Genomic DNA, 51,710 nt, shown 5'->3' with positions numbered 1-51,710 from the left:
AAGATCGAGGCCCACCTGCGTCAGGTCGAACAGATCAAGTCGGCGATGTAGCCGCCGCCTCCGGGGGGCGTGGAAGGACCGGCGCCGCTCGGGGCGCCGGCCCTTTCGCATGACCGCCCGCCCTCAGCTTGCCGCATCAGGCCGCGCCAATACACAGGATGACAAGGCCCCCGGACGGTTGGCGAGCGCATTTCGGACCTGGTCACGGTTCCGCCCTCCCATCGGGAGAGGGATCGGGGCATGGTCGTCCCGTGACCGACACCCTCTCCCCCAGGACCGCCCGCCGCATCGCCCTGGCCGCCCAGGGGTTCGGGCGCGCGCAGCCGGCCGCACCGGGCCGCAGTCATGTCCGCGACGTCGCCCGGCGGCTCGGCGTGATCCAGATCGACAGCGTCAATGTGGTGACGCGGACCCATTATCTGCCCGCCTTCTCCCGGCTGGGCGACTATCCGCGCGAGGCGCTGGAGGCGGAGGCCTGGGGCGCACGGCGCAGCCTGTTCGAATACTGGGGACACGAGGCGTCGCTGCTGCCACTGGAGACCCAGCCCCTGCTGCGCTGGCGGATGGAGCGGGCGCGCGGCGGGGCCATGTGGACGGGCCTGTCGCGGTTCGGTCGCGAGAAGCGATACTTCATCGACGGCGTCCTGGCCGAGATCGAACGGCGCGGGCCGGTCACCGGCGCGGACTTCGCCGAGGGACCGCGCGGCGCGCCCGGCTGGTGGTCGTGGTCGGACGGCAAGCGGGCGCTGGAGTGGCTGTTCTGGGCCGGACGGATCACCACCAAGACGCGGCGCGGCTTCGAGCGGGTCTATGACCTGACCGAACGGGCCCTGCCCCGCCGCATCGTCGAGACGCCGACGCCCGCAGAGGCCGACGCCCAGCGCGAGCTGGTGCGGATCGCGGCCCGCGCCATGGGCGTGGCGACGGCGGCTGACCTGCGGGACTATTTCCGGCTGCCGCTGGCGGATGCGCGCGACCGGATCGCGGAGCTGGTCGAAGCGGGCGAACTGACGCCCGTTTCGGTGAGGGGCTGGCGACAGCCGGCCTTTCTCGGCGTCGGCGCGCGATCGCCGCGCAAGGCCGCGGGCGCCGCCCCGCTATCGCCGTTCGACAATCTGATCTGGGCCCGCGACCGGACCGAACGGCTGTTCGGGGTCAAGGTGCGGCTGGAGATCTACACCCCGGCCCACAGGCGGACGCACGGCTACTATGTCCTGCCCTTCCTCGAGGACGAGGCGATCACGGCGCGGGTCGATCTGAAGGCCGACCGCAAGGCCGGGCGGCTGCTGGTCCAGGCGGCGTGGCGCGAGCCGGACGCGACGGCGGACACGCCGGAAAGGCTGGCGGCCGAACTGCGGCGGATGGCCGGATGGCTGGGGCTGGATACGGTCGAAGCCGCCGGCCGGGGCGATCTGGCGGAGGCGCTTGAAGGCGCCCTCTAGACGTCGAACCTCACGCCCTGGGCCAGCGGCAGGTCGCGGCTGAAATTCACCGTCTGGGTCTGGCGGCGCATATAGGCCTTCCACGCGTCCGAACCGGATTCGCGGCCGCCGCCGGTGTCCTTCTCGCCGCCGAAGGCTCCGCCGATCTCGGCGCCCGAGGGGCCGATGTTGACGTTGGCGATGCCGCAGTCGGAGCCCCAGGCCGAGAGGAATTGTTCGGCCTCGCGCACACTGTCGGTGAAGACGCAGGACGACAGGCCCTGGGGCACGGCGTTCTGCATGGCCACCGCCGCGTCGAAATCGGACCAGGTCAGGACGTAGAGGATGGGGGCGAAGGTTTCGTGCCGGACCACGGCCGTCTGGGCCGGCATGCGGACGATGGCGGGGCGGACGTAGACGCCGTCCCGGTCCACGCGCTCGCCGCCGACGACCACCTCGCCGCCTTCGTCGGCCGCCCGCCGCAGCGCCGTCTCGAAGGCGCCGAACGCATCCTCGTCGATCAGCGGGCCGACCAGCACGCCGTCCTCGCGGGGATCGCCGATGGGCAGGGTCTCGTAGGCCGCCCCGAGCCGGGCGATCAGGGCGTCGGCGATGCTTTCATGGACCAGCAGGCGGCGCAGGCTGGTGCAGCGCTGGCCGCAGGTCCCCACGGCCGAGAAGGCGATGGCGCGCACGGCCATGTCGAGGTCGGCGCTCGGCGTGACGATCATGGCGTTGTTGCCGCCGAGCTCCAGCAGCGAGCGGCCGAGGCGGGCGGCGACGGTCCGGGCCACCGCCTTGCCCATGCGCGTCGAGCCGGTGGCCGAGACCAGCGGGATGCGGGCGTCGGCGGCGAGCGCGGCGCCGGCCTCGCGGCCGCCGATGACGACCTGCGCCAGGCCCTCGGGCGCATCCCCGAACCGGGCGAGGGCGCGATCCAGAATGGCCTGGGTGGCCAGCGCGCTCAGGAGCGTCTTCTCCGACGGCTTCCAGATCACCGGATCGCCGCAGACGAGGGCGAGGCAGGCGTTCCACGCCCACACCGCGACCGGGAAGTTGAAGGCCGAGATCACCAGCACCGGGCCGAGCGGCTGCCAGGTCTCGCGCATGTGGTGGCCGGGCCGTTCGCTGGGCAGGGTCAGGCCGTACAGCTGGCGGGACAGGCCGACGGCGAAATCGCAGACGTCGATCATCTCCTGCACCTCGCCGAGGCCCTCGGAAACAATCTTGCCGGCCTCGAGCGTGACCAGACGGGCTAGGTCGCTCTTGGAGGCGCGCAGCTCCTCTCCCAGCAGGCGGACCAGTTCGCCGCGGCGGGGCGCGGGCACGCGCTTCCAGCGGTCAAAGGCCGCGGCGGCGCGGGCGACCACGGCCTCGAGGTCGCCGGTCTCCACCACCGCGCCGGCGCTGGAGCCGTCGATCGGCGAGCGGGCCGGCAGGGTTCCGCCCCAGACCGCCTCGCCCACCCCCAGTCGTCGAAGGATGGATTTCGCCTCGCTCGCCGCCGTCATCGTCGCGCTCCTGCCCGGGCAAAGCGCTTAGCCTCGCCGGCGGACGAACGAAAGGGCCGCCCCGGCGCCGCGGCGGCCTTTCGCGCGGAGCGGCCGGCTAGGAGCGGCCGGCTACCAGCGGTAGCCGGCGTGCTGCACCCGATACTGGATGCGCTGCAGACGCCGGTCGAGGTCGCGGTACTCGGCGGCGCTCAGGCCATTGCGGGCGTAGCGATACCGGAGGCGACGGATCTGGTGCAGCTGGCGGGCCAGTTCGCGGGCCTCGAGGGGATGGACGGCGCCGCTCCAAGCCAGTCGGTCGACGTGCTGCGACAGCACCCGGATGCGGTAGTCGAGCTCACGCGGGTCGTAGCCGTAGCCGCGGCCGTAACCATAGCCGTAGGGCTGGCCATGGCCGTAGCCGTACGGCTGGCCGTAGCCCGGCGAGCCGAAGCTGAAGCTGATGCCGAAGTCCTGGGCCAGCGCCGGGGTCGAGACCATGACCGCGGACGCCGCCAGCATGGGAAGCAGGGCCTTCCTGATCATGGCGGTCTTCATCGAGTTTTCCTTTCCTGCCGGGGCCGTCCCCGGACGTGGCGTCAGCAAACCATGCCGCGGGTGACACGATCCTGAGCCCCTTGTTGTCCGGCAGTCAGGAACCGCCCCTGAACCGGGGGGTTGTGTGGCGGAGCCGACAATCAGGAGAAGACCTATGAAAGTTCGTGACGTGATGAGCCGGGACGTGCAGATCGCCCGTCCGGGCGACACCCTGCAGGACGTGGCCTCGCGCATGGCCGGGGGCGACTTCGGCTTCATGCCGGTGGCCGACGGCGACCGGCTGATCGGCACCATCACCGACCGCGACATCGTCGTGCGGGCCGTGGCCGGCGGCGCCGCCTGCACCTCGCCCGTGGTGGAATATATCAGCCGGGACGCCCACACCGCCCATGCCGACGACGACCTGAAGGCCGTGCTGGACGCCATGGCCGGCAAGCAGATCCGCCGCATGCCGGTGCTCGACAAGGACGAGCGCCTGGTCGGCGTGGTGTCGCTGGGCGACCTCTCCACCCGGGTCAAGGAGAAGTATGCGGGCGAGGCCCTGGAAGACATCTCGCGTCCCTGAGGCGCGGGGCGTTAACCCTTTCGCCAAACCACGTGTTCACCCCGCCGGGGCATGCTCGCCGTTCACCACGGGAGACGCCGATGGCGCGTGCGCAGTTCCAGAAGGGCCAGAAGGTCTGGGTCGAGTGTGTCGGCGCATGGGCCCAGATCGAGAAGGTCCAGCCGGTCTGGGCCAAGGGCTTCGAGGAGCCGGTGCGGGTCACCTATGACGTCGGCCTGGGACGGGAGTTCCTCGGCCACGAACTGCTGCTGCCGGCGCAGGACCCGGCCGCCAACGCCGGCGAGAGCTGGCGGCTGATGCGGGCCCGCAACAAGTGGCAGACGGCCGAGGACACGCCGCACCATCCGTTTCCGGGCACCTACCCGGTCGTGGTCACCGACAAGGCCGACTGGGGCGGCTGGCGTGTGCCCGGGGCGGAATACGACCGCGACCCCGAGCAGATCGAATTCCAGGCCCGGCTGATCGCCGCCGCGCCGAAGCTCATGGCCCTGGCCGAGCGCATGGTCGCCGCCGTCGACGAGGCGCCCGAGGACGCCCCGCCCGAAATGCTGGCCATGGCGCGCGACGCGCGCACCGTGCTGAAGTCCGTCACCGACGTGCTGGCCCCGCCCGCGGAAAGCGCCGCAGCCGCGCCCAGCCCGTCCCGCGCGGCCTGAGGGCGGCCCTTTGGTCCAATCGATCCACGGTCGCGGGCAACGAAGCCTCGACAGGAATCCGCGACGCAGCCTAGATTCGGCCATCGTCGCCGAATCGTCCGGGAGAGCGCCTTGCGGGGCAGTGAGCGCCGCATAACCCCGCAAGGACGGCGCGCCCAGGACCGGCGCAAGGGCCCGCCCGCGTGGGTGCGGATCGCCATCCTCGCCGTCACCCTGGCCGTAGCCGCCTATGTGCTTCTGTTCGCTCGCGAAATGGCGCGGCCGGGGCAGGAGGCCGACGCCCTGCGCATGGCGGCGGTGGACCGCGAGGCGCGGCTGCTGGCGCTGGAGACGGAGATCCGCATCGCGCCGGTGGAGACCGCCGTACGCGCCGCCGCGGCGCAGGCCCGGACCCCCGCCGGGACCCTCCGGCAGGCCCGCGCGGCCACGCCGGACGGAGCCTTTGCGGTGATCTCGCCGACCGGGAGCGTGACGGCCGCGGCCGGCGCCTCCCCCGCCGACTTCGCGCCGACGGACGGCAAACCCCTGCTGGCCGCGGACGGCGCGGCCCTGCTGATCTCACGCCCGCTGGCCGACGGCGGCCGGCTGGTCGGCCGCGCGCCCCTGCCCCCGCTCAGGACCACCGACGGGGTCGACCTGTGGTTGCTGTCCGGCCCGCGCACCCTGCTGGCCGGCGGTCCCGGCGACGAAGCGGCGCTGGCGCTGAACGCGTTTCCCGCGGACGGCCGGGGACGCGGGACGACCCTGACCGTCGCGGACGGCGCGGTGCGGCGGACGACGGTGCAGGTCGGGAACACCGGGGTGATCGCCGTCGCCTCGACCCCGGTCAGCGTCGGCGCCGGGGCCCTGCTGGATGACGCATGGGTGCTGACCTCGCCGTTCATCATCGGCGTGCTGGTGCTGCTGCTGGCCAAGCTGCAGGAACGGAAGCAGGCGGGGATCAGCCGCGAATGGGCCGCGTCCGAACGCCGCTTTCGGGGCGCGGTCGAGGCGGCCCGATGCGGCGTCTGGGACTGGGATCTCGGGAGCGGGCAGATCCTGCTGTCCGACTACATGGCCGACCTGATGGGGCTGGAGCGCATCGGCGCGGTCACGGTCGAGGCGTTCATGGAGCGCGTCCACCCGCGCTATCGCGACGCCGTCAACCACGCCCTGCGCCAGGCCGAGACCTTCGGGACCTTCGAGGTCAGCTTCCCGGTGCCCGACGCCCACGGCCGGGCGCGCTGGATCGACGCCCGCGGCCAGGCGCGCGGCGAGCGCGGCGAGGACGGCTTCACCTCCATCCTCGGCATCGCCCTCGACACCACCGAGGCCCGGCGCGCCAAGGCCCAGGCCCAGGCGGCCGAGGGGCGGCTGCGCGACGGCATCGAAAGCGTCTCGGACGCCTTCGTGCTGTTCGACCGCCACGGGCGGCTGATCCTGTCCAACCAGGCCTTCCAGGACGCCTTCAGCTTCGACCCGGACGTGCTGCGCCGGGGCGCCCTCAAGGGGGACCTGAACCGCATCGCCGCCCTCGCCATAAAGTCGGAGCAGCCGGCCGCCGGCGGTCGGGCCGGGGCCCGCGAGGTCGAACTGCACGACGGCCGCTGGCTGCAGCTGGTCGAACGCTTCACCTCGGAGGGCGGGTCGGTGGTCTCGGCGGCGGACATCACCGCGATCAAGCAGAAGGAGGCCGAGCGCCAGCGCGCCAGCGAGCGGCTGCACGCCACCATCGCCGAACTGGAGGACCGCGAGGAGAAGCTGTCCCTGCTGGCCCGCAAATACGAGATCGCCATGACCCGCGCCGAGGCGGCCAACCAGGCCAAGTCGGAGTTCCTCGCCAATATGAGCCACGAGCTGCGGACGCCGCTGAACGCCATCAACGGCTTCTCCGAGATCATGGCGGGAGAGATGTTCGGGCCGCTGGGCGACGCCCGCTACAAGGGCTACGCCTCCGACATCCTGCGCTCGGGCCAGCATCTGCTCAGCCTGATCAACGACATCCTCGACATGGCCAAGATCGAGGCCGGCAAGCTGACCCTGAACTATGAGACGGTGTCGCTGAAGGAGATCGTCGAGGACGCGGCCCGGCTGATGCGCGGCCGGGTCGAGGAGGCGGGGCTGAAGCTGGTGGTCGATACGCCGGACCTGCCGACCATCGAGGCCGATCATCGGGGGCTGAAGCAGGTGCTGATCAACCTGCTCTCGAACGCGGTGAAATTCACCCCGGAAGGCGGCGACATCGTCGTGGCCCTGTCGCGCGAGGACGACGACTGGGTCCGCGTGGCTGTCACCGACACCGGCATCGGCATCGCCGCGGAGGACCTGGGCCGCCTGGCGCGTCCGTTCGAACAGGTCGAGGGCCAGCATTCCAAGACCACCCAGGGCACCGGCCTCGGCCTGGCCCTGACCAAGGCGCTGATCGAGATGCACGGCGGCGCCCTGACGCTGCAAAGCGAGCCCGGGCGCGGCACCACGGTCAGTTTCGACCTGCCCATCCGGCGACCGGCCCAGGCGGCCGGGCCCGAAGCGCGGGCGGCGGCCTGATCCCGGTCAGGACGGAGGGCGGGTCCGGGAGTCGGGGCCCCTGCGCCCGCCCCTGTCGCGCACGCCGGTCCGGCCGCGGCGGCTGAGCATCTCCGAGAAGGCGGCGCGGTCGTCGGGCGCCAGCGTCGCCAGCAACGCCACCGCATCGGCCTCCAGCCGGGCCCGGCCGCGCATCTCGGCGGCCCGGGACTGTTCCAGCAGGGCGGCGACACGGACCGGATCGAAATCGGCGGAGCGCACCAGGGCGGCCGCCTGACGCCGCTTCATCCGGGTCTCCTCGAAATCGGGGCGGGCCGCCCGCGCCGAGGCGCGCAGGGTCTCGCGGACCCGCTCGCGCACCGCCGGATCGAGTCCCTCGACCACGGACATGAAGCCGCGGTCGCGCGGCCGGTGCTGGGCCTCGAGGCGACGCTCGACGTCGGCCCGGCCGACCAGCAGCGTCACGCCGGCGGCCAGGGTGAACAGGTTGAGGGCCACGGAGACGGCGAGCACCAGCTTGAGGGTTCCCGCCTTCACCCGAGCAGCTCCGTGTCGTCGACGCCGAACAGGGAGGCCTGGTACAGCACCGCATCGGCCTCGGCGTCGGCGGCGAGATGGGCGGTCAGCAGCACGCCGGCCGCCACCCCCGCGCAGGTCGCCGCGGCCCAGCCGGCTCCCAGCGCCAGCGTCATGCGGTCGATCCACATCCGCCCGGTCCGTCCGGCCCGGCCGCGGGCCGAGGCGGCGGCGGCCAGCACCCGGTCGCGCAACGCCGGCGACACCCGCGGCGTCGGCGAGCGATACAGCAGGTCGTCGATCGCATCGGCCTCGTCCAGGGCCGGCCGCGCGGTATCGGGATGGGCCGCCGCAAAGGCCTCGGCCGCCGCGCGTTCGTCCTCGGGCCAGCGACGCCGGTCGGCGCCGTAGGCGGCCACGAGGGCGAGGAAGCGTTCCGCCGTCATCACGTTCATGCTCCTTCGGCGCCCGGCCGGTGCGCGGCCAGCGCCTGTCTCAATGTCCGCCGTCCCCGCGACAGCAGGCTTTCCAGGGCCTCGATGCTGATCTCCATCAGCCCTGCGGCCTCGATGTTCGACAATTCCTGATAATGGCACAGCACGATGGCCTCGCGCTGGCGATCGGGCAAGCGGGCCAGGGCGCCGTTGACCGCCGCCCCGACGTCGGCGGCGAGCAGGCCCCGGTCCGGGGCCGGGCCGTCGTCGCGCCGGTCCGGGAGGGCGGCGGTCGGCGTCTCGCGCCGCCGCCGCAGCCGGTCGTAGCACAGGTTCAGCGCCACCCGGTGCAGCCAGGTGTCGAATTTCGCCCTGCCCGAGGCCCAGTGGGGAGCCTGCCGCCAGGCCCGCAGCAGCGCCTCCTGCGCGACATCCTCGGCCTCGGCGGGATCGTCGAGCATGCGCCGGGCGAGCGCCAGCATGCGCGGCAGCTTGCGCGCGACCATGGCCTGGACGGCCGCGGGGTCGCCCTGACCCACGCGGCGCACCAGGTCCTCGTCGGGATCGGCGAAGGTCGCCATCCGGCCTCGTGCGAAGGTTGCTGCAAGGCCGGTGAGGTCGAGGACCGCCGCGCCCGTCATCTGCTTACTCCAAAGCGGGCGCCGGAGGCGACGCCCGAGACGGGCGGCCGGCCGCGCGGCGGTCGGCGCGGGCCGCCCGGCGCTCCGCCGCGGTGACGAAGCCGTCGCCGTCCGTGTCCAGACGCGTGAAGGCGGCCTCGGCCCGGACCTGCGCCTCGGCGATGACGACCGGGCCGCGGCCGGCGAGGCGCTCGAAGCGGGCGTCAAGGCGGGCGCTGCGACCGGCCGGGACGGCGGCCCGCATCTCGTCGCGGGTGACGAGGCCGTCGCCGTCGGCGTCGGCGGCGGCGAGGCGCTGGAGGCGCGCGGCGACGAATTCGGCCCGGCTGAGGCGCGGACCGCCGTCCGCGTCCGTGGGGGCCCCGCCCATGGGCGACGACTGCGCGAGGGCGGCGTGGCCGGCCGCCGCGAAGGTCAGGGCCGCCAGGGCGCCGGCGGCAAGGATCGTTCTCATGCTGATGTCTCCATGGCCGCCCGATGCGGCCGGTCGTCCGTGTCTGGAGACTGAAACGCGGCGGACGTCAGTCTCCGTCGCCGACCGGCGGCAGGGCGGCTTCGAAGGCGGCGCGCGCGGCCTCGCGAGCCCCGGCCAGCCCCGCCTTCAGGGTGGCGAAGCTCTGGAAGCCGACGGCCCTCGCCAACCGCTCGCGGAATCCTTCCGGCTCATGCTCCGGATCGGGGCGGTCGTCGAAGGCGGCGCCCAGAATCTGGCTGAGGGCCTGCTGCAGCCGCCAGGCCTCGGCCAGGGCCGGATCGTCCGACAGGGCCTCGAGGGTGGAGACGGTCAGGGACTCTCCGGCCCGCGCCCGCCGCAGCTGTCGCACCTGGGCGACGAATTCGGCGTCGACCTGGCCCCCGGGCGCGAGCTTGACGTCCCAATAGCCCTGGGGCGGCCGCTGGCGGGCCATCCGGTCGCGCATCCGGCGGGCGTCGGCGGCGAAGCCCACCCCCGGCCGCGGGTGGCGCAGCATGGCTTCGATCGCGTCGGAGACGCGCGCGCCGAAGGCCGGATCGTCGGACCAGACCACGCGGGCGCGGGTCAGGGCCATGAACTCCCAGGTATCGGCCTCGGTCGCATAATAGTCCTCGACCGCCGACAGGCGCAGCGATACGGGCCCCTTGGCCGCGCCGGGCCGCAGCCGCATGTCGACCTCGTACAGGCCGCCCTCGGCCGTGTGCGCCGACAGGGCCGCGATCAGCCGCTGGGTGAAGCGCGAGTAGAAGACCCCCGCCGCCCAGTCCTTGCCGGCCGAGACCGAGTCCTCGGGCGCGTCATAGACGGTCATCAGGTCGAGGTCGGAGGTCGCCGTCATCTCGCGCGAGCCGGCCTTGCCCAGCGCCACCACCGCCACCGCCCCGCCGGGGAGACTCCCGCCCTGGCGCGCCGTCTCGGCCAGGGCGGCGGGCGCGAGGGCGGCGAGGCAGGCGTCCGCGAGCGTGGTGTAGGCGCGTCCCGCCTCCTCCGGTCCGGCCCGGCCGGTCAGGCTCTGGACGCCGATGCGGAACATCTGCTCGCGGTGCACCCGGCGGACCACGTTCATGGCCGTTTCGAAGTCGGCCGCGGCGGCGGCCTCGGCCCACATCTGGGCGACCACGCCGGAGTCCTCCTCGAGGTTCCGGGTGAAGCGGGCGTCCAGCATGCTGTCCAGCGCCGCCGGATAGCGGCCGAGGGCGCGGGCCAGACGGGGCGCGAAGGCCATGACCCCGACGACGAGGTCGAACAGCTTCGGCTGGGCCAGAAACAGCGCCTGCACCTGAACCCCGCCACTCAGGCCGGCGAAGAATACGGCGAACCTCCGGAAGGCGGCGTCGGCCGCGCCGGTGTCCGCCAGCGCGGTCAGCAGGCGCGGCGCGAGCCGGGTGAACAGTTCGCGCCCGCGCGCGGCGCGGGTCGCCAGTATGCGCCCGTGGTGCCAACCGCGGATCGTCTCGGCGATCATGGCGGGGTCGGAAAACCCCATCCGCGCCAGGGTGTCGAGGGTTTCGGGATCGTTCTCGACCCCGGTGAAGACCAGCGACCCATAGGGGGACGACAGCGCCTCCTCGCCCTCGAACAGTTCGCCGTAGCGGCGGTTGACCCCGACCAGCAGGGCCTCGACACGGGCGTCGAAGGCGGCCAGGTCGCCCTCGCCGGCCAGGGCGGCGACCCGCGCCCGGGCGTCCGGGTCGACCGGGAGACTGTGGGTCTGTTCGTCGTCCAGCATCTGCACCCGATGCTCGAGCCCGCGCAGGTCGACATAGGCCGCGGTCAGCTGGGCGCAGGCGTCCGGGGCGATGTGGCCGGCGTCGCGCAGGGCCGCAAGGGCCTCGACGGTCCGCGGCGCGCGCAGGGCCGGATCGCGGCCGCCGAGGATCAGCTGCTGGGTCTGGGCGAAGAATTCGATCTCGCGAATGCCGCCCCGGCCCAGCTTCAGATTGGCCCCCGCCGCCTCCAGGCCGTCGCCGGTCTTGTGGACATGAATCTGCCGCTTGATCGACTGGATGTCGAGGATGGCCGGATAGTCGAGGCTGCGCCGCCAGATGAACGGCCGCAGGGCCTTCAGGAAGCCGCCGCCCGCGTCGGAATCGCCGAGCACCGGCCGGGCCTTGATGAAGGCGGCCCTTTCCCAGTTCTGGCCGACGCTCTCGTAATAGGCCAGCGCCGTCGGCGCGGCGACCACGGGCGGCGTCGACGACGGGTCCGGCCGCAGGCGAAGGTCGACCCGGAAGACATAGCCGTCGCCGGTCCGCTCCTGCATCAGCGAGACCAGCGCCTGGGCCAGCCGGTCGACGAAGCGCTGCGCCTCCACCCCGCCGGCCAGGACCGGGATCAGGGCTTCGGGCTCCCAGAACAGGCTGATGTCGATGTCGGAGGAATAGTTGAGTTCGAAGGCGCCGTGCTTGCCCATGGCGAGGCCGAACAGGCCGGGGACCGGGCCGCGCGGGTCGTCGGCGGCGCTGACCAGCCGGCCCCGTTCGCGCTGGTCGTGGGCGACCGCCCGCAGCGCGGCCCTGACCGAGGCGTCGGCGAAACGGCTGAGCGCGTCGGTGACCTGATCCAGCCCCCATACGCCGCCGAGGTCGGCGAGCGCGGTCAGCAGGTGAAGCTCGCCCTTGAGCCGGCGCAGCGGGGCGCGCAGGTCGTCGGCGCCGCCGCCGAGGGCCTCGGTCGCGGCGACCACGGCCGCCAGCCGGGAGTCGGGTTCGTCCGTCAGCACGGCCGCCAGCCGGTCGGGCCAGCGGCGGGCGAGGCCGAACAGATAGGGCGAGGCGGCGAACACCGGCGCCAGCGCCGGCCAGGCCTTGTCGAGAGCCGGGCTCCAGCCGCCCCCGGACGCGGCCTCGCCGAGCTGGTCGCGCGCGCGCGCGGCGGCCCCGGCCTCGACGACCGGGCCGCAGGGTCGCAGCCGCGAGGCCAGCGGCCCGCTCACGTCGCCTCCGCCGGCGGGAGCACCAGGGCGACGCGCAGACCGGGGCCGAAACCGCCGTATGCGCCGGGCCCTTCGTCGAGCCACACCCGGCCGCCGTGAGCCTCCAGCACGGCGCCGACCAGGGACAGGCCGAGGCCCGATCCCGGCTCGGAGCGGCTGTTGTCGAGCCGGACGAAGCGCTGCAGGACCCGCTCGCGGTCGGCCTCGGGCACGCCCGGCCCGGTGTCGGTGACCGAGAATTCGATCTCGCCGGAGCTGCGCCGCCGCGCCCTCAGCATCACCGCGCCGCCGGCCGGAGTGTATTTGACGGCGTTGTCGATGACGTTGGCGAGAGCCTGGGCGAGGAAGGGCCGGTTGGCCCGGATCATCAGTCCACGCTCGATCTCGGTCGAGAACTCCAGCCCCTTGTCCTCGCCGGCCGGGGCGTAGAGCTCGGCCATGTCGGCGGCGAGGTCGGCGGCGTCGAACAGCCGCGGGTCGGGGGTGCGGCCGGCCGCCGCCTGGAGCCGGGCGATGGCCAGCACGGTGTTGAAGGTCCTGAGCAGGTTGTCGGCCTCGTCGAGCGCCAGCTGGAGGGCTTCGACGCCGTTGATGGCCCCCGCCTCCGCGTCGATCAGCGACACCTCCAGCTTGGCCCGCATCCGGGTCAGGGGCGAGCGCAGGTCGTGGGCGATGGCGTCGCCGGCGTGCCGGGTCGAGGCCATCGAGGCCTCAAGCCGGTCGAGCATGGTGTTCAGGCCGGAACCCAGCTCGTCGAGCTCATCCCCCGAATTGCGAACCGGAAAGCGCGCCTTCAGATCGCCGTCGCGCACCGCGTTGACGACCTTGTTGAGGCGGCCCATGGACCGTTCGAGATTTCGGCTCACCAGCACGCCGCCGGCGAGGCCGAGCAGCAGCACGATGCCCATGGCGCCCCACAGCGCCTGCGTCAGGCGGGCGAGATAGGCCTCGGTGTCGCTGAGGGACTTGCCGACGAACAGGGTCTCGCCGCCGGACAGGCGCGTCTGCACGCCCCGCACCCGCGGCCGCGTCACCCGGCCGTCGGGGTCGGTCTCGGTGAACGGGAAGGTGATCCACTGCGACGGCCCCTTCAGCTCGGCGATCGGCTGGACGCTGATCGAGCCGGTGATGACCCGGTCCCGGGAATCGGTCAGCAGGTACAGATAGGCGCTGTCGCGCAGGGTCCGGTCGATGAGGGCCATATTCAGGGCGTCGACCCCGCGGGCCTCGTAGATGCCGGTCAGCACCTCGGTCTCGGCCCGCACGTCGCGTTCGGCCTTGACGCGCGCTTCGGACGCCGAGGCGATATAGACATAGGCGAGAATGGCGCTGGCGGCCGCCACGAACAGGGCGAGGAACAGCAGCGTCAACCGGAAGGGCGTGCGGCGAAGGAGGGAGGGAAGTCGCATCGGAGGCGTCAGGCCTCCAGCCGGTACCCCGCCCCGCGGACCGTCTGCAGCATGGCGTGGTCGAAGCCCTTGTCGATCTTGGCGCGCAGGCGGCTGATGTGAACGTCGATGACATTGGTCTGGGGGTCGAAATGATACTCCCAGACCTTTTCGAGCAGCATGGTCCGGGTCACCGACTGGCCGGCGTGGCGCATCAGGAATTCGAGCAGCTGGAATTCGCGGGGCTGCAGATCGATCTCCTGGCCGGCGCGATGCACGGTGCGGGCGATCAGGTTCATCTCGAGGTCGCCGACCTTGAGCAGGGTGGCGACGCCGCCGGTCTCGCGCCGGCGGGCCAGGGCCTCGACGCGGGCGATCAGTTCGGAAAAGGCGTAGGGTTTGATCAGATAGTCGTCGGCCCCGGCCTTCAGCCCCGCGACGCGGTCGTCGACCTCGCCCAGGGCCGACAGGAACAGCACCGGCGTCTGGTCGCCGTCGTTGCGCAGGGTCTCGACCATGCCGAGGCCGTCGAGGCGGGGCATCATGCGGTCGACGACATAGACGTCGTAGCCGCCCCCGCGGGCCTGGAGCAGGCCGAAGGCGCCGTCGACGGCGTGGGTCGGCTCGTGGCCGGCCTCGGTCAGGCCCCGGACCATGGCGGTCGCCGCCTCGGCGTCGTCCTCGACCACCAGAATGCGCATGGAATCAGCCCCTGGATGCGAAATCGCCGCCGATGGTAGCGCATCGGCGGCGATCCGGGCAGTGAAGGCTTGTTCAGGATGGAGACGCTCACTCCGTGTCGGCGAACTCGAGCAGCACCGGCACCCGCACCGAGCCGCCCGCCTCGATCAGGAACAGCACCACCCCCGGGCGTCCGGCCGCCCGCACGGAGCGGATGACCGAGCGGAGCTCCTCGGGAGAGGTCACGGGCTGCCTGTCGGCGTGGGTGATCAACATGCCCGGGCCGAGGCGGAGCCGGGCCGCCGGGGTGCCGCGCGCCACGCCGGTGACGACCACGCCGGCGGCGCCGGACGGGAAGCGGTAGCGCTGGCGCAGGGCGGGCGTCAGCGGCGAGACGCTGATGCCCTCGATCGCCGCGCCCCCGACATCCGCGCCGGGGCCTTCGGACGGGGCCGCGCCCTCGCCGCCGAGCAGTCCCTGGCGCAGTTCGTCCTCGGATGGACGGACGCCGGCCCGGACGTTGGCGGTGACGCGCCGGCCGCCCCGGTTGATGTCGAGACGAATGGCCGAGCCGGGCGCGACCGCGCCGACGACCCGGGTCGCCTCGGTGCTGTCCTCGACCGGCTCGCCGTTGACGGCGGTGATCACATCGCCGATCTCGACGCCGCCGCGATCGGCGGGCCCGCCGGGGGTGACCTCGGTCACCAGGGCGCCCTCGGTGTCGCGCGGCAGGCCGTAGGCCTCCCACATGGCGGCGCGCGGCGTGGTCAAGGTCAGGCCGACATAGCCGCGCTCGATCTTGCCGTCCCGGATCAGCCGGTCGGTGATCGGCTTGGCGACGGACGCGGGAATGGCGAAGCCGATGCCGACCGACCCTCCCGTCTGGGTGTAGATCGCCGAATTGACGCCGATCACCCGGCCGTAGATGTCGAAGGTCGGGCCTCCCGAATTGCCCGTGTTGATCGCCGCGTCGATCTGCAGGAAGTCGACGTAGCCGGCGCTCGACTCCGGGTCGATGTTCTGCCGGCCGAGGCCGGAGACGATGCCCGCCGTGGCCGTGCCGCCCAGGCCGAAGGGATTGCCGACCGCGATGACCCAGTCGCCCACGCGCGGCTGGGCCTGTTCCTCGAAGCGCACGAAGGGGAAGTCCGAGCCCTCGACCTTGATCACCGCCAGATCGGTGGCCGGATCGCGCCCCACGACCTCGGCCGTGAGTTCGCGTTCGTCGGCGAGAACGACGGTGATCTCGACGGCGTCGGCGACGACGTGGTTGTTGGTGACGATGTAGCCGTCGCGCGAAATGAAGAAGCCCGACCCGGCGCCGCGGGCGGTGCGGCCGTCCTCCTCCTCCCCGGCGCCCGGCTCCCCTTCCGGAAGGGGAATGGCGAACGGCAGCCCCGGAACGCGCAGGGCCGAAGGGGCGCTGACCCGCGATTCGACGTTGATCTGCACCACCGCCGGGGCGACCTGCTGGAAGATGTCGGCGAAGCTGAGGGGCGCGCCCTGCGGCGGGGCGAAGAGGCCGGCGGGACCGGCGTTCGGGGTCAGGCGTCCGGTGGCTCCGGCGACCGGGCCCGCCGCGGCGGTCGGCCAGTCGATGACGCCGCCGGCGGTGGCGCCGGCCGCGAGAACCAGGCCGAACGTGGCCCCCAGCATGAATTCCTTACGCTTCATCATCGGGTTTCGTACGATCCTCTCCTCGGGCGCGGACGCCCGTTCAGTCCGCCAGTCGGTCAGTCCGTCAATATAGGGCGGCGATTCCCGAGGCCAACGCCGAAGGCCGCGGATGGGTCCGCCCGCGCTCAGTCGTCAGACGCCATTGCGTCAGCATCGGGGCGAAGACCGGCCTCGGCGACGATATCGGCCAGCCGCGCCTCTTCCTCGGCGGTGAGCGGGGCCGCCTCGGGCCGCCGGCCGCGTGAACGCAGCAGCAGCAGGGCGAGGACGGCCGCCATCAGGGCGGCCGGGCCGAACCACAGCAGCCAGGTGGCCAACCGCAGCGGCGGCCGGAACAGCACGAAGTCGCCGTAGCGGCGCACCAGATCCCGCTTGATCTCGGCGTCCGACCGGCCGGCGGCGACCTGTTCGCGGACCAGCTGGCGCATGTCGGCGGCGATGACCGCGGGGCTGTCGGCGATGGCCTCGTGCTGGCAGACCACGCAGCGGACGCCGTCGAACAGCGCCTGGGCGCGGGCCTCCTGCGCGGCGTCGGGCAGCGGACGGTCGGGCGCCGGCGGCGGCTCCTGGGAGGCCACCGGCGCGGCGACCAGGCCGGCGGCCGCGGCCACGACCAGAAGGAGCCGTCTCATGGGGCCGCCTTTCGTCCGCCGACGCCGAGCCGCAGCCGGCGGTCGGTCAGCGACAGCAGGCCGCCGAGCGCCATCAGGGCCGGGCCGAGAAAGATCAGCCGCGCCCACGGGTTCCACCACAGGCGCACGTTCCACGCCGGCCCGCCCTGCGCCGTCTGGCCGCGGTCGCCGAGGACCACATAGACATCGTCAAGGCCGCGGAAGTCGAGCCCGACCTCGGTGGTGGTCTGGCCGCCGGCGGGGTAGAAGCGGCGTTCGGCGTGAATCCGTCGCGGGGCCGCGCCCGAGCGGAGGCTCACGGTCAGGCGGCCCCGCTCGGCCAGGTAGTTGGGGCCTTCGACCACCCGCACCTCATCGAGCCGCACCGCCCAGGGGCCGGCTTCGATCACCTGGCCGATCGCGATCGGACGGGCCGCCTCGATGCGGTAGGCGGTCTCGACCACGGCCCCGAGCACGAAGACGCCGAGCCCGGCATGCGCCAGGGTCATGCCCCAGGCGCCGGGCGGCAGCGCCCGCGCCCGCCGGAGGCTTTCCGCCGGCGAAGCGCGGAACAGGCGGATGCGCCCGGCGGTCTCGGCCAGGGCGCCGAGGATCAGCCAGGCCCCGAGCCCGACCCCGGCGGCCGACAGGGCCCGGCGCGGCTCGAACACGGCGAAGGCGGCCATCGCCGGCAGCAGCGCCAGCCCGGCCGCGACCGCCAGCCGCTGCAGCACGCCCGGCAGATCGCCGCGCTTCCACGCCAGCAGGGGACCGGCCGGCAGGATCACGAAGGCGACCGCCATCAGCGGCACGAAGGTCATGGCGAAATAAGGCGGACCGACCGAAATGGTCGAACCGCTGGCCGCTTCCAGGATGAGCGGATAGAGGGTGCCGAGCAGGACGGTGGCGCAGGCGGCGGTCAGGAACAGGTTGTTGAGCACCAGCGCCCCCTCGCGGCTGACCGGGGCGAACATGCCGCCGCCCTTCAGCCGCGGCGCGCGCCAGGCGAACAGGCCGAACGCCAGTCCCCCGGTCAGCCCGAGGATGGCCAGCAGCATCAGGCCCCGTTCCGGGTCGACGGCGAAGGCGTGGACGCTGGTCAGCACCCCGGAGCGGACGAGAAAGGCGCCCAGCATCGACAGGGTGAAGGCCAGCAGGGCGAGGAAGGTGGTCCAGCCCGCCAGCGCGCCGCGCCGCTCGGTGACCACGGCCGAGTGGAGCAGGGCCGCCCCCGCCAGCCACGGCATGAAGCTGGCGTTCTCGACCGGATCCCAGAACCACCAGCCGCCCCAGCCGAGTTCGTAATAGGCCCAGAACGCCCCGAGGGTGATGCCGACGGTCAGCAGGGCCCAGCTGGCCAGCGCCCATGGCCGGACCCAGCGCCCCCAGGCCGGCCAGAAGGCCGAATTGGCGCGCCCCTCGACCAGGGCCGCGACGGCCAGCGAGAAGCAGACCGAAAAGCCGACATAGCCAGCGTAGAGGAAGGGCGGATGGAGGGCGAGCGCCGGGTCCTGCAGCAGCGGGTTCAGCGAGGCGCCCTGGAACGGGGCGGGGTCCAGGCGCTCGAACGGGTTGGAGGTGAAGACGGCGAAGGCCAGGAACAGCAGGCCGAGGAAGCCTTGGGCCGCCACGGCCGAGGTCTTGAGGCCGAAGGGCAGGTCGCGGGCCCGGGCCAGGGCCGCCCCGAAGCCGGTCAGCACCAGGCACCACAGCACCAGCGAGCCCTCGTGGCTGCCCCAGGCCCCGGCCACCTTGTAGAGCATCGGCTTGTCGGTGTGGCTGTTGGCGGCGACGTTGGCGACCGAGAAGTCGGAGGTGGCGAAGGCCTGGACCAGGACGGCGAAGGCGACGGCCACGGCCAGGGCCGAGGCCAGGGCCGCGCCGGCGGCCGCACCGGCCAGCACCGGGCTGCGGCGCAGGCGCCCGCCCACGGCGAGCGCGGTCTGCAGGGCCGCCAGCCCGAGCGCGAGGACGAGGGCGAAGGCGCCCGTTTCAACGATCACGGCGTGGCCGCGGCGCTGTCGGCCGGACGCCACTCGCCCTTGGCCTTCAGGCTGTCGGCGACTTCGCGCGGCATATAGGTCTCGTCGTGTTTGGCCAGGACCTGGGTGGCGCGGAAGCTGCGGTCGGGCAGGAAGGCGCCCTGGGCCACCACCCCCTGCCCCTCGGCGAACAGGTCGGGCAGGTCGCCGCGATAGACGACGCGGGTGGTGGCGACGTTGTCGGTGACCGCGAAGGCGACCTGGCCCGCCCCGTCGCGGACCACGCTGCCGGTTTCGACCAGGCCGCCGAGCCGCACCACGCGACCGGCGGGGGCGTTCTCGCGGGTCGCCTCGGAGGGCGAGAAGAAGAAGGTGACGCTGCCGCGCATCGCGTAGAGGGACAGGGCCACGGCCAGGGCCAGCACGGGGGCCACGGCGATGAAGACCCACAGGCGCCGGCGGGCCTTGGGCGATTTCGGCAGCCAGCTCATCCAGCGCCTCCGGCCGGCGGCAGGCGCGACATCAGCTCGGCGCGGCGCGGATCGCCCGGCGCGAGGGCGGCGATCAGGGGCGTCCACAGTTCGCGCGCCGCGGCCGTGTCGCCCCGGGCCAGCGCCGCCTCGCCGAGGAAGTAGCGGGCGCCCAGCTGATCCGGGTCGTGCTCCAGGGCCCGACGGAAGGCGGCCTCGGCGTCACCGTCGACCTTGCCGCCGTTGGCGCGCACCAGGCTTTCGCCCAGACGCGCCCAGCTTTGCGCATCGTCGGGCCGCAGCGCGATCGCCCGGCGGAACGCCGATGCGGCGGCCAGCGGGTCGCCGGCCTCGAAGCGGGCCGCGCCCAGCATGGTCAGGGCCTGGTGATCGTTCGGCCGCTGCTCGACGATCCGGGCCACCACCGCGGCGACCTGCGGCGGCTGCAGGGTGTCGAGGCGGGTCATCCACTCGTCGACGCGCCGTTCAAAGCCCTGGTCGGGCAGGCCGGGCGCGCCGACCAGCATGTACAGTCCCGCCGTTCCGGCGGCGGCGGCGACCAGGCCGCCGAGCACCCAGTGGCGGTCCCCGGGCCCGGCCGCGACCGGAGCCGCGACGCGCCGCGACGAGAGGATGCGCCGCCCCGCCTCGGCCCGGGCGGCGACCCAGCCGGCCTCGTCCAGCAGACCGCGCGCCTTCAGCCGGTCGAGCTCCGCCAGTTCCGCCGAGGCCGCGGCGGGCGTCACCAGATCGCCCGCGGCCACGCCGCGACGCGCGCCGGCGAGCACCAGCAGGCCCGCCGCCGCGGCCATCACGGCCGACATGATCCAGAACATCGTCATAGTCGCGGTGCTCTAGCCGATCAGGCGGCCCGAGACGAGGGTTTCGTCGGCTTGCGGACCGCTCCGGCCACTGCGGCCCGGCGACGCACCGTGCGGGCGGCGACGCGGGCGTCGATCAGATCCAGACAGCGCGCGGCCAGCTCGACCAGGCGCAGCGCATTGACCTCGTCCTCGGCCTCGCCGTCATTGACCGCGAGCAGCGCCTGGTCGGCGTAGTCGGTCAGGCGGGCGGTCAGGGACTCCACCAGCTTGCTGCGGTCGGACTCGGCCCCGAAGATCGAGGCCGGGCCGCGCACCGCGCCGACCAGCTTGAGCAGGTTCCCGACCGCCTGCACCGTTTCCCCCTGGACCGGGACGGTGAGTTGCGGCGCCTTGCGGGTCATGCGGCCGGCGAGCCGCACCCGCTCCAGCGGCAGGGCCCGGTCGACGGCGCGATCGGCGGCGCGCAGGAAGGCGGAGAGCTGGCCGGCGATGCTGACGCGCGCGTCGCGCACCGACTTGCCCCAGACGCTGAGCGGATTGAGGGTCAGGGTCACGTCGAGTTCGTTGAGGACGTTGGCGCACCACGTCAGGTCGGCGATGACCGGATCGACACTGGCCAGATCCGAACCGGGCCGGAACGCTCCGATGCGCGCGACGCGGGCGTCGACGCCGTCGATCAGCCGCTCGACGAAGCCGGCCAGTTCGGACGCGCTCAGAAAGCCCTCCCGGCCCGAGGCGCAGGAGCATTGGGTGATGATGCGCAGGATCAGCACGGCGTCGTCCAGATGCGAGAACAGCATCTCGAGCACGCGCCGGGCTCCATCGGCGTGGATGGCCGCGCAATCCTTGATGAGCAGGCGCAATTCGGCGACCTGGTCGCCGTCGGGTCGCTTGAGCCAGACCTCTATGGAGGGCAGGCCGCGCCGGGCCAGATGCGCCAGGTCAAGACAGGCCGCCAGATCGTTCAGGCCGCGCTCGCGGCGGTGCGGCTCGAGATCGGCCGGCCAGACCTGCTCCGGGCGGTCGCGCACGGCGGCGGCGGCGGCCAGGCAGATGCGGTCGGACACGGCCGCGGCGTCCGGACCGGCCCTGTCGAGCCGCGGAAGCAGGCCGGGCTCGCGCGCCGATCCGGCCTTCCACAGCCGGGGCAGGACGGCCGGCGGGAAGGTGATCGCCTCGATGCCGTCGGGGCGCGGCCGGAACATCGGCAGCAGGGGGGCGAGGACCAGCCGGCGGCGGGTCCGGTCGCGCACCTCTTCCGCGAGCATGGCCCCGAGCTCGAGCGCCCGCTCGCCCGGCAGGGCGCCGGCCACCGATGACAGCTTCGCCAGCGTGGCGTCGGGCGCCTGCTCGATCAGAGTCGCCAGCGCGACGCGGTGGGCGACGGACAGCCCCGACATCCAGACCCCTCTCGACCGGTCGATGGCCCGGCCGGCGCCATGCTGCGTCCCCAAGGTTAACATCCGCTATCCGCGAGGGGGCTCAGACTTCGGCGGCGGGGAGCTCCAGCACGACCTTGAGGCCGCCGAATTCGCTGTCGGAGAGGGAGACCCGGCCGCCATAGGCGCGGGTCAGCTCAACCACGATCGACAGGCCGAGCCCTGATCCGGGCGTGGTCTCGTCCATGCGCGAGCCGCGCTTCAGCGCCGCCTCGCGCTGGTCCTCGGGCAGGCCCGGCCCGTCGTCCTCGACCACCACGACCATCTGGCCCAGGCCGGTGGCGCCGCCCGAGACCCGGACCCGGCGCCGGGCCCATTTGCAGGCGTTCTCCATCAGGTTGCCGAGCAGCTCCTGCAGGTCCTGGCGCTCGCCGCGGAAGGCCAGACCCTCCGGGACGCGCCAGTCGATGACCACCCCCTTGTCCTCGAACACCCGCTCCAGCATCACCGCCAGCTCGTCCAGAACCGGCTCGATCGGGGTCACCTCGCCCAGCATCTGGGCGCGGGCGGCGGCGCGGGCGCGGCGCAGATGGTGGTCGACCTGGGCCTTCATCACCTCGGTCTGACGGCGCACGATGTCCGGCAGGGGGCCCTGCTGCGACCCCGCCTCGGCCAGCATCACCGAGAGCGGCGTCTTCAGCGCATGGGCGAGGTTGCCGACATGGGTCCGCTGGCGCTCCACGGTCTCCTGATTGTGGTCGAGCAGACGGTTCACCTGTTCCGCCAGCGGCTGGATCTCGAGCGGATAGCTGCGCGCGATGCGGGCCGCCCGGCCCTTGCGGACATCGGCGATCTCGTTCCTGAGCGCATAGAGCGGACGCAGGCCGATCCGCACCTGCAGGAAGACGGCGATGACCAGGCCGAGGCCGAGCACCAGCAGCGCCGTCCAGGTGAAGGTGGCGAACTGGCGCGTATCGTTGTCGATGCTGGTGCGGTCGATGCCGGCCAGGAAGACCACCGGCCGGGTCCGGCCCGGCAGTTGCTTCATGCTGGCGGCCACGCGCAGGGGCGCGCCGAGGGGCCCTTTGCCGCCGCCGCGCAGGCCGTCGGGATCGTTGTAGCTGATCGTCGCGCCGCGGGCGGCGGCGAGACGGCCGGGCAGGTCGGCGGGGATGGTCAGACTCTCCCCGGCCAGCGACGGCGAGCGCACCAGGATGCGCAGCCGGCCGTCGGCCCCGGGTTCGGCGACGGCCCAGTATTTCCCGGACAGGGGCCGCAGGGTGCGGTCGTCCCTGACCTCGCCGACCGTCAGCGACTCGTCGGCCGCCGCATTGGTCGCCACGACCACCTCGTCGATGGTGTCGGCGAGGGCGTTGCCGAGCCGGCGCAGGGCGGATTCCTGATACTGGTTGGTCAGCGCCCAGCCGGTCAGGACCAGGGCGAGGACGATCCAGGCGGAGGCGAGCCAGATCAACCGCCGGGTCAGGCTCCGGCCGGGGCGGCCGAACCAGCGCCCCCAGCCGGACGGCGCGTCCGCGGCGCCGGCGTCGACAGGGCCCCCCGAGCCGTCGGTCACGTCGCCGGACTCTCCCCGGGCAGGGCGGTCAGCCGGTAGCCGAGGCCGCGCACCGTCTCGATCCGGTCCGGACCGATCTTCTTGCGCAGACGGCCGACGAACACCTCGATGGTGTTGGAGTCGCGGTCGAAGTCCTGGTCGTAGAGGTGCTCGACCAGCTCGGTCCGGCTGATCACCCGTCCCTGGTGCATCATCAGATAGTGCAGCAGGCGGTATTCGAGCGAGGTCAGCCGCAGGGGCTCGCCGTCGACGCTGGCCCGGGCCGCCCGGGGGTCCAGACGCAGACCGCCGCACGACAGGGTCGACGAGGCGATGCCGGCCGAACGCCGCAACAGGGCCCGCAACCGGGCCAGCAGCTCCTCGGTGTGGAAGGGCTTGGTCAGATAGTCGTCGGCGCCCGCGTCGAAGCCCGAGACCTTGTCCGACCAGGCGCCGCGCGCGGTCAGGATCAGCACCGGCGTGGTCTTGCCCTCGCGCCGCCAGCGCTCGAGCACCGAAACCCCGTCGATCTTGGGCAGGCCGAGATCCAGCACGATGACGTCATAGGGCTCGGTGTCGCCGAGGAAATGGGCCTCCTCGCCGTCGCCGGCGTGATCCACCGCATAGCCGGCGTCCGACAGGGCGCCCTTCAGCTGGCGCGACAGATCGGCGTCGTCCTCGACGAGCAGTACGCGCATTCAGCGTTCTCCGATCAGCCGGCCGCTGCGGCCGTCCACCATGATGTCGGCGATGCGACCGCCCGGATACTCCCAGCGGACCACGATCGTGTCGCCGCGGTCGCTTGCGCCGAGAAAGCGGCCCGACCGTCCCGCGGAGGCGCGCTGGACCGCGGCGCCCATGCTGACGCGCGGGGCCGGAGGCGCCTGGTCCCGGAGGGCCCGGCCGCGCCCGCCGCGCTCCTGCCAGCCGTCCCCGCGCGGGTCCTGCCGCGCCTCGGCGCGGCCGTCGGCATCCTGCGCCGCGGCCGGCAGGGGCGCGGCGGCGAGCAGGACGGCGAGGATGTAGACGGGCATCCGGGTCATGGGCGGCGGTCTAGACCCCAGGCTCTGAACGTCGGCTGAACGGCGCATCCGGACATGTTTCACCCGTCGCCGCCCCCGCGAACGCGTTGAACGCCGCGGGAGAGCCGCACCAATGCGTCGTCATCGACATGAACGCAAGCTGACACAGGCCATTCAGGCATGGCTCAGTTCGACAATGGTGTTGTCGGCCCCAGCGCGGCCGGCCCGGCCTGCGTAACGAAGGACGAGACCGATGATGAAGAGAGCCCTCATCCCCGTGCTGGCCATCGCCGCGGCCTCCGTCGCGGTTCCCGCCGCCACCCAGGATCACGGCCGCTACGACCGACACGACCGGTATGAACGCCATGACCACGATGACCGGGACGAGCGCTACGAGCGCCGCGACCGGGACCGCCACGAACGCCCTGACCGCGACCGTTACGAACGCGGCGACCACTATCAGAATCATGGCCGCTGGCGGTCGATCAGCCAGCGCAAACACCAGCTGGACCGGCGCATCGACGTCGGCCTTCGCAACGGCTCGCTGAGCCGCCGCGAAGCGCTTCGGCTGCACGCGCAGCTGGACAGCCTGGTCCGCCTCGAGCGCAGCTATATGCGCGGCGGCCTGACCCGCTGGGAGCGCCAGGACCTCGACCGCCGCTACGACCGTCTGGCGGTTCAGATCCGCGTCGAGCGCCGTGACCGCGACCATCGTCGCTGGTAGGGCCGGCCCTTCCCCCCCGGAAGGCTCCGGGGCGTCGTCCGCGAGGCGGCGCCCCCTTTGCTATGGCGTCAGGCGCAGACGGCTCTCGATGACGGTCACGGCCCGGCCGCGCAGCAGCACCCGGTCGCCGCGCGTCTCCGTCTCGATGTCCCCGCCGCGGCCCGGGAAGACCTGCCGGAAGCGCACGCCGGAACGCCCCAGACGGTCCGCGTACAGCGGCCCGAGGATGCAGTGGGCCGAGCCGGTGGCCGGATCCTCGTCGACGCCGCAGCCCGGCGCGAAGAAGCGGTCGATCACATCGACGGCGTCGCCGGCGTCCGCGTCGGCGCAGACGATCACCTCGCCCGGTTCGGCCGCCTCGCCCTGCAGCGCCGACAGGGCTCCGATGTCCGGGCGCAGGGCGCGCACGGCGTCGGCGTCGGCGAGCACGGCGACCAGATAGCGCGCCGCCCAGACCTCGACCGGCTCGGCGCCGAGGGCCTCGGCCAGTCCGGCGACGGGGCCTGTGCGTCGCGGCATGTCGGCCGGAAAGTCCATCTCATAGCCTTCACCGGCGCGGCGCACGGTCAGCGGGCCGGAGCGGCTGTCGAAGGTCAGGGGCCCGGCGCCGGCGCCGAGCTCGGTGATCAGCACATGGGCCGAGCCGAGGGTGGCGTGGCCGCACAGGTCGACCTCCCGCCCCGGCGTGAACCAGCGCAGGCCGAACCGGGCCGGATCGTGGGTGCGCAGCAGAAAGGCGGTCTCGGCCTGATTGTTCTCCTTCGCCAGCGCCTGCATCCAGCCGTCGTCCGGCCAGCGATCGAACGGCTCGACCACGCAGGCGGGATTGCCCCGGAACGGGGCGGAGGCGAAGGCGTCGACGGTCCACTGGCGCATGGCTTCGCTGTTACGCCAGCGCCGCCGATCGCGCTATATCCAGCCTATGGCCGACCTGCGCACCACCCTGACCGAGTCCGAACTCCGCATCGCGTGGCGCTGGATCGCCGAGGAAAGCTATTGGGGCAAGGGGATCTCGTGGCCGGTGTTCGAGCGCGCCTGTCGGGGCTCGATCTGTTTCGGCCTGTTCGAGGAGGACCGCCTCATCGCGTTTTCCCGCGTGGTCACGGATCAGGCCACCTTCGCCTGGCTGTGCGACGTCTTTGTCGCCCCCGAAGCGCGCAGCCGGAGTCTGGGCAAGACCATGATCCAGGGCGTGCTGGCGGAGCCACGCTTGCGGGACCTGCGCCGCTGGGGGCTGGCGACGGCGGACGCCCATGGGCTCTACGCCCAATACGGCTTCGAGCCGGCCGATCCGCTGCGGCATATGGAGAAGGTCGACCGGGACATCTATCCGAGACTGGCGGGCGCAATCACCTGAAGCTCCGGCCACCGCGCCAGCGCCCGCTCGACGACGCGCGGCCAGTCTTTCGCCAGGACGCGGTTCGGATTGGGTCGCAGGGCCAGGGCGAACACGTCCTCCAGCCCCAGCTGGTGTCCGGATCGAAATAGCCGACATCATAGTCCCGGACCCCATAGTCCGCCGGCCGCCCGGTCAGGGCGTTCCAGACGCTTTGATAGACCGCGCCCGAGAATAGGCGTCAGTCCTGCAGGCCCTGATCCCGGACCCCTTTCAGAACGTGCATCAGGCCGGGGTCGGCCCGGACGATATCGACAAGGCGCGCGTTCAGATCGGTCATGGCCTACGGTCCTTCTCCCGCAAGCGGGAGAAGGCGAAGCCCCGAGCACTCATGTCCGGTCCCTCACCGGCCAGCCGTGGTCCAGCGGCCCGTGTCCGGCGCCCAGGCCGGGGGCCCGGCGGATGGCCTCGGCGACATAGGCCCAGGCCTCGGCCACGGCGGCTTCCAGCGGCAGGCCCCTCGCCAGTCCGGCGGCGCAGGCGCTGGCCAGGGTGCAGCCGGTGCCGTGGGTGTGGCGGGTCTCGATCCGGGGTCCCTCCAGCAGGGTCTCGCCGGTCGGGGTCAGCAGCAGGTCGATGACCGTCTCGCCGGGCACGTGGCCGCCCTTCATCAGCACCGCCCGAGCGCCCATGGCCAGCAGGGCCTCGCCGGCCCGGCGCTGGCCGTCCAGATCGCCCACGGCCACGCCGGTCAGGGCCTCGGCCTCGGGCGCGTTGGGGGTCAGCAGGGCGGCGCGGGGGACCATCAGGCTGCGCACCGCCTGCACCGCCGCGTCGGGCAGCAGGGGCTGGCCGCCCTTGGCGATCATCACCGGGTCGACCACCGCCGGCGCGTCGCAGCTGTCGAGGACGGCGGCGACGCGCTCGACCACCCCGGTCGAGCCGAGCATGCCGGTCTTGATCGCGTCGGCGCCGATGTCGTCGAGCACCGCCCGCGCCTGGGCCTCGATCAGGTCCAGCGGCAGCGGATGGACGCCGTGGACGCCGAGGGTGTTCTGGACGGTGATCGCGGTGATCGCCGTGGCCGCATGGCCGCCCATGGCCGTCACCGCCTTGATGTCGGCCTGGATTCCCGCCCCGCCCCCGGAGTCGGAGCCGGCGATGATCAGGACGCGTCCGGGAAGCGAGGAAGTCATCCGGACGGCATGGCCAATCGCGGGCCGCCCGGCAAGACGGCGTCAGACATCGCCCACCGCCGCCTGCACCGCCAGCGCCTGCGCCGTCTCGCGGACATCGTGAACGCGAATGATCGCCGCGCCCTTCCGCGCCGCCTCCAGCGCCAGGGCCAGCGAGCCGCCGAGACGGTCGGACGGCTCGGTCGCGGTCGGGTCGATCGACTGGATGGTGCGCTTGCGGCTGGCCCCGTAGAGGACCGGGAAGCCGAGGGCGGCGATCCGGTCGAGGCGGGCGGTCAGAGCCAGGTTGTGCCGCGCCGTCTTGCCGAAGCCGAGGCCGGGATCGAGCCAGATGCGTTCGCGGGCCACGCCGGCCGCCATGGCCGCGGCGGCGCGGGCGGCCAGCCAGTCGGCCACCTCGGCGACCACGTCCCCATAGCGGGGATCGGCCTGCATGGTCCGCGGCTCGCCCCGGATATGCATCAGGACGATGTCGCAGCCGAGCGCCGCGGCGACCCCCGGGGCGTCGGCGGAGAAGGTCAGGCCGGTCACGTCGTTCCACATGGTGGCCCCGGCGGCGACGGCGGCGCGGGCGACCGCGGGCTTCATGGTGTCGATGCTGATCGGCCCGGCCCAGCGGGCGCGCAGGCCGGCGACGACGGGGACGGTGCGGGCGATTTCCTGGTCCTCGGCCACCGGCTCGGCGCCGGGCCGGGTGCTTTCGCCGCCGACGTCGAGGATGTCCGCGCCCTGCCCGACCAGCCGCAGCCCGTGGGCCACGGCGGCCTCGACCGAGTCCAGCCGGCCGCCGTCCGAAAAGCTGTCCGGCGTCACATTGACGATGCCCATCACCTGCGGGCGGGGCATCAGTCCTCGCCCCCGGGCCCGGTCGGACCGGTGTCGTCGAGATCGGCGAGACAGGCCATGGTCCCCGGCCCCGGCGACGCGCCTCAGTGGACCGTCGGCTGTTCGACATCGACCCCGTCGGAGACCGGGGTGATCGGGACCGAGACCGAGGGGCCGGCGTTGGGGAAGTTGCTCTCGTCGCGGTTGGGCGCGACGCCCTTCTCGAGCAGGTCCTTGATCTCCTGTCCCGACAGGGTCTCGTATTCGAGCAGGGCCTGGGACAATTTCTCGTGGTCGCCGGCCTTTTCGGTCAGGATCTTGCGGGCCTCGCTCCAGCCGGCGGTGACGATGCGCCGGACCTCTTCATCGATGATGCGGGCGGTCTGCTCGGAGACGTTCTGGCTGCGGGCGACCGAGTGGCCGAGGAAGACCTCCTCCTGGTTCTCGCCATAGGCCACGGTGCCGAGCTTCTCCGAAAAGCCCCAGCGGGTGACCATGGCGCGGGCCAGCTTGGTGGCCTGTTCGATGTCCGACGAGGCGCCCGAGGTGATGTTGTCCTTGCCGAAGATCAGCTCCTCGGCCACCCGGCCGCCGGCCATGATGGCGATGCGGTCGACCATCTGCCGGTATTTCATCGAATAGCGGTCGCCTTCCGGCAACTGCATGACCATGCCGAGGGCGCGGCCGCGCGGGACGATGGTGGCCTTGTGCACCGGGTCGGCCATCTTGACGTTCATGGCGACGATGGCGTGGCCGGCCTCGTGATAGGCGGTGAGGCGCTTCTCCTCCTCGTTCATGGCCATCGACTTGCGCTCGGCGCCCATCATGACCTTGTCCTTGGCGTCCTCGAAATCGCGGTGGGTGACCATGCGCCGGTCCTTGCGGGCCGCCATCAGGGCCGCCTCGTTGACGAGGTTGGCCAGATCGGCGCCGGAGAAGCCGGGGGTGCCGCGGGCGATGGTCTTGACGTTGACGTCGGCGGCGAGGGGGACGTCCTTCATGTGCACGCGCAGGATCTTCTCGCGGCCGCCCACGTCGGGGTTGGGGACCACGACCTGGCGGTCGAAACGGCCCGGGCGCAGCAGGGCCGGGTCGAGCACGTCGGGACGGTTGGTGGCGGCGATCAGGATGATGCCCTCGTTGGCCTCGAAGCCGTCCATCTCGACCAGCAACTGGTTGAGGGTCTGTTCGCGCTCGTCATTGCCGCCGCCGAGGCCGGCGCCGCGGTGACGGCCGACGGCGTCGATCTCGTCGATGAAGATGATGCAGGGGGCGTTCTTCTTGGCCTGTTCGAACATGTCGCGGACGCGGCTGGCGCCGACGCCGACGAACATCTCGACGAAGTCCGAACCCGAGATCGAGAAGAAGGGCACCCCCGCCTCGCCCGCGACGGCGCGGGCCAGCAGGGTCTTGCCGGTGCCGGGAGGGCCGACCAGCAGGGCGCCCTTGGGGATCTTGCCGCCCAGCTTCTGGAACTTGGCCGGATCCTTGAGGAAGTCGACGACCTCCTGCAGCTCCTCCTTGGCTTCGTCGACGCCGGCGACGTCGTCGAAGGTCTTGCGGCCCTTGTGTTCGGTCAGCAGCTTGGCCTTGGACTTGCCGAAGCCCATGGCGCCGCGCGCGCCGCCCTGCATCTGGCGCATGATCAGCACCCACAGGCCGATGATCAGGATGAAGGGCAGCAGGCCCACCAGGGCGGTGACCCAGATCGACTGGCGGCTGCTCTTGACGTCGACCTGGGCGCCGGCGGCGTTGAGGCTGTCGATCAGTTCGGTGTTGGGCAGGGCGGTGACGACGGTGAATTTGCGGTCGTCCTTCATCTGCACGGTCAGGGTCTCGTTCTTGACCTCGACCGCCGCGATGTCACCGGCCTCGCGCGCGGCGACCAGTTCGGAATAGGTCATCGGCTGCGGCCGGGCGGCGGAGGCCGGCTGGCCGGGCGCGCCCATCGGACCGCCCCGGTTCACCGCCACATAGACAGCGAGGAGACCCAGGATGGCGGCTCCCCAGATGGCCAGATTGCGAAGATTCATGCTCGTTTCGATCCCTGGAGGCGCGGCGCGCCGCCCTGTTCGGTGAAGTCAGCGCCAGAAAATAGGTGGTTCCGGGGCGGAGCGCCATGTGCGCGCGGCGCCAGATCGGACTCATGCGTCATTCGGCCCAGCGCCAGCGCCAGTCTCTCCTCGACCAGGGACCGCACGGCGGCGGCGTTTTCCGCGAGGATCGGCCCCGCCGCGCCGTCCGAAACCAGCACGGGCCGTCCCCCCCGCGCGGCGGGCGGCAGGGCGTCGAGCCGGGCCCGGTCGGCCTTCGACAGCGCGGCCCGTCGGCCGGCGGCGGGCGCGACGCTCCAGCCCGGTCCGGCGGCCGTGACCGCCCAGCGTCCGTCCCAGACGGTTTCGATCCCGGGGGCGAGGGGCTGCGGCGCGGCCGGGCGGCGGGCGAATTCGCCGGCCTCGCGGGTGACGAGGATCCGGTCCGGGCCAGCCTCGAGGCGGGCGCCGCACAGGACGGCGGTGAAGGCCTCCCCGGCCCGCAGGCGGGTCAGGAGGCGGTCGAGGCGGTCGCCGCGCGGCGGGCGATCCCCCCCGCCGGCGCAGACGAGGGCGGCGGCGAGGGTGCGGGCGGAGACGGCGCGGTCGAGGGCGAATGACCCCTCTCCCATCGGGAGAGGGCTTGAGCGCACGGCGGCGGAGCCGTCGTCCTGGCGCGAAAGGGTGAGGGAGTTCGGCGCCCGATCGTCAACATCGCAGCCCCTCATCCTCCCACGCCTGACGGCGCGGGCCCCTCCTTCTCCCATTGGGAGAAGGGACGCGCGGGCGCGGCTTCGGGCGAAGCGCGGGTCTTCATTCGCGGGATCGTCGATCCAGCCCGACCCCCGCGCCGTCAGCCAGTCCCGCAGCTCGGCCCGCCCGACGTCCAGCATCGGCCGGAGCAGCATCAGCCCCCTGCCCTCGGGCCAGGCGGGCGACGGCGACCAGTCGCGCACGCGGCCGAGGGTGGAGCCCTCGGCGCGCATCCGTTCGCCCTCGGCCAGGTCGTCGGCGGTGTGGCCGAACAGGACGATCCGGGCCCCGGCCGCGCGGGCGGCGTCGGCGATCAGCCGGTGGCGGGCGGCGCGGGCGGCGGCGGGCAGGCCGGCGGCGGGCTTCGGCCCGGTCCACGGCAGGGCGCGCCAGTCGGCCCCGGCGGCGCGGGCGGCCTCGCCGGCGAAGGCGGTCCAGCGGGCGCTGTCGGGGCTGAGGCCGTGATCGACGGTCAGGGCCAGCAGGGGCCGGCCGTGGTCGCGGGCCCAGCCGGCGGCGATTTCGAGCAGGGCGACGGAATCGCCGCCGCCGGAGAGGGCGATCGCCAGCGGCCGCGGCGCGTTCGGCTCGAGCCGGGCGGTCAGCCGCTCGCGGACGCGGCCGGGCCAGGGCGGGCCGGGCCGGGCCGGGGCGGTCAGGATCAGCCGGCTCTCCGGGCGGGACAGGCGAAGCGGCTGCGCAGCTCGGCGGCGCGGCTGCGCAGGGCGGCGGCGGAGGCGGCGGCGTAGCGCCGGTCGAACTCGCCCAGGGCGGCGCAGGCCTGGGTCTTGCGGTCGCTCTCCTTCAGCGCCGTGGCCAGCTCCAGCACGGTCGCGCCGGCCCAGGGGGTGGTCGGCCAGCCCTCGAGGGCGGCGGCGTAGAAGGCCACCGCGCCGGCGGCGTCGCCGGCCGCGACCCGCAGGTCGCCGAGCCGGGCGTTGGCCTCGCGCGCCTGCGGCGTCTCCGGCCAGGCCAGGGCGACGGTCTGCAGGGCCCGGTCGCCCATGGCCGGGTCCGACCCGGCCAGCCTTACGGCGGCGGCCAGGTCGCGGCCCGGATCGCCGGTCGGCGAGGTCGAGCTGACCGGCGCGTTCAGGGCCGCCTCACGTTCGGCCGCGGCGGCGATCGCGCCCAGCCGGGACTCGGCGGTGCGCAGCCGGGCCGCCAGGGCGGCGTTGTCTCGGGTCGCCTCGTCCAGCTGGAAGGTCAGCCGCTCGAGATCGCCGTTGACCCGCTGCAGCGTCGCCTCGAGGTCATTGACGCGGCGGTCCATGATGCCGACGCGGCCGCTCAGGGCCACGACCTCGGGATCGGGCTCCATGATGACCGGCTGGCCGGCGGCGTTGCGCTGGGTCAGGGCCCGTTCGAGCCGGCGGATATTGCGGTCCAGCCGGTCGAGCCGGCGCTTGTCCCACTGGATCGGCTCCATGGGCGCGGTCTGGGCGACCACCGTGGTCGTGCCGGCGATCAGCACGACGCCGAGCAGGGTGACGAGGGCGTTCTTCGAGCGGAGGGCGGGGAGCGGCTTCAGCATGACGGTTTCGTCCCACCGATTTGAGGCCGCCGCAAGGCCGTGCGCGGGTCAGGGGAACGGGCGGCCGCGCAACGACCGCCCCTCCGGGGCCCGGGCCCACCGCCGCCTCAGCGGGTGGCGCCGCTGACGATGGCGGTGTGGGCGTTGCGGTTGCGGGCCCAGGCCTCCTCATTGGAGCCGGCGGCGATCGGACGCTCCTTGCCGTAGCTGATGGTGTCGATACGGGCGGCGGAGACGCCGCGCTGGACCAGATAGGTGCGCACCGACTCGGCGCGGCGGGCGCCGAGGGCCAGATTATACTCGCGGGTGCCGCGTTCGTCGGCGTTGCCCTCGATGCGCACGGTGACCTGCGGATAGCGCTGCAGCCACGCCACCTGGGCGTCGAGGCGCGGATAGGCGTCGGTGCGGACCTCGTAGCTGTCGAGGTCGAAATAGACGCGGTCGCCGACGTTGACGACGAAGTCCTGCTCGGAGCCGGGAACGGAGGCGCCCAGGTCGCCGCCCTCGACCGACCCGGACGGGGCGGTCGGATACTGCGGGCCGGAGGCGGGCGGGACGGCCTCGCCCGCGGCGCTGTCGACCGGGCGGCGGGGCGTACAGGCGGCGATGGCCGTCACGGCCACGCCGATGGCGGCGAGGCGCAGAAGGGGCGAGGTCTTCATCATCGTCGGTCTCCTTGGTGCGAGGCCTCGGCCTCCAGCTTTGCTATAAGGTCCGGGTACTGGCGCGCCAGCGATTTCTCCAGCCGCGATAACGCGAAATTGAGCGCAAAGGCTCCGCTTCGCTCCGTCAGTTGGAGCAGCTGTCGGGGCCGCCGGCCCCGAGGTTGGAGGGTTGTTCGTCGAGCAGCGGCGACCAGGCCGGATCGGTGCCCCGGCCGCCGTAGCCCGCCTGGCTGACCACGCGGCCGGACAGGTCGACGGTCCACAGCCGGGTGTCGCCGCCCGGCGACTGGCGGGCGAACATGATGTAGCGGCCGTTGGGGGCCCAGGACGGCCCCTCCTCGAAATAGCTGGACGACAGGATGCGCTCGCCGGCGCCGTCCGGGCGCATGACGCCGGTCGAGAAGCGGCCGCCGGCCTGTTTGGTGAAGGCGATCAGATCGCCGCGCGGGCTCCAGTTCGGGGCGGTGTAGATTCCGCCGCCACGACTGATCGGGCGCTGGCCCGAGCCGTCGGCGCGCATCACATAGAGCCGGGCCGAGCCGGACCGGTCCGAGGTGAAGACGATCTGGCTGTTGTCGGGGCTGAACGAGGGCGAGGTGTCGATGCCCGGGTCGTTGGTCAGGCGGCGCACCTGGCGGCTGGCCAGGTCCATGACATAGACGTCGGTATTGCCGCCGCGGATGATCGAGAAGGCCATCTTCGAGCCGTCGTTGGAGAAGCGCGGGGCCAGCACCTGGCCGTCGAACTCGCCCAGCGACTCGCGCCGGCCGGTCGACAGGTTGAACAGATAGATGCGGCTGTAGTCCTTGCCGAGCGCCACATAGGTGATCTCGTTGGGGTCGTTGAGCGAGAAGCGCGGCGACATGATCACCTCGTCGCCCTGGGTCAGGAAGACCGGGTCGAAGCCGTCCTGGTCGGAAATCGCGAGGCGCGACAGGCGGTTCAGCTGGGTGCCGCTCTCCGAGACGAACAGCACGCGGCTGTCGAAGAAGCCGGCCTCGCCGGTCATGCGCTGGTAGACGACGTCGGCGATCTTGTGGCCGATGCGGCGCCACTGCTCGGGCGTGGCGGTGAAGCGGTAGGAGGCCAGCTGGCACTGGCGGTACGGATCGTAGAGGCGGAAGCCGAAGTCGTAGCGGTTGTCCGGACGCGGCGTGACCGCGCCGTAGAGCACCGCCTGGGCGCCGATCGAGGTCCACTGCGGGAAGTTGGGCGCATTGGCCAGGGTCAGGCCGGTCTCGACGAAGCCGGCCGGATCGAGCGGCTCGAAATAGCCGGAGCGGCGCAGGTCGGCGCGGATCACCTGCGACAGTTCGGACCCGTTCTGGCCGTCGAAATTGGCCACGGCGATCTGGAAGGGGCGGAGAACGCCCTGGTCGATCTCGACCTCGACCGGCCCCTCCTGCGGCGGCGGGGTCTGGGCCACGCCGACGGTGGCGGCCGTCGAGGCCATGGCCAGAATGGCGACGCCGGTCAGAAGTCGGTTCAGACGCATCGATAGCTCCCGCGAGTCAGACGTACGCCGGTCCTTATCACCGGACCGTTCGCCGAAAACCAGCATGGCCGTGATTGGGGCGACTTTCGGGCCTGATCAGCTTTGGTCAGTGACCGCCGAAGCTCACCGACAGGCGCGTTCCATGTTGAACGAGGGCCGGTATTCCCCTCCGGTGAAGCCCGGCGGAACGTCGAACGGCGCCGTCCGCACCAGCGCCTGCATCGCCCCGGCGGCGACGGCGCGCCAGACCGGATCATTGCGCCGGCCGACCAGCGTGGGCCCGGCGGTGATGCGGCCGCGCGGATCGAGGGTGACGTCCATCTGGATGCGCAGGTTCTCGGCCCCCGGCGTCTGGCAGGGCGGATTCCAGTTCTGATAGACCTGATTGAACATCGCGGTGATCACGGGTCCGCTGGTCTGGCCCGCGGTCCCGCTCGACTGCTGGCCCGACGGCGGCCGGGTGTCGCGCCGGGGCGAGGCGTTGCGGCGCTCGGCGGCCAGCTTGCCGAGGTCGAGGCTCTCCTCGCGCGGACGCGGCGTCTCGCGCTTCGTCGCGGGGGGCGGCGTGGCCGGCGGACGCGGCGGCGGCCGGCGGGTGTCCGGGCGCGGCGCCGGGGCCTTCTCGGGCGGACGCGGCGTGGGCGCGGGGGCCGGCGTCGGCGGCGTCGGCTCCGGCGCCTCGAGCGGGGGCGCGGCGGCGGCGTCGACGGCCGGCTCCTCGGACGGGGCGTCGGCCGGACCGGCCGGCGTCAGGATCTCGGAGACGATCGAGACCGGCACGGCGTTGACGATCTGGCGCGGCGGGCGGTCGCCGCCGAACGTCACGGCCAGCAGCACCGCGCCGACGACCGCCGCATGGACGACCACGGATCCGATCAGGGCCGAGCCGGGACGGTCCAAGGCTCAGCCCCCCTCGGCCGGCGCCGACGTGTCGGTGATCAGGTTCAGCCTGGTGAAGCCGGCGCCGGACAGCCGCGCCATGACCCGCGCCACGGCCTGATAGGGGGCGCGGCCGTCGGCGCGGACGAAGACCGGCTTGTCGCGGGCGTCGGCGCCGCCTTCGCGGGCCACCCGGGCGACCAGATCGTTCCAGTCCACGCCGCCCTCGCCGACGAAGATGGCCCCGTCGCGGTCGATCGAGACCGTCACGGGCTGGTCGGTGACGTCGACCGCGCTGGCCTCGGTCTTCGGCAGTTCGACCTCGACGCCGGTGGTCAGCAGCGGGGCCGAGATCATGAAGATGATCAGCAGCACCAGCATCACGTCGACCAGGGGGGTGACGTTGATCTCGCTGAGGGGCCGTTTGCGGGCCCGCCTGCGGCCGCGGACGTGGCCGCCGCCTCCGGCTGCTCCACCGAGGGCCATGCTCAGACCTCCCGATGGCCGTAGTCGGCCGCAGCCCGCGGCGGCGGGCCGGCCGGAGCGCCGAGGCGGCGGGCCACGGCGGCCTGCAGGTCGTCGGCGAAGCTCTCGAGCCGGCCGGTGAACTTGCCCGCGTCGATGGAGAATTTGTTGTAGGCCATATAGGCCGGGATGGCCGCGGCGAGGCCGAGGGCCGTGGCGAACAGGGCCTCGGAGATGGCCGGGGCCACGGTGGCCAGATTGGTGTTGCCCGAGGCGGCGATGGCCCCGAAGGCGTTCATGATGCCCCAGACCGTGCCGAACAGGCCGATGAAGGGCGAGGCGGTGGCGACCACCGAGAGCACGCCGAGCCCGGCCTCGACCCGCTGGCCCTCGCGGGCGATCAGGCTGTCGAGGGCGCGGTCGATGCGGGCCATCAGCATATTGCCCTGCCCCTCGGTCAGCGGGCCGCGCGTGCGGGCCTCGCGCCAGTCGGCGAGGGCGACGACCAGCATGCGCGGCAGCGGATCGGCCGGATCGGGACCCGCCTGGGACGCGATCTCCTCCAGCGACCGGCCCGAGCCGACGGCGCGTTCGAAGGCGGTGGCCTGGCGGTTCATGGAGGCGAAGCGCACCGCCTTGTCGATGATCACCGCCCAGGACCACAGCGAGGCCGCGGCGAGGCCGATCATGATGGCCTTCACGACCGGATCCGCCTCCAGGAACAGGGTCACGGGATTCAGCATCGTCGAGGCCTCAGCGGCGATGGTCATTCGGTCGTCCTCCCTGGTCCGTCCGTCCTGTGCACCGGACGGGGGTGGCGGATATGTGGCGATCCAGGCGGGTCTAGCGGGGTCCGGCCGCGCCGTCACCCCGCTGCACGTGACAGGGTCGCGAGGGGGTCAGGGTTCGCCCGCCAGCCACGGCTCCACCTTGTCGCGAAGGGCGGGCGGGGGCCGGCGCGGGCGGCCGTCCATATGGATGCAGACCGCCTCGACGGCGGCGCGGCACAGGACATCGGCCCCCCGCGCGATGCTCTGGGAGATCAGCAGGCGGGGGCCCTTGATGGCCCGGTAGCGGGTGCGCACGACCAGTTCGTCGTCGATCCGCGCCGGCTTGAGGAAGTCCAGCTCCATCCTGGAGACGACGAAGGCCGTCGGCTGGTCGCCGTCCAGCAGCCGGGCGTGGCCGACCCCCATCAGGCGCAGGGCGTCCGACCGCCCGCGCTCGAAATAGCGCACATAGCTGCCGTGGTAGACCAGGCCGGTGAAGTCGGTGTCCTCGTAGTAGACGCGGACCGGCAGGCGGTGCTCGCCGTCCTCGAAGCGGCCGGCGGTGGGGGCGTCGATCATCGGCGGGCCCCTCCCCTCGCACCGGGGGCGCGGGTCAGGAAGCCGGGGCAGACGTCGCGCAGCATCTCGTCGAACTCGGCCTTCAGCGGATCGGTCTCCAGCAGGATGCGGTTGGGACGCGAGATGAACACCACCAGTTCGCCGCCGCTCGAGACGTAGCCGCAGACGGCGCGGCGGCGGCCGCGTTCGGTGTAGCGCACCGCCGCGCCCGGCCCGACGTGTTCGCGCAGCTGGAGGCCGGCCCGCTCCTCGGGCGACGGCTCGCCGCCGCCGAGGCCGCCGCCGCGGCCGACCACCCAGAGCAGCAGGACGCCGAGCGCCAGCACCGCCGCGCCCAGCACGGCGATCAACCGCTCGACCCTGATGACCCGACGCGCCATGCCGCCTCCGTTGCCGGCCAAGCATGACGGGGTTCGCCCGCGCCGTGAAGAGTCCGGGAGTGATCGAAGCGGGGATGTCGTCGCGATTCAGGCGGCTTGTTTGTAGCGGCGGTCTGGCCGGAGACTAATTCGCCGGTTCGGCGAAAGGACGACGCTCAACCCGTCCCGATGGAGAGAGCAAACTTCTTCGTCGGCGTCCTGGTCCCAAAAATTGGAGAGGTCGAGATTGAGGGAACGCCCGCCAGTGAAAACAAACCTCAACGCCTTGGCGTTGGTCTCGACCGCGCAGAGCTTCTCGCCGAGAAACGCCTCCCGGAGCACAGGCGCCAGATCCTCGTCGAGCGTGGCGCTGTTCAGCCGACGATGCGAGCCGCTGACCCACCAATAGGCGTTGCCGATACTCAGGAAAGCCGACCCGACCAACACCGGGGAACCTCGCGTCGTCGTCTTGGCCCTCGGCACGCCAAAATCGAATACGAGCATGGATCCCAGCACGCGCGTGACCTGAAAGCAGCGTAGCTCGTCCTCAAAGCCCGCGAGAGCGGCATTGAACACGGCGGCGATCTCGCTCGGCCGCTGACCGCCGTCATACGCCATTCTTCACCTCTCCGGCGATGCTCATCAGGTCATCATAGCTCAAATCCGCGCCTTGTTCCCGGCTTTCCAGCTCGACCCTGCGCCGAAACGTCCAACGCTGGTCGTCGCTGAGCCCCATTGCACTCGCGGCGTCCTTGACCTGCCGGTTCTGCGCGCGATTGCTCCGGGGCCGACCTTTTCGGTCCCTCGCACCCTTGCGGCCCATCACTTGCCGCCGAACAGCCCGCCCTGCTCAGGCGGGCGGGGCGGCTCGGCCAGGCCGAGATGGGCGTAGGCCCGGGCGCAGGCCATGCGGCCGCGCGGCGTGCGCTGGATGAAGCCCTGCTGCAGCAGATAGGGCTCGATGACGTCCTCGACCGCGTCGCGGGCCTCGGCGATGGCGGCGGCGAGGGTGTCCATGCCGACCGGGCCGCCGCCGTAGTTCTCGATCAGGGCCCTGAGGAAGCGGCGGTCGTTGGCGTCGAGCCCCGCCTCGTCGATCTCCAGCCGGCTGAGGGCGCGGGCGGCGGCGAGGCGGTCGATGGAGGTGGCGCCGTCGGCGGTGGCGAAGTCCCGGACCCGGCGCAGCAGGCGGCCGGCGACGCGGGGGGTGCCGCGCGAGCGCGAGGCGATCTCGCGGGCGCCGTCCTCGGCGATGGGCGCGCCCAGCCTGCGGGCCGCCCCCATGATCACCCGCACCAATTCCTCGGGCGTATAGAATTCGAGCCGCAGGGGGATGCCGAACCGGTCCCTCAGCGGCGTGGCCAGCAGGCCGGCCCGGGTGGTGGCGCCGACGAGGGTGAAGGGGGCCAGGTCGATGCGCACCGAGCGGGCCGAGGGCCCCTCGCCGATGATCAGGTCCAGCACATGGTCCTCCATGGCGGGATAGAGGATCTCCTCCACCGTCGGGGCCAGCCGGTGGATCTCGTCGATGAACAGCACGTCGCGGGGTTCGAGATTGGTCAGGATGGCCGCCAGATCGCCGGCCTTGGCCAGGATCGGGCCGGAGGTGGCGCGGAAGCCGACGCCGAGCTCGCGCGAGACGATCTGGGCCAGGGTGGTCTTGCCGAGGCCGGGCGGGCCGAACAGCAGCACGTGGTCGAGCGCCTCGCCGCGCCCGCGCGCCGCCTCGATGAAGACCTTCAGATTGCCCTTGGCCTGCTCCTGGCCGACGAATTCGGACAGGGTCCGCGGCCGCAGGGCGCGGTCGTGGGTTTCGCCGGGGGCGGGGGCGGGATCCACCAGCCTGTCCTCAGTCATGCTCATACCCGCCCTTCCCGGCGAAGCCGGGGATCGGAAGGTTCATCACAGCGGACACAACGATGGCCACAACGGGCACGACGGGGCCTGAGCCAGGAGCAAGCCGCGTCGTGTTCGTTGTGAATCCGTCGTGCTCGTTGTGATGAACCTGCTTCGCAGGTTGGAAGATCGCCCCTCAACGTCCCAGCTCCTGCAACGCCGCGCGGATGACGGCGGACAGGTCGGCGGCGTCGCCGAGGCGGATCAGCGCCTGGTCGACGGCGCGGCGGGCGTTGACCTCGGCCACGCCGAGGCCGAGCAGGGCCGAGACGGCCTCGCCCGTGACGCTCGGAACGGGCGGCGCGACTTCGGCGTGCACGCCCGCGGCCGAGGACGTGAAGCTGACCTCGCCGAGCGGCTTGCCCTTCAGCTCGGTGACGATGCGCAGGGCCAGCTTCGGCCCGACGCCGTTGGCGCGGGCCACGGCGGCCCTGTCCTCGCGGGCCACGGCGGCGGCGAGCTCGCCGGGCGGCAGCACGTCGAGCACCGACAGGGCCGCCTTGGGGCCGACGCCCTGGATGCCGGTCAGGGTGGTGAAGGCGCGCCGCTCGTCGCGGGTCAGGAAGCCGTAGAGGCGGGGCCCGCTCTCGGCGTTCCAGTTCGATTCGATATGCAGGGTGGCCTCGTCGCCGGGGGCGGGCAGCCGCTGCAGGGTGCGGGCCCCGCAGGCCACGACATAGCCGACGCCGGCGCAGTCGATCAGGCAGTGGTCGGGCTCGACCTCGGCCAGCACGCCCCTGAGCCGCCCGATCATGATACGATCCTCCCCCGATGGGGGAGGAATGAGCAGGGCCCGCCTGCGCAGCTGGGCGTGGGTGATGGCCACGGCGAGGGCGTCGGCGGCGTCGGCCTTCACATCGCCGGCCGAGGGCAGCAGGCGCTTCACCATGAAGGCGATCTGTGCCTTGTCGGCGTGGCCGGCCCCGACCACCGCCTTCTTGATCAGATTGGGCGAATATTCGGCGACGCCGAGGCCGTGGCGCGCCGGGGCCAGCATGACCGCGGCGCGGGCGTGGCCCAGCTTCAGCGTCGAGGCCGGATTCATGTTGACGAAGACCTCCTCGATGGCGGCCTCGTCGCAGGCGTGGACGGCGCAGACCGCGCCGATCGCCTCGAGCAGATGGAGCAGGCGCTCGCTGAAAGGGGCGGCCTCGGGCGGGGCCACGACGCCGTGGGCGATCCAGCGCAGGCGCGAGCCCTCGGCCGCCACCACGCCCCAGCCGGTGCGCCGCAGGCCGGGGTCAAGACCGAGGATTCGAGTCGTTTCGTTCGCCATCCGTTCCAGTCATGCCGCAAAGAGGGTTAGCGGACAATGACCGGGGATGCGGGCGACCGTATTTCCGCCGCCGTCAGTCGTCGCGCGGGTCGAGCCGGTAGCCGGTGACGCCCTCGATGGTCCGCAGGCGGGCCGCCAGCCGCTTCAGCGGTTCCGCGCCCCGGGCGCGGATGCGGAAGCAGCGGCGAACGGACTCGCCGCCGTCGATCAGCTCGTGGCGTTCGTCGCGCATCGGACCGCCGGCCTCGCGCAGGGCCGACTCGACGGCATCCCCCGCGGCCGGGTCCCCGCGCCGCCAGACCACCTCGGCGTCGACGACCGTCTGCTGGGGCAGCCGCGCGCTGACGATCCGCAGCACTGCGAGGATGGCCACGGCGAGCACCGTCCCGGCGGCCGCCAGCGGGAACAGGCCGACCCCGAACAGCAGGCCGATGGCCGCAGTGATCCACAGCGACGCCGCCGTGGTCAGGCCGTGGATCGAGAAGCCGGCCCGGAAGATCACCCCGGCGCAGAGGAAGCCGATGCCGGTCAGCACGCCGTGGGCCATCCGCGTCGGATCGCTGACGACCGCGCTCCCGGCCAGGGCGTCGAACCGCCAGGCGGACTGGGACACGGCCGCCTCCATCAGCAGGGCGGAGGCCAGGCAGACGAGAATATGGGTGCGCAGTCCCGCCGCCCGGCCGCGCCACTCGCGCTCGAAGCCGATCATCCCGCCGGCCAGCACGGCGGCCAGCAGGGACGGGACGAAATCGGGCAGGTCGCTCAGGTCCATGGATGGGCAACCCCCGGCCCGCCGCCGGGGTTCCGGGCCGGCCGGCGGCCGCGGCGGCGGGAACCGGCGCCGCGCGACCGGGTTACAGCCTCTGCCGCGAGGTCAACCCCGACGATTCGGAGCCCCCATGAGCCTCTCACCGGAACGGCGCCTGCCGAAGCCAGCCTACGAAGACCTGAGGGCCGAGGTGCTGCGCGCCGCCGTCGAGCTGTCGGAAGAGCAGCTGCTCGACCTCGCCGACGCCCTGCACGGCCTGATCCGCCTGCGCCGGCCCGGCCGCCCGCTGCGCAACCCCGACGGCTGGGTCACCGACGAGCTGCGCAGCTTCGCCGGCTGACCGTCAGCCCGCGTATTTCGCCAGGTCCTCGTCCGAGATGTCCTCGTTCGAATAGACGTTCTGCACGTCGTCCTCGGCGTCCAGGGCGTCGAGCAGCCGCATCAGCGTGCCGACCGCCTCGCCGGTGACGGTGACCTCCGACTGCGGCTTCCACACCAGCGCCGTCGACTTCGGGTCGCCCAGCACCCTGGACATGGCGTCGGCGACCTCGTTGAGGTCCTCGAACCGGGTCCAGATGGTGTGGCCCGGGGCGTCCTCGTAGACGTCCGGCTTGACCAGGTCGCTCTCGACGTCCTGGGCGCCGGCCTCGATCGCCGCCTCCATGACCTGGTCCTCGGTGCCGGCCTCGGCCGGATAGATGATCTGGCCCACCCGGTCCCACATGAAGGCGACCGAGTTGATCTCGCCGAGCTGGCCGCCGTTCTTGGAGAAGGCGGCGCGGATGTTGGAGCCGGCCCGGTTGCGGTTGTCGGTCAGGGCCTCGACGATGATGCCGACGCCGCCGGGGCCGCGGCCCTCGTAGCGGATCTCCTCCATGGTGTCGGCGTCGCCGCTGGAGGCCTTGTTGATGGCCCGCTGGATGACGTCCTTGGGCAGGCTCTCGGCCTTGGCGTTGTTCACCGCCAGGCGCAGGCGCGGGTTCATGGCCGGGTCGGGCAGGCCCGATTTGGCGGCCACGGTGATGTCCCGCGACAGCTTCGAGAACAGTTTGGACCGCTGCGCGTCGGCGCGGCCCTTGCGGTGCATGATGTTCTTGAATTTGGAATGGCCGGCCATGAGTCTCTCTTGGTGCGCTGTCGCTCGCGACGCGGTCGCTCGCTGCCTGAGCGCGGTCGCTGTTCGTCGGCGCGCCGTCTAGCCGATGGCGGGGCGGCTGTCACGGGCAGGAACCGCCGCCTTCGCCGGGCATTCCGGCACTGACCCCGCCGGAGCCCGCCATGACCGCCGAAGACTCCATCCAGGACGCCGACCTCTATTCCGACGAGGATCTCGGCGAGGCCGACATCGTCGAGTGGTACGAGGCCCGCCCGGTCACCGTGCCCGCCGCCGTCGCCACCGGCGCCATCGTCGCCGCCTTCGCCCTCGGGGTGCTGACCGCCGTCGGCGCCCTGGCGCTGACGGGACGGCTGGACGACTGATCAGCAGCAGCTGTTCCCGATGTACCAGTTTTCGGCCACGCGACGGTACACGACACGCCATCGGTCTTGTTGCGTGGCTATCTCGACGTCGGTGTCAGGTACGACAGGCCCGTCTGGCGCAACCGGGCTGAACAGTAGGGTCTTGAGTTGACCTGAGGTCGCAATTCCTGAGCTGTGCATATGGAATGACACAGTGATTGGGCGCGTGGGGCCGGCGCCCACGCTGTTGATGCCTTGCTTCTTCATGAAATCAGCCAGTGCCTGGACGCGCGCATTGTCGGTGTCGGTCGGCTGCACGGAGACGGAGCCGTCTGAGCGCAAATCCACCCGTTGGATGACCGGTTCGGCGGTCATCAGATCAACGGCATTCTGAAAGCCTGTTCGATCCATTTCGAACCGTTCGATAAGCGCCTCGTCTCTGGCGCGCGCGTCAAGTTCCCCGCAGGCGACGCTGAGTGAGCAGAGTCCAATCAACAAGGCCAAGCCGCGCGATCTCATGTTTTCAACGACTCCAGAAACCCCCGCATCCTGTCGTCCACCGGCACGGGCCGCTTCGAGTCGCGGTCGACATAGACGTGGACGAAATGGCCGACGGCGGCGGCCTCCTCCTCCTTGTTGCGGAACAGGCCGATCTCGTAGCGGACCGAGCTGGCGCCCACATGGCCGACGCGGACCCCGGCCTCGATCTCGTCCGGAAAGGCGGTCGGGGTGAAGTAGCGGCAGCCGGTCTCGGCCACCAGGCCGATGACCTTGCCGTGGTGGATGTCGAGCAGGCCGTTGACGACCAGCAGCCGGTTCACCGCCGTGTCGAACCACGAGTAATAGACGACGTTGTTCACGTGGCCGTAGACGTCGTTGTCCATCCAGCGCGTGGAGATGGCCTGGAAGCGGCGGTAGTCGCCGCGCCTGGTCCGCTCGATCGTGCCCGTCATGAACTCTCCCCGTTATTGGGCGCACGGCGCCTCGCTGCCTGAGCGCGTTTCGTGCGGCTTCGGTCGAGTCCGCTTGAGCCGAGCCTTGGGCCTGGCGGACGCGGCGTCAAGCGCCCCGCCTCGCCGGCATGCGGATCACCGCCGCCGCGCCGCGGGTCTTCGACGCCCTCGGCGACGCGGCGGCGGTGTGCAGCGTGGCGACCTTCCCCTGATCCGGGCCGGGGTGGACCCGGTCGCGGCAACGCTGCTACGCCATGCGGATGGAAACCGGCGCCCTCGTCACCCTCGGCCTGTATTTCATGCTGATGCTGGGCATCGGCGTCTATGCGTGGCGCAGGTCCACCGGCGACGTGTCCGGCTACATGCTGGGCGGGCGGCGGCTGGGGCCGGCGGTGACGGCGCTGTCGGCGGGCGCCTCGGACATGAGCGGCTGGCTGATGCTGGGCCTGCCCGGGGCCATGTTCGCCACCGGGCTGTCGGCGGCCTGGATCGGGCTCGGCCTGGTCGCAGGGGCCTGGCTGAACTACCTGATCGTGGCTCCGCGGCTGCGCGTCTACACCGAGGCGGCCGGGGACGCGATCACCATCCCCGACTATCTCGGCAAGCGGTTCGCCGACCGGTCGCACCTGCTGCGGGTGATCTCCTCCCTCGTCATCGTCGTCTTCTTCACCCTCTACACCGCCAGCGGCCTGGTCGCGGGCGGCAAGCTGTTCGACAGCGCCTTCGGCCTCGACTACGCCTGGGGCCTGTGGATCACCGCCGGGGTGGTGCTGGCCTACACATTGTTCGGGGGCTTTCTGGCCGTCAGCCTGACCGATTTCGTGCAGGGCTGCATCATGTTCCTGGCCCTGGTCCTCGTGCCGGTCGTGGCCATGATCGAGGTCGGCGGCCCGGCCGAGACGGCGGAGATCGTCCGCTCGGTCGATCCGGCCCGCCTCGACCTGCTGGCCGGGACCAGCGCCGTCGGCGTCGTCTCGGCCCTGGCCTGGGGCCTCGGCTATTTCGGCCAGCCGCACATCATCGTCCGCTTCATGGCCATCCGCTCGGTGCGGGACATTCCGGTCGCCCGCCGCATCGGCATGAGCTGGATGATCGTGTCGCTGGCCGGGGCCCTCGCCACCGGCCTGACCGGCCTGGCCTACGCCACCGCCCACGGCCTCAGCGTCGCCGATCCGGAGACCATCTTCATCCTCCTCTCCGACCTGCTGTTCGATCCGCTGGTCACCGGCTTCCTGCTGGCCGCCATCCTCGCGGCCATCATGAGCACCATCTCGTCGCAGCTGCTGGTGTCGTCCTCCTCCCTGACCGAAGACTTCTACGGCCTGTTCGTGCGCCGCAGCGCGTCGCAGACCGAGCTGGTGCTGGTCGGGCGGATCGCCGTGCTGGCGGTCGCCCTCGCCGCCGTCGGGCTGGCGTACAGCCCGGACAACAATGTGCTGGGCCTCGTGGCCAACGCCTGGGCCGGCTTCGGCGCCGCCTTCGGGCCGCTGATCATCCTGTCGCTGACGTGGAGGCGGATGACGCGGAACGGCGCCCTCGCCGGCATGATCACCGGCGCCGCCACCGTGCTGGTCTGGATCTTCGCCCCGGTGCTGCCCTCGGGCGCGGCCCTGACCACGGTGCTGTACGAGATGGTCCCCGGCTTCCTCCTCAGCGCCCTGGCCATCGTCGGCGTCAGCCTGATGGGCCGGACCCCGCAGGGCGAGGTCGCCGGGACCTTCGACGCCGTCGGGGCGAAGCTGGCCGGGGCGCGGGCGCCGGAGGCGGCCTCGTGAACGCCCGCGCCGCCCCCCTGCGCCGCCTCGCCGACCTGCCCGGCGTCGACGCCCTCGAGCTGAAGGCGCTGATGAAGCCGCGCCTCGCCGACCCGGACCTGCGCCACGAACACCCGGAGGTCGACGCCGTCGCCCGCGCCGCCTTCGGCCTGTCGCTGGACGAGGCCGAGGCCGTCCCCCTGCCCGCCGACTGGCCCGACCATCTGCGCGACCTTCACCGCCGCTCCCCCGCCGACCTGGTCCCGGCCTTCGAGGCCGAGGGCTGGGACGTGACGGACAAACGCCGCAAGCCGCTGCGCCTGCTGCCCCTGTTCGCCCTGCCGCTGGCCCTGGCCGCGCGCGGCGTGGCCGGGACCCTGCCGTTCGCCCCCGAGCCGGACCATCCGGCGACCGACTGGGGCGCCAACCTGAAGGCCGAGGCGGGGCGGTTCAGGAAGCGGTGACATCGGCGGGAGCGTCGGCCTCCTCCTTCCGGGCCTCGTGTTCAAGGCGCTCCTGTTCGTAGAGGTACAGCAGGGGCGGCAGGATGAAGTCCGCGTATTTCGGGCGGCCGCCCTCGCGCACGCTCCACAGGAAGAAGCCCTCGCGATCGCACATCGGCTCGATCTCGCCCCGGGCGATGCGGGCGAGGCGCTCGCGCTGGACCTCGTGGATGACGAGGTCATTGATGCGGCGGCGGCTGAGGGGTCGGTGTTTCATGGGAGCTCCGGGGGGCTGGGGGCCAGGGGCGCGCTTCGGGCATGACTCTTCGCCGCTTGCGGGCAAGCGGGTGGGGAGAGAGCGGGACAGCCGGGCCTCGCCCGGTGAAATCGTGATAACCGTTTCGACGAGACAGGCTGTCCCGCGCAGTCGATTTCCACACGACCCTCCGGCTGGCGGCCCGATTGAGGCCTTGCCGGAACATGGCGGCGCCATTGCTGGACATCGCCATGGGCCGGACGTGACCGCACGAAAGGCGGCATCGGCCCGACCTCAAACCGCGCGGCGAGCAAGCAGAGGCCATCCATCGACCTCCGCGAGGACCCCCGGACTCTCCTTCGCCCGGGCTTCATCGCTCGACCACAGCCCGCCGCCATCGAGGAACGTGGATCCGACGCCCTCCCCACCGACGGGATGGGAGGGAGTGTACGACGGGTCCTTCCTGGGGCGGAAAGATTGCATCGAGAATCTACTATGGGGTTGAAAGAGCCGGAGATTTTCCTCTGAACCCGACTATAGATTCGCGGATTGCCAGCACAGCGTCACGGCTCCCCCGTCTCCTCCCTGTTCGCGCAGCGATGGGGAGGTGGCGCGGCGCGAATACGCGCCGTGACGGAGGGGTAGGCGGCGTGCGCGGATCGGCGCCCATCCACCGCTTCGCGGTCCCCCTCCCCATCGCGGAGCGACGGGGAGGAGACAAGACGCGACGGCGGAGGCTGGCGATGAACTCAGAGAGCGATTTCCTCGAACCGAGCATACAACTTGGCGAGGCTTGCGGACCGGATGCGAAATTGACTGCGGCGTTTCAGACGCGGTTCACCCGACGATGCGAGCTCGAGTTTGATTCCTGGATCGTACCAGACGGCGCCGCTGGAGACTGCCGCCAGAAACCTCTCAAAATCCGTCTCGATGCCCAGCCGGACCCGATCACCGTAGCGATAGTGAACGGGATCGCCGCGTTGACAGAGGCTCGGCACATACGCCGCTTTGGCGTGCTTTCGATTCCAGTGTTTTAGAAGTCCGGCGTAGTGCCACTCTGCAGCGATTTCACCCTCGTCGTCATGCAAGGCGAATGAGGCGTGGGGATCTGTTATTCGTTCTTCCCTGGTGTCGTAGCCAAGCAACTGCAACGTCAGTCCGGTCACCTCATTTCGGACTCCGGCTCGATGCGGGCTTGAGAAGTTCAACCGGTCCCCAACTGTCCTGTCAGCATAACCAAACCTCCGAACGAAGGCAGCCGCCCCCTGAGTCTTGTAGAAGCCGCCTGTGGGCTCGGGCGTCATCAACGTGAGTTGCCCCACCCCCAATCTGTCAAAGCGGGTTACGGCGTGGCTCTTGAGTTCCCAGCCCTCGAAATCCGGTTCACTTCTGCCGTTCGGGGCGATCCCCAGCTGGGCCTCCAAGGTATACCCACCGCAGTTGGTCCCTCCACATGGCCCCAAGTGTCCATCAGGATAGAGCCGCTGCGCCTGAACCCATCCGGCCGCCGCGATGGTCGTCAACCGCTCAAGCAACCGGTCACGAGACGTATCAGCCGTGCCTATCGGGAGATGTTTGAAAGCGCCCGTCTGGGCCAAGCCGCCCAGCGCCGATAGTTCCGCCACCAGCGCCGGATCATTGTCGGCGTAGGCCAGAATCCGCTGCGACCGCGTTATGCCGAGGAAGAGCACCCGGCCCTCGTCGCGCGAAGTCATGAGCTGATTGGGAGCGCCCCGTGCACCGAGGAGGAAGCCCGACAGACGAACCTCTGGATACTGCGGATAAAGAATAAGCTGGGTGTTGGGAGCAACTGCGGGTTCGCCGTCAAGGCGTAGCCAGTGGAAATCCAGCGCCGCGCTCAGAATGTGCATCCCTTTTGACGTCCTTACCGACTGAATCTCGCCCATCGGGAGGACATTCAAAATACCCAAGCTTCCAGCTATGTAGACTTGGTTCTTGGAATTGTCGTTTGGGGACAGCTTCTTGTAAAGAAGCTGGGTCACTCCTTGGGCGAGCATCGCCCTCTCGACATCCCTGAGATTCATCTTCCCCCGCTCTATGGTCCGTCGGGGATTTCCAGCCTGACGGTCGATGACAACAACCAAGCCTGGCAGTCATCAACGACCTTGGCCATGGGCCACTTGCGTGAACCCTTCAGCGCACACTCCCAGATAACCGCTACTCGCCAACCCTGATCGACCAGGCGATCTTCCGCTGCCCGATGGACCTCGCAGTTCCGCCCGATCTTCTCCCGCCAGAACTCCGGCCTCGTCTTCGGCCATTTGAACAGGTGACATCCGTGCCCGTGCCAGAAGCAGCCGTGCACGAAGATCACCGCGCGGTGCTTCGGCAGGCACAGGTCGGGGTTGCCGGGCAGGTCCTTGCAGTGCAGTCGGTAGCGGAAGCCGCGCGCGTGGAGCGCCTTGCGGATCTGCAGTTCCGGCCTGGTGTTCTTGCCCCGGATGCCGGACATCATCCGGCTGCGGGTGGCCGGATCGACGACGTCAGCCAACCTTCGCCTTCGGCCGTTTCCCGAGCGCGGCGAAGAGGTGCGGCTTCATATGTTCGGCGACGGCTTTCACGGCCGGCACCACAACAGAATTCCCGAACTGGCGATAGGCCTGGGTGTCCGAAACCGGGATGATGAAGTCGTTGCCCTGGGGCTCGTCGAAACCCATCAGCCTGGCGCATTCTCGCGGCGTCAGCCGGCGCGGCGCCTTGCCGTCCTCCTGCTTTACGAGGATTTCCGAGCCATCCTTGTAGTAGCGGGCCGACAGGGTGCGGGCCACGTCATCGGGTCCGACAAGGCCAAAGCCGAAGCCGTTGCCGGCGGCCTGGTGCTTTTCCTTGTAGCGCTGGAGATAGTTCCAGAGGTGGTCGGTCAGGGTGTATTTGTCCGACACGCGACCGGAATTGCCGACGGTGAAGCGCTGGTCGGGCGCCTCCGAGCCGTCACCCGGATGGAGGATGGTCTCCAGCTTCGGGGCCGCGTCAGGCAGCTTCAGGTCGGCGAAGCGGAAGCCCTGGTCCTCGCGGAAGCCGACGATGAAAATCCGCTCGCGATGCTGGGGGGTCCAGTGGCGTCCGTCGATAACCCGGAAGTCGATGGTGTAGCCGAGCTCTTCCGTCAGAACATCCTTGATGGTCTGGAAGGTCTTGCCCTTGTCGTGGCCGACGAGGTTGCGGACGTTCTCGAGCAGGAAGGCCGCCGGGCGATGGTGGGCGATGATGCGCGCCACGTCGTAGAAAAGCGTGCCCTGGGTCTTGTCCGCAAAACCGTGCGCCCGGCCCAGAGCGTTCTTCTTCGACACGCCGGCGATGGAGAAGGGCTGGCAGGGAAAGCCGGCCAGCAGAACGTCATGGGGCGGGATGGCCGCCGCCTCGATTTTGGTGATGTCGCCGTTGATTTCGTGGTCGTCGTCGGGGAAGTTCGCCCGGTAGGTCTTCTGACTGTACCTGTCCCATTCGGACGTGAAGACGCACCGGCCGCCGATCGACTCGAAGCCCCGCCGCAATCCGCCGATGCCCGCGAACAGGTCGATGAAGGTGAAATCGCCCGGGGCGTCGTCCTTGTCGCCGCGGATCAATTTCAGCGCGGGCTGCTTCACCGTCGGACGGGCGGGCCCCTCGATCAGGCCAAGATCGACCGCCTTGTCGGCCGTCGCCTGGCCAGCCTGTTTCACCATCAGGGCATACTCCGACACGGTCGACTCCGCGCTTGTTGAGCGTGGCAGACTGGAGAGATTCCGCCAGGAGAACAAGTCAGGAACAACCTGATCATGAACAGGTTTCCGGAGTCCTACCAGAGCGTCGCCCGCCTCCCTGCGGCGGACCCATGGATCCCCGGGACGGACCCGGGGATGACGGCGGGTAGGCGCGCCCCGCCCCCCCTAAGCCCGGTCCCTCACCCGCATCGCCCCGCCGGCGCTGGTCTCCACCTCGAACCGGCCGGTGGCGCGGATCAGGTCGGAGAGCTTGGCGTAGCCGTAGCTGCGCTGGTCGAAGTCGGGGTAGGCGTTGCGCAGGCGGTTGGCGATGCCGCCGGCGTTGACCCAGCCGGCGCCGTCCTCGTCCATGTCGGCGATGACCGTGGCGATCAGGCGGGCGGCCTCGGCCGGGGGGCGTTTGCCGGGGGCGGGCGCGGCGCCGGCCCCGGCCGCGGCGGACTTGCGGCCGCGGCCGGAGGACGCCGGGGCGGCCTCGTCCTCGCCGCCCGCGACGGGGGCGCTGAGGTTCTCGGTGTAGATGAAGCGGGTGCAGGCCTGGCGGAAGCTCTCGGGCGTCTTGCGCTCGCCGAAGCCGTAGACGTCGACCCCCTCCTCGCGGATGCGCGAGGCCAGGCGGGTGAAGTCGGCGTCGGAGGAGACCAGGCAGAAGCCGTCGAAGCGGCCCGAGTGGAGCAGGTCCATGGCGTCGATGACGAGGGCGATGTCGCCGGAATTCTTGCCCTTGGTGTTGGCGAAATTCTGCTGCGGCTGGATGGCGAAGCGGGCGAGGACGCGGGTCCAGCCGGCGATCTGGGCGCTGGCGAAGTCGCCGTAGATGCGCCGGGCCGAGGCCTCGCCGAGGGTGGCGATCTCGGTGAACAGGGCCTCGGCGATCTTGGGCGAGGCGTTCTCGGCGTCGATCAGCACGGCCAGGCGCGGGGCGCGGTCGGCGGCTTTGATTGTGTCGGTCGCCATCGGTTCAGCCTTCTCGCGGGGCGGCCATCGGACCCGTCCGCGGGAGGCGGGTCAATCCCCAAGACGGTCAGGCGCCGAAATGGGGACGCCGTTTCGCCTCTCCTGTCGATACGGCGCCTTGAAAGGCGTGTGTCCCGACCTTTCCTATTCCGCCGCGCAGGCGTGGCCGTCCTTGCCGGCGGACGGCCGCGGCGCCCTGGTCCAGTCGCCGGGGGCCAGGACGGTGCTGGCGGACAGCAGTTCGATGCCCACGACCTTGTTGTCGGCGCTGTAGTCCAGCACGAACGGCCCGGCGTCCGCCCCTTCGACGGGGCGCTCGTCCGACAGCCGAATGTACAGGGCGTCGGCCTCGGGATCATAGGTTATTTCAGGCGCCATCGGGCGGTCTCGCGTCTCGGTCGGGGAAGGCCGACAGGACCCGAATATGATCGTTTTCCTCGACACACGCCACCCTGAGGACGCGGCCGTCCAGTTCGGGCGGCCGACCGAAACGCCGCTCGACGCCCGGCCTGGGGTCCGGTTCGGTCCATAGCGGATGGCGAACGGCGGCGACGACGGCGGCCTCCGGGAGGCCGTACTGGGCCATGCGGGCGCGGGCGTGACGAGTCAGGATGATCGTTTTCATGACGCGATCATCCCCCCGAAGCGTCAATCCTCGTCCATCTTCAGCGCGGCGATGAAGGCCTCCTGCGGGATCTCGACCTTGCCGAACTGGCGCATCCGCTTCTTGCCGGCCTTCTGCTTCTCGAGCAGCTTCTTCTTGCGGGTGGCGTCGCCGCCGTAGCATTTGGAGGTCACGTCCTTGCGCAGGGCGCGGACGGTCTC

Annotated in this window: 57 protein-coding genes and 2 pseudogenes; 10 read left to right on the top strand and 49 right to left on the bottom strand. The window is 71.7% G+C overall.

All coding sequences use genetic code 11. From position 1 onward, the window contains the following. The first annotated feature begins 251 nt into the window (after positions 1-251). On the top strand, positions 252-1,442 hold the full coding sequence (locus tag Q0588_RS06575) for a winged helix-turn-helix domain-containing protein (RefSeq protein WP_298744841.1): 1,191 nt from the start codon (positions 252-254) through the stop codon (positions 1,440-1,442). On the opposite strand, the gene Q0588_RS06570 is transcribed toward Q0588_RS06575, so the two are convergent. Continuing rightward, entirely contained in the window at positions 1,439-2,932 is a 1,494-nt protein-coding gene (locus Q0588_RS06570) for an aldehyde dehydrogenase family protein (RefSeq protein ID WP_298744839.1), read from the bottom strand. The two genes, Q0588_RS06575 and Q0588_RS06570, sit on opposite strands and share 4 nt — an antisense overlap. Before the next feature lie 111 nt (positions 2,933-3,043). Further along, on the bottom strand, positions 3,044-3,469 hold the full coding sequence (locus Q0588_RS06565; RefSeq protein WP_298744838.1) for a hypothetical protein: 426 nt from the start codon (positions 3,467-3,469) through the stop codon (positions 3,044-3,046). A 154-nt stretch (positions 3,470-3,623) separates the two neighbouring features. Here Q0588_RS06565 and Q0588_RS06560 point away from each other — a divergent pair, with 154 nt between their 5' ends. From Q0588_RS06560 to Q0588_RS06550, 3 genes are all read left to right on the top strand, one after another. Then, entirely contained in the window at positions 3,624-4,034 is a 411-nt protein-coding gene (locus Q0588_RS06560; RefSeq protein ID WP_298744836.1) for a CBS domain-containing protein, read from the top strand. Positions 4,035-4,114: 80 nt separating this feature from the next. After that, complete coding sequence (locus Q0588_RS06555) at positions 4,115-4,690, top strand: hypothetical protein (RefSeq protein ID WP_298744834.1); 576 nt, start codon at positions 4,115-4,117, stop codon at positions 4,688-4,690. A 111-nt stretch (positions 4,691-4,801) separates the two neighbouring features. Beyond that, positions 4,802-7,216, top strand: a complete 2,415-nt coding sequence (locus tag Q0588_RS06550; protein WP_298744832.1) for an ATP-binding protein — start codon at positions 4,802-4,804, stop codon at positions 7,214-7,216. Between the two features lie 6 nt (positions 7,217-7,222). On the opposite strand, the gene Q0588_RS06545 is transcribed toward Q0588_RS06550, so the two are convergent. From Q0588_RS06545 to Q0588_RS06470, 16 genes are all read right to left on the bottom strand, one after another. Then, complete coding sequence (locus Q0588_RS06545) at positions 7,223-7,732, bottom strand: periplasmic heavy metal sensor (RefSeq protein ID WP_298744830.1); 510 nt, start codon at positions 7,730-7,732, stop codon at positions 7,223-7,225. Beyond that, the gene (locus tag Q0588_RS06540) at positions 7,729-8,157 is read right to left on the bottom strand and encodes a hypothetical protein (RefSeq protein WP_298744855.1); all 429 of its coding nucleotides are present in this window, start codon (positions 8,155-8,157) and stop codon (positions 7,729-7,731) included. The genes Q0588_RS06545 and Q0588_RS06540 overlap by 4 nt, the downstream gene beginning before the upstream one ends. 5 nt (positions 8,158-8,162) lie before the next feature. Next, complete coding sequence (locus tag Q0588_RS06535) at positions 8,163-8,726, bottom strand: RNA polymerase sigma factor (protein ID WP_298744854.1); 564 nt, start codon at positions 8,724-8,726, stop codon at positions 8,163-8,165. Positions 8,727-8,790: 64 nt separating this feature from the next. Then, on the bottom strand, positions 8,791-9,240 hold the full coding sequence (locus Q0588_RS06530) for a hypothetical protein (protein ID WP_298744828.1): 450 nt from the start codon (positions 9,238-9,240) through the stop codon (positions 8,791-8,793). Positions 9,241-9,307: 67 nt separating this feature from the next. Then, on the bottom strand, positions 9,308-12,196 hold the full coding sequence (locus tag Q0588_RS06525; protein WP_298744826.1) for a bifunctional [glutamine synthetase] adenylyltransferase/[glutamine synthetase]-adenylyl-L-tyrosine phosphorylase: 2,889 nt from the start codon (positions 12,194-12,196) through the stop codon (positions 9,308-9,310). Beyond that, entirely contained in the window at positions 12,193-13,605 is a 1,413-nt protein-coding gene (locus Q0588_RS06520) for a HAMP domain-containing sensor histidine kinase (RefSeq protein ID WP_298744824.1), read from the bottom strand. Before Q0588_RS06520 ends, Q0588_RS06525 begins: the two co-directional genes overlap by 4 nt. Before the next feature lie 8 nt (positions 13,606-13,613). Then, entirely contained in the window at positions 13,614-14,285 is a 672-nt protein-coding gene (locus Q0588_RS06515; protein WP_298744822.1) for a response regulator transcription factor, read from the bottom strand. Between the two features lie 88 nt (positions 14,286-14,373). Continuing rightward, on the bottom strand, positions 14,374-15,942 hold the full coding sequence (locus Q0588_RS06510; RefSeq protein WP_298744820.1) for a trypsin-like peptidase domain-containing protein: 1,569 nt from the start codon (positions 15,940-15,942) through the stop codon (positions 14,374-14,376). Positions 15,943-16,067: 125 nt separating this feature from the next. Then, a complete protein-coding gene (locus Q0588_RS06505) occupies positions 16,068-16,574 on the bottom strand; it encodes a cytochrome c-type biogenesis protein (RefSeq protein ID WP_298744818.1) in 507 nt (168 codons plus the stop codon). After that, positions 16,571-18,556, bottom strand: a complete 1,986-nt coding sequence (locus Q0588_RS06500) for a heme lyase CcmF/NrfE family subunit (RefSeq protein WP_298744816.1) — start codon at positions 18,554-18,556, stop codon at positions 16,571-16,573. Before Q0588_RS06500 ends, Q0588_RS06505 begins: the two co-directional genes overlap by 4 nt. After that, positions 18,553-19,026, bottom strand: coding sequence for a cytochrome c maturation protein CcmE (gene ccmE / locus Q0588_RS06495; protein WP_298744814.1), 474 nt, complete (start codon positions 19,024-19,026; stop codon positions 18,553-18,555). Before ccmE ends, Q0588_RS06500 begins: the two co-directional genes overlap by 4 nt. Continuing rightward, positions 19,023-19,847 carry a c-type cytochrome biogenesis protein CcmI gene (ccmI, locus tag Q0588_RS06490; RefSeq protein ID WP_298744812.1) on the bottom strand — a complete coding sequence of 275 codons (825 nt, stop codon included), beginning with the start codon at positions 19,845-19,847 and terminating at the stop codon, positions 19,023-19,025. Before ccmI ends, ccmE begins: the two co-directional genes overlap by 4 nt. A gap of 20 nt (positions 19,848-19,867) precedes the next feature. Then, complete coding sequence (locus Q0588_RS06485) at positions 19,868-21,229, bottom strand: hypothetical protein (protein WP_298744810.1); 1,362 nt, start codon at positions 21,227-21,229, stop codon at positions 19,868-19,870. An 82-nt stretch (positions 21,230-21,311) separates the two neighbouring features. Next, on the bottom strand, positions 21,312-22,784 hold the full coding sequence (locus Q0588_RS06480) for a sensor histidine kinase (protein ID WP_298744808.1): 1,473 nt from the start codon (positions 22,782-22,784) through the stop codon (positions 21,312-21,314). Continuing rightward, positions 22,781-23,461, bottom strand: coding sequence for a response regulator transcription factor (locus tag Q0588_RS06475; RefSeq protein ID WP_298744806.1), 681 nt, complete (start codon positions 23,459-23,461; stop codon positions 22,781-22,783). Before Q0588_RS06475 ends, Q0588_RS06480 begins: the two co-directional genes overlap by 4 nt. Then, positions 23,462-23,806 (bottom strand): hypothetical protein, encoded by a 345-nt coding sequence (locus tag Q0588_RS06470; protein WP_298744804.1) that lies wholly within the window; start codon positions 23,804-23,806, stop codon positions 23,462-23,464. Between the two features lie 232 nt (positions 23,807-24,038). Here Q0588_RS06470 and Q0588_RS06465 point away from each other — a divergent pair, with 232 nt between their 5' ends. Continuing rightward, positions 24,039-24,509: a hypothetical protein gene (locus Q0588_RS06465; protein ID WP_366872689.1), complete on the top strand. Its 471-nt coding sequence runs from the start codon at positions 24,039-24,041 to the stop codon at positions 24,507-24,509. A 60-nt stretch (positions 24,510-24,569) separates the two neighbouring features. On the opposite strand, the gene Q0588_RS06460 is transcribed toward Q0588_RS06465, so the two are convergent. Continuing rightward, positions 24,570-25,385, bottom strand: coding sequence for a PhzF family phenazine biosynthesis protein (locus Q0588_RS06460; protein ID WP_298744803.1), 816 nt, complete (start codon positions 25,383-25,385; stop codon positions 24,570-24,572). On the opposite strand from Q0588_RS06460, the gene Q0588_RS06455 reads away from it, so the two are divergent. Then, a complete protein-coding gene (locus Q0588_RS06455; protein WP_298744801.1) occupies positions 25,384-25,866 on the top strand; it encodes a GNAT family N-acetyltransferase in 483 nt (160 codons plus the stop codon). The genes Q0588_RS06460 and Q0588_RS06455 overlap by 2 nt on opposite strands. On the opposite strand, the pseudogene Q0588_RS06450 reads toward Q0588_RS06455, so the two are convergent. The 19 genes and pseudogenes from Q0588_RS06450 to Q0588_RS06360 all read right to left on the bottom strand — a co-directional run bounded on the left by Q0588_RS06450 (position 25,836) and on the right by Q0588_RS06360 (position 41,342). Next, positions 25,836-26,185 (bottom strand): annotated as a pseudogene (locus Q0588_RS06450) (nucleotidyltransferase family protein). The gene Q0588_RS06455 and the pseudogene Q0588_RS06450 overlap by 31 nt on opposite strands. 49 nt (positions 26,186-26,234) lie before the next feature. Next, positions 26,235-27,041, bottom strand: a complete 807-nt coding sequence (thiD, locus tag Q0588_RS06445) for a bifunctional hydroxymethylpyrimidine kinase/phosphomethylpyrimidine kinase (RefSeq protein ID WP_298744799.1) — start codon at positions 27,039-27,041, stop codon at positions 26,235-26,237. Positions 27,042-27,083: 42 nt separating this feature from the next. Then, entirely contained in the window at positions 27,084-27,887 is an 804-nt protein-coding gene (folP, locus tag Q0588_RS06440) for a dihydropteroate synthase (protein WP_298744797.1), read from the bottom strand. A gap of 83 nt (positions 27,888-27,970) precedes the next feature. Continuing rightward, positions 27,971-29,899 carry an ATP-dependent zinc metalloprotease FtsH gene (gene ftsH, locus Q0588_RS06435; protein ID WP_366872686.1) on the bottom strand — a complete coding sequence of 643 codons (1,929 nt, stop codon included), beginning with the start codon at positions 29,897-29,899 and terminating at the stop codon, positions 27,971-27,973. After that, the gene (locus Q0588_RS06430; protein ID WP_298744848.1) at positions 29,896-31,173 is read right to left on the bottom strand and encodes an ATP-binding protein; all 1,278 of its coding nucleotides are present in this window, start codon (positions 31,171-31,173) and stop codon (positions 29,896-29,898) included. The genes ftsH and Q0588_RS06430 overlap by 4 nt, the downstream gene beginning before the upstream one ends. Positions 31,174-31,313: 140 nt before the next feature. Next, positions 31,314-32,186, bottom strand: coding sequence for a tol-pal system protein (locus Q0588_RS06425; protein WP_298744795.1), 873 nt, complete (start codon positions 32,184-32,186; stop codon positions 31,314-31,316). A gap of 107 nt (positions 32,187-32,293) precedes the next feature. Then, positions 32,294-32,848, bottom strand: coding sequence for a peptidoglycan-associated lipoprotein Pal (pal, locus tag Q0588_RS06420; RefSeq protein WP_298744846.1), 555 nt, complete (start codon positions 32,846-32,848; stop codon positions 32,294-32,296). A 127-nt stretch (positions 32,849-32,975) separates the two neighbouring features. Beyond that, complete coding sequence (gene tolB / locus Q0588_RS06415) at positions 32,976-34,346, bottom strand: Tol-Pal system beta propeller repeat protein TolB (RefSeq protein ID WP_298744793.1); 1,371 nt, start codon at positions 34,344-34,346, stop codon at positions 32,976-32,978. A gap of 123 nt (positions 34,347-34,469) precedes the next feature. Further along, the gene (locus Q0588_RS06410; RefSeq protein WP_298744791.1) at positions 34,470-35,246 is read right to left on the bottom strand and encodes a hypothetical protein; all 777 of its coding nucleotides are present in this window, start codon (positions 35,244-35,246) and stop codon (positions 34,470-34,472) included. Between the two features lie 3 nt (positions 35,247-35,249). Then, a complete protein-coding gene (locus tag Q0588_RS06405) occupies positions 35,250-35,711 on the bottom strand; it encodes an ExbD/TolR family protein (protein WP_298744788.1) in 462 nt (153 codons plus the stop codon). Positions 35,712-35,713: 2 nt separating this feature from the next. Continuing rightward, a complete protein-coding gene (gene tolQ / locus Q0588_RS06400; RefSeq protein WP_298744786.1) occupies positions 35,714-36,460 on the bottom strand; it encodes a protein TolQ in 747 nt (248 codons plus the stop codon). A 129-nt stretch (positions 36,461-36,589) separates the two neighbouring features. Beyond that, positions 36,590-37,039: a tol-pal system-associated acyl-CoA thioesterase gene (gene ybgC, locus Q0588_RS06395; RefSeq protein ID WP_298744784.1), complete on the bottom strand. Its 450-nt coding sequence runs from the start codon at positions 37,037-37,039 to the stop codon at positions 36,590-36,592. Then, entirely contained in the window at positions 37,036-37,419 is a 384-nt protein-coding gene (locus Q0588_RS06390) for a hypothetical protein (RefSeq protein WP_298744782.1), read from the bottom strand. The genes ybgC and Q0588_RS06390 overlap by 4 nt, the downstream gene beginning before the upstream one ends. 87 nt (positions 37,420-37,506) lie before the next feature. Then, positions 37,507-38,016, bottom strand: coding sequence for a hypothetical protein (locus tag Q0588_RS06385; protein WP_298744781.1), 510 nt, complete (start codon positions 38,014-38,016; stop codon positions 37,507-37,509). Continuing rightward, a complete protein-coding gene (locus tag Q0588_RS06380; protein ID WP_298744779.1) occupies positions 38,006-38,221 on the bottom strand; it encodes a hypothetical protein in 216 nt (71 codons plus the stop codon). Before Q0588_RS06380 ends, Q0588_RS06385 begins: the two co-directional genes overlap by 11 nt. After that, positions 38,221-39,255 (bottom strand): Holliday junction branch migration DNA helicase RuvB, encoded by a 1,035-nt coding sequence (ruvB, locus tag Q0588_RS06375; protein WP_298744778.1) that lies wholly within the window; start codon positions 39,253-39,255, stop codon positions 38,221-38,223. The genes Q0588_RS06380 and ruvB overlap by 1 nt, the downstream gene beginning before the upstream one ends. Positions 39,256-39,430: 175 nt before the next feature. Continuing rightward, entirely contained in the window at positions 39,431-40,048 is a 618-nt protein-coding gene (gene ruvA, locus Q0588_RS06370; protein ID WP_298744844.1) for a Holliday junction branch migration protein RuvA, read from the bottom strand. Between the two features lie 33 nt (positions 40,049-40,081). Then, positions 40,082-40,570 (bottom strand): annotated as a pseudogene (ruvC, locus tag Q0588_RS06365) (crossover junction endodeoxyribonuclease RuvC); the annotation flags it as partial. Positions 40,571-40,643: 73 nt separating this feature from the next. Then, positions 40,644-41,342, bottom strand: coding sequence for an MgtC/SapB family protein (locus Q0588_RS06360; protein WP_298744776.1), 699 nt, complete (start codon positions 41,340-41,342; stop codon positions 40,644-40,646). 127 nt (positions 41,343-41,469) lie between these two features. On the opposite strand from Q0588_RS06360, the gene Q0588_RS06355 reads away from it, so the two are divergent. Continuing rightward, positions 41,470-41,679 (top strand): hypothetical protein, encoded by a 210-nt coding sequence (locus tag Q0588_RS06355; RefSeq protein WP_298744774.1) that lies wholly within the window; start codon positions 41,470-41,472, stop codon positions 41,677-41,679. Between the two features lie 3 nt (positions 41,680-41,682). On the opposite strand, the gene Q0588_RS06350 is transcribed toward Q0588_RS06355, so the two are convergent. After that, positions 41,683-42,456 (bottom strand): YebC/PmpR family DNA-binding transcriptional regulator, encoded by a 774-nt coding sequence (locus Q0588_RS06350; RefSeq protein ID WP_298744772.1) that lies wholly within the window; start codon positions 42,454-42,456, stop codon positions 41,683-41,685. Between the two features lie 161 nt (positions 42,457-42,617). On the opposite strand from Q0588_RS06350, the gene Q0588_RS06345 reads away from it, so the two are divergent. Beyond that, positions 42,618-42,818, top strand: a complete 201-nt coding sequence (locus Q0588_RS06345) for a hypothetical protein (RefSeq protein WP_298744769.1) — start codon at positions 42,618-42,620, stop codon at positions 42,816-42,818. On the opposite strand, the gene Q0588_RS06340 is transcribed toward Q0588_RS06345, so the two are convergent. Together Q0588_RS06340 and Q0588_RS06335 are read right to left on the bottom strand one after the other, a co-directional pair. Beyond that, the gene (locus tag Q0588_RS06340) at positions 42,819-43,301 is read right to left on the bottom strand and encodes a hypothetical protein (protein WP_298744768.1); all 483 of its coding nucleotides are present in this window, start codon (positions 43,299-43,301) and stop codon (positions 42,819-42,821) included. An 11-nt stretch (positions 43,302-43,312) separates the two neighbouring features. Next, positions 43,313-43,750 carry a thioesterase family protein gene (locus Q0588_RS06335; RefSeq protein WP_298744766.1) on the bottom strand — a complete coding sequence of 146 codons (438 nt, stop codon included), beginning with the start codon at positions 43,748-43,750 and terminating at the stop codon, positions 43,313-43,315. Positions 43,751-44,004: 254 nt separating this feature from the next. Here Q0588_RS06335 and putP point away from each other — a divergent pair, with 254 nt between their 5' ends. Together putP and Q0588_RS06325 are read left to right on the top strand one after the other, a co-directional pair. Further along, complete coding sequence (gene putP, locus Q0588_RS06330) at positions 44,005-45,525, top strand: sodium/proline symporter PutP (protein ID WP_298744764.1); 1,521 nt, start codon at positions 44,005-44,007, stop codon at positions 45,523-45,525. Beyond that, positions 45,522-45,968: a hypothetical protein gene (locus tag Q0588_RS06325; protein ID WP_298744762.1), complete on the top strand. Its 447-nt coding sequence runs from the start codon at positions 45,522-45,524 to the stop codon at positions 45,966-45,968. The genes putP and Q0588_RS06325 overlap by 4 nt, the downstream gene beginning before the upstream one ends. Here the strand turns inward: Q0588_RS06325 and Q0588_RS06320 are convergent. The 8 genes from Q0588_RS06320 to Q0588_RS06285 form a co-directional block, all read right to left on the bottom strand. Then, on the bottom strand, positions 45,955-46,224 hold the full coding sequence (locus Q0588_RS06320; protein ID WP_298744761.1) for a hypothetical protein: 270 nt from the start codon (positions 46,222-46,224) through the stop codon (positions 45,955-45,957). The two genes, Q0588_RS06325 and Q0588_RS06320, sit on opposite strands and share 14 nt — an antisense overlap. Positions 46,225-46,952: 728 nt before the next feature. After that, positions 46,953-48,248 (bottom strand): MvaI/BcnI family restriction endonuclease, encoded by a 1,296-nt coding sequence (locus Q0588_RS06315; RefSeq protein ID WP_298744760.1) that lies wholly within the window; start codon positions 48,246-48,248, stop codon positions 46,953-46,955. An 11-nt stretch (positions 48,249-48,259) separates the two neighbouring features. Further along, positions 48,260-48,715 (bottom strand): very short patch repair endonuclease, encoded by a 456-nt coding sequence (locus Q0588_RS06310; RefSeq protein WP_298744759.1) that lies wholly within the window; start codon positions 48,713-48,715, stop codon positions 48,260-48,262. Then, complete coding sequence (gene dcm, locus Q0588_RS06305; protein WP_298744757.1) at positions 48,708-49,907, bottom strand: DNA (cytosine-5-)-methyltransferase; 1,200 nt, start codon at positions 49,905-49,907, stop codon at positions 48,708-48,710. Before dcm ends, Q0588_RS06310 begins: the two co-directional genes overlap by 8 nt. Before the next feature lie 186 nt (positions 49,908-50,093). Next, positions 50,094-50,885, bottom strand: coding sequence for an NYN domain-containing protein (locus tag Q0588_RS06300; RefSeq protein WP_298744756.1), 792 nt, complete (start codon positions 50,883-50,885; stop codon positions 50,094-50,096). A gap of 144 nt (positions 50,886-51,029) precedes the next feature. Beyond that, entirely contained in the window at positions 51,030-51,263 is a 234-nt protein-coding gene (locus Q0588_RS06295) for a DUF2283 domain-containing protein (protein WP_298744754.1), read from the bottom strand. Beyond that, positions 51,253-51,510 carry a DUF4258 domain-containing protein gene (locus Q0588_RS06290; protein WP_298744753.1) on the bottom strand — a complete coding sequence of 86 codons (258 nt, stop codon included), beginning with the start codon at positions 51,508-51,510 and terminating at the stop codon, positions 51,253-51,255. Before Q0588_RS06290 ends, Q0588_RS06295 begins: the two co-directional genes overlap by 11 nt. Before the next feature lie 23 nt (positions 51,511-51,533). Then, positions 51,534-51,710: hypothetical protein (locus Q0588_RS06285; RefSeq protein ID WP_298744842.1), on the bottom strand; the 177-nt coding region annotated here is incomplete at its 5' end.

This window comes from uncultured Brevundimonas sp., from assembly GCF_937870815.1.
GTDB lineage: Bacteria > Pseudomonadota > Alphaproteobacteria > Caulobacterales > Caulobacteraceae > Brevundimonas.
Note: the sequence above shows the minus strand (reverse complement) of the source record. Positions and strands in the feature narration are given on the sequence as shown.

Excerpts from the sequence above, each read along its gene's own strand:
- Q0588_RS06315 (WP_298744760.1), bottom strand. The coding sequence starts at position 48,248 with ATGAATCTCAGGGATGTCGAGAGGGCGATGCTCGCCCAAGGAGTGACC.
- Q0588_RS06385 (WP_298744781.1), bottom strand. The coding sequence starts at position 38,016 with ATGGCGTATGACGGCGGTCAGCGGCCGAGCGAGATCGCCGCCGTGTTC.
- Q0588_RS06510 (WP_298744820.1), bottom strand. The coding sequence starts at position 15,942 with ATGATGAAGCGTAAGGAATTCATGCTGGGGGCCACGTTCGGCCTGGTT.
- ybgC (WP_298744784.1), bottom strand. The coding sequence starts at position 37,039 with ATGATCGACGCCCCCACCGCCGGCCGCTTCGAGGACGGCGAGCACCGC.
- Q0588_RS06560 (WP_298744836.1), top strand. The coding sequence starts at position 3,624 with ATGAAAGTTCGTGACGTGATGAGCCGGGACGTGCAGATCGCCCGTCCG.
- Q0588_RS06505 (WP_298744818.1), bottom strand. The coding sequence starts at position 16,574 with ATGAGACGGCTCCTTCTGGTCGTGGCCGCGGCCGCCGGCCTGGTCGCC.
- Q0588_RS06515 (WP_298744822.1), bottom strand. The coding sequence starts at position 14,285 with ATGCGCATTCTGGTGGTCGAGGACGACGCCGAGGCGGCGACCGCCATG.
- thiD (WP_298744799.1), bottom strand. The coding sequence starts at position 27,041 with ATGACTTCCTCGCTTCCCGGACGCGTCCTGATCATCGCCGGCTCCGAC.
- Q0588_RS06380 (WP_298744779.1), bottom strand. The coding sequence starts at position 38,221 with ATGGGCCGCAAGGGTGCGAGGGACCGAAAAGGTCGGCCCCGGAGCAAT.
- ruvA (WP_298744844.1), bottom strand. The coding sequence starts at position 40,048 with ATGATCGGGCGGCTCAGGGGCGTGCTGGCCGAGGTCGAGCCCGACCAC.
- Q0588_RS06540 (WP_298744855.1), bottom strand. The coding sequence starts at position 8,157 with ATGACGGCGGAACGCTTCCTCGCCCTCGTGGCCGCCTACGGCGCCGAC.
- Q0588_RS06425 (WP_298744795.1), bottom strand. The coding sequence starts at position 32,186 with ATGCTGAAGCCGCTCCCCGCCCTCCGCTCGAAGAACGCCCTCGTCACC.
- ccmE (WP_298744814.1), bottom strand. The coding sequence starts at position 19,026 with ATGAGCTGGCTGCCGAAATCGCCCAAGGCCCGCCGGCGCCTGTGGGTC.
- Q0588_RS06470 (WP_298744804.1), bottom strand. The coding sequence starts at position 23,806 with ATGACCCGGATGCCCGTCTACATCCTCGCCGTCCTGCTCGCCGCCGCG.
- Q0588_RS06460 (WP_298744803.1), bottom strand. The coding sequence starts at position 25,385 with ATGCGCCAGTGGACCGTCGACGCCTTCGCCTCCGCCCCGTTCCGGGGC.
- ftsH (WP_366872686.1), bottom strand. The coding sequence starts at position 29,899 with ATGAATCTTCGCAATCTGGCCATCTGGGGAGCCGCCATCCTGGGTCTC.
- Q0588_RS06570 (WP_298744839.1), bottom strand. The coding sequence starts at position 2,932 with ATGACGGCGGCGAGCGAGGCGAAATCCATCCTTCGACGACTGGGGGTG.
- Q0588_RS06455 (WP_298744801.1), top strand. The coding sequence starts at position 25,384 with ATGGCTTCGCTGTTACGCCAGCGCCGCCGATCGCGCTATATCCAGCCT.
- Q0588_RS06295 (WP_298744754.1), bottom strand. The coding sequence starts at position 51,263 with ATGGCGCCTGAAATAACCTATGATCCCGAGGCCGACGCCCTGTACATT.
- Q0588_RS06530 (WP_298744828.1), bottom strand. The coding sequence starts at position 9,240 with ATGAGAACGATCCTTGCCGCCGGCGCCCTGGCGGCCCTGACCTTCGCG.
- Q0588_RS06465 (WP_366872689.1), top strand. The coding sequence starts at position 24,039 with ATGATGAAGAGAGCCCTCATCCCCGTGCTGGCCATCGCCGCGGCCTCC.
- Q0588_RS06485 (WP_298744810.1), bottom strand. The coding sequence starts at position 21,229 with ATGTCGGGGCTGTCCGTCGCCCACCGCGTCGCGCTGGCGACTCTGATC.
- Q0588_RS06350 (WP_298744772.1), bottom strand. The coding sequence starts at position 42,456 with ATGGCCGGCCATTCCAAATTCAAGAACATCATGCACCGCAAGGGCCGC.
- Q0588_RS06335 (WP_298744766.1), bottom strand. The coding sequence starts at position 43,750 with ATGACGGGCACGATCGAGCGGACCAGGCGCGGCGACTACCGCCGCTTC.
- Q0588_RS06565 (WP_298744838.1), bottom strand. The coding sequence starts at position 3,469 with ATGAAGACCGCCATGATCAGGAAGGCCCTGCTTCCCATGCTGGCGGCG.
- pal (WP_298744846.1), bottom strand. The coding sequence starts at position 32,848 with ATGAAGACCTCGCCCCTTCTGCGCCTCGCCGCCATCGGCGTGGCCGTG.
- ruvB (WP_298744778.1), bottom strand. The coding sequence starts at position 39,255 with ATGACTGAGGACAGGCTGGTGGATCCCGCCCCCGCCCCCGGCGAAACC.
- putP (WP_298744764.1), top strand. The coding sequence starts at position 44,005 with ATGCGGATGGAAACCGGCGCCCTCGTCACCCTCGGCCTGTATTTCATG.
- Q0588_RS06290 (WP_298744753.1), bottom strand. The coding sequence starts at position 51,510 with ATGAAAACGATCATCCTGACTCGTCACGCCCGCGCCCGCATGGCCCAG.
- Q0588_RS06520 (WP_298744824.1), bottom strand. The coding sequence starts at position 13,605 with ATGCGACTTCCCTCCCTCCTTCGCCGCACGCCCTTCCGGTTGACGCTG.
- ccmI (WP_298744812.1), bottom strand. The coding sequence starts at position 19,847 with ATGACGATGTTCTGGATCATGTCGGCCGTGATGGCCGCGGCGGCGGGC.
- Q0588_RS06320 (WP_298744761.1), bottom strand. The coding sequence starts at position 46,224 with ATGAAACACCGACCCCTCAGCCGCCGCCGCATCAATGACCTCGTCATC.
- Q0588_RS06355 (WP_298744774.1), top strand. The coding sequence starts at position 41,470 with ATGAGCCTCTCACCGGAACGGCGCCTGCCGAAGCCAGCCTACGAAGAC.
- Q0588_RS06360 (WP_298744776.1), bottom strand. The coding sequence starts at position 41,342 with ATGGACCTGAGCGACCTGCCCGATTTCGTCCCGTCCCTGCTGGCCGCC.
- Q0588_RS06475 (WP_298744806.1), bottom strand. The coding sequence starts at position 23,461 with ATGCGCGTACTGCTCGTCGAGGACGACGCCGATCTGTCGCGCCAGCTG.
- Q0588_RS06345 (WP_298744769.1), top strand. The coding sequence starts at position 42,618 with ATGACCGCCGAAGACTCCATCCAGGACGCCGACCTCTATTCCGACGAG.
- folP (WP_298744797.1), bottom strand. The coding sequence starts at position 27,887 with ATGCCCCGCCCGCAGGTGATGGGCATCGTCAATGTGACGCCGGACAGC.
- tolB (WP_298744793.1), bottom strand. The coding sequence starts at position 34,346 with ATGCGTCTGAACCGACTTCTGACCGGCGTCGCCATTCTGGCCATGGCC.
- Q0588_RS06300 (WP_298744756.1), bottom strand. The coding sequence starts at position 50,885 with ATGGCGACCGACACAATCAAAGCCGCCGACCGCGCCCCGCGCCTGGCC.
- Q0588_RS06555 (WP_298744834.1), top strand. The coding sequence starts at position 4,115 with ATGGCGCGTGCGCAGTTCCAGAAGGGCCAGAAGGTCTGGGTCGAGTGT.
- tolQ (WP_298744786.1), bottom strand. The coding sequence starts at position 36,460 with ATGACCATCGCCGCTGAGGCCTCGACGATGCTGAATCCCGTGACCCTG.
- Q0588_RS06405 (WP_298744788.1), bottom strand. The coding sequence starts at position 35,711 with ATGGCCCTCGGTGGAGCAGCCGGAGGCGGCGGCCACGTCCGCGGCCGC.
- Q0588_RS06390 (WP_298744782.1), bottom strand. The coding sequence starts at position 37,419 with ATGGCGCGTCGGGTCATCAGGGTCGAGCGGTTGATCGCCGTGCTGGGC.
- Q0588_RS06535 (WP_298744854.1), bottom strand. The coding sequence starts at position 8,726 with ATGGCGACCTTCGCCGATCCCGACGAGGACCTGGTGCGCCGCGTGGGT.